Source organism: Moellerella wisconsensis, assembly GCF_022592395.1.
GTDB classification, from domain to species: Bacteria; Pseudomonadota; Gammaproteobacteria; order Enterobacterales; family Enterobacteriaceae; genus Moellerella; species Moellerella wisconsensis.
In genome coordinates, this window is record NZ_CP093242.1 from 2,595,213 (window position 1) to 2,652,883 (window position 57,671).

Genomic DNA, 57,671 nt, shown 5'->3' on the forward strand with positions numbered 1-57,671 from the left:
CAACGCTATCGGGATTTTTTTATTTCATAATAGGCTATTTAGTATTAATCCCTAGATTCTAAGCTCATCAATATTAATATTTATTATCTTATTAAGAATGAAAAAAGTTCTATTTCTTTTTTAGGGTAACCCTAATTATTTAACCTTAATCATCACTACGCTGCTTTATAAAATATTTGTGATAAAATGATTGCGGTTAAATAGACCCTTTTTTATATCAAGGAGCAAACTCCTTGGTATAGTTGATGCTATATACTGATTGATTAGGTCGTTCAAGAGAGTCATAACAATATGGCAGATAATATGGCAGACAAAATGGCAGATACAATGACAGACAAAAACTCAGTTAGTGCCACCGAAATAAAATACCGATTTGGGGTACTAAAACGATTAAAAGAAAAAGATAAAACACCACTAGTTATCTTATTACTGTCAGCGATTATTGGCTCGCTCGCGGGATTAGTCGGAGTATTATTTGAAATCAGTACTACATGGATTTCAAACCAACGAACCGACACCGTAAGTGCTTATTTCAGTGATAAATGGCTGATGATCCCTGCAATGTTTGTTATTTCAGCCATACTGGCGATGATTGGCTATTATCTCGTTAATCGCTTCGCTCCCGAGGCGGGAGGCTCTGGTATTCCTGAAATCGAAGGCGCATTACAAGATTTGCGCCCGGTGCGCTGGTGGCGAGTGTTGCCCGTCAAATTTTTGGGCGGCCTAGGAACATTAGGCTCTGGCATGGTACTAGGCCGTGAAGGGCCAACCGTACAGTTAGGCGCAAATATCAGCCAGATGATCAATGATATCTTCCGTATAAAAGATAAAGAATCGCGCCATACTTTATTAGCCGCCGGGGCAGCCGCTGGGTTATCTGCTGCATTTAATGCGCCATTAGCCGGTATTTTATTTATTATTGAAGAGATGCGCCCACAATTTAAATATAGCCTAATTTCGATTAAAGCAGTATTTATCGGTGCAATTACGGCTACCATCGTATTTAGAATGATTAGCGGTCAAGACGCAATACTTAATATTGGGCAGTTCTCATCAGCGCCCTTAAATACATTATGGCTATACCTCATTCTTGGCATGATATTTGGTGTATTAGGTATCGCCTTTAATAATTTATTACTTTATCTACAAGATAAATTTCTGCAATTTTATCAAGGTAAAATGTCACGCTTTGTATTAATGGGCGGATTAATTGGCGGCAGTTGTGGCGCAATTGGTATTTTAATGCCCGAAATTGTTGGTGGTGGTTTCGGTGTTATCCACCAATTAACTGCGGGTACTTTTAGTCTCGCCATGATTTTAGTGTTTTTTGCGTTACGCTTTTTAACCTCAACACTCAGCTTTAGCTCTGGCGCTGCTGGTGGTGTTTTTTCTCCATTATTAGCCTTAGGTACTTTATTTGGCACCGCCTTTGGCTACGTCGCATTAAATTTATTCCCTGAATATACGATAGAAATAGGCACTTTTGCCATTGCGGGTATGGGGGCTTTATTTGCATCTACCGTCAGAGCACCGCTGACAGGTATTATTTTAGTATTAGAAATGACCGATAATTACCAGCTGATTTTACCCATGATTATTACCTGTCTTGGGGCAACCATGCTCGCACAGGCATTAGGCGGAAGACCGCTGTATAGCGTACTATTAGAGCGTAAACTCCAACAAAATGCGCAGCAAAATAAAGCGACGGAGAATAAAATGCCGGTGGTAGAAAAGCCAGCGGAATAGACGAAGAATAGCAAAGTGAGAATTAACAGACAACGGACTATTTATTACTTATCCGTTGTCTGTTTAACTGGATTTAAACTGCCTTTTTCTTGGCGATTAGAGTCGCAAAATTTAATTTAATTGGATTACCGTGTTGATCTTTTTTATGCAGATGCCCAGCATTTTCATTGTATTTAATGACTTCCCAATCGTGATAATATTGTTCTAATTCACCGGGTTGTAAAAAACACTTAAACGGAACTTCATCATAGGGAACATCATCAGTTTCTACTGGGCAAACAATTAAATTTACCCCATTCGCTCGCGTCTGTTGCTGCATATTTTTAATAATATCAGCAATATTTTCGCGTTTTAAAAACATTAAAACTACTGTTGAAATAATCAAATCATATTCTTCTTTGATTTGATGGCTATTAATATCATAAATGGCAGTTTTTATATTATCTAAATTGGCATCTTTTTTAACCAACTCAATGGCCTGTATATGCTGAGGATTGATATCCACCGCAGTCACATCATACCCCTGCTGGGCTAAAAAGAAGCTATTTCTGCCTCTTCCCGAGCCTAAATCTAATACCGTACACGGTTTAATAATCTGCTGTTCAGCCATAAATCGCACTTCAGAATGCGGTAATGACAGCCCATACTGTTTATAAAATTTAACTTCAGGATGACAAAAGAAAGAAAGTTGGCATTGCATATCATCACTAAAATCAGCGATACGATGCCATTTTTGTGGTTCAATCATTGGTGGCTGATGCTGGGTATCAAAATGAAACAACTGTTCGCGACCATCGTCTTCAAAGATAACAAAATCTAAACTACCTTGCAGAATAACCAACTGAGCATAACTGCCTTCTTGGGTATTATGACGCTCTTGAAACATTAAAGGGAGCGTACTTTTATTCCAAGTAGGCATTGTTTTATAACATACTAAATCTGTCATATCATCACCGTAAGTTGTATTTTAAATACATCTTATAGCTAATTAAGTTACTCTGCAAAGAGTAATCTACTCAAATTAATTGGGCTTGATAAATATCAATCTCCCGTCCTAGGTATTCAGCACTATTTCACTATTCTGAACTATTCTGAACTATTCTGAACTATTCTGAACTATTCTGAACTATTCTGAACTATTCTGAACTATGGTCGTACTAACAGCCGTGCTATGCCGGGAGATTGATTAAACTCACTCGGGAATTACACCCTCTAAATTTAAGCTAAATAAAAACTTAATACCCTAGCTCTTTTTCTGTCAGCCCTTGAAATATAAAAGGTTTACTTTCTTTATAGAGTGCAGTCGCATCCCCAGAAAAAATATTGCTTTGCTCTACACCGAGATCTAACTTTTGCACCTTGCCAGTTTCAGCAGAAAAATCAATTTTCTTCAAATCGGTCCAAAAGATATTAGGCGTCAATGCGGATTCAAAGAAATAGAGCTGACGCTTATGGTCAACTAAGGTACGCCAGCGAGTTGATGATATCTCCGGTGCATCCGTAGTATTTAAACCATAAGGTACGGAAACATTACGGATCACACTGAAAACACTAGCAACGGCTTTATTAGCTGTCGTGTTTTGTGGAATAGCATTGATATAAAAACTGGCGCGAGCAAATCTATCTGCAGAACGATTTGTGCCGGGCAACATGACGGTTCCACCAATCCCTTGCCAGTATTCTTCCATAGCTAACTGTTTTTCAAATGTTGGCGAATTAGTCATCACTTGATATTGCTTACCATGATGAATAACCTGCTTACCATCGATATATTCAATAATAGCACTGTCACCACTAGCATCAGATAAAGCCAAATGCAGTGTCGCTAATCGAGCTTGGCCAGGAACATTATCTGTGACAACCGATAAGGGTGATTTTTCTAAACTAGCCACAGCTTCAGCCACCGTGGCGTAATTATCCAACATATACTGAGCCCAAACTGAAATAGATAATGCCGGATTTTTATCGCCTTCTTTAGGATATTCCGATTCTGCTAACCATAATAAATTGGTGACTAATCCTTTTTCATTCACTCCGTCAGTGGTAGAAATATCATAGCCTGAAGCAACGACACTGCCATATTTAGAATGCCACTTTAATGAGTTTTCCCCTGCGACGCCGTTACGTTCCATCCCCCGAGGAAATATCCATAAATTGGTACCAATATCGTATTTCCAGTCCATGGTTCTGGTGGTCATAATTTGTTGATTTTCACCAAGATAAACAATTCTAGTACATGCTTGGCTGACTACCGCAGTCATCGATGTTGCTGCTAATGTTAGCCCTGCCACTATGCATTTTTTTAATATGCATTTTTTTAATATTGACATCAAACCTCCCGGTTTGGTTAAAATTATCGTTCGGTTATTTATCGATTCTATTTAGCCAGTATCTCGATAATCTAGTTAATTGCACTCAACTATTTATATAAACTGCGTTATATAAACTGCGGTTCCAGCATACAGAAAATAATACTTTTATAGTAAGAATAAGTGTAAGTGAGTTTATACAAAGATCAATTCTTCCAATCATCAAAACACTAAATATAAAATAAGAATGATAATAACTTCCGATACTTAATTGAAGTAACATTATGTTATTTATGGTATATCGCTATTTATCTATTAATTTGTGATTTTATACTATTCAAGTGACATATAAACAATAAAAAACCCGCTTAATCTTATTGTGATTAAGCGGGTCTCGAAATAAGAATATAACTCTAAAAATTTATTTCTGCTGTACACCTTCAACAGAAATCATTAACTCAACTTCTTGTGATTTAGGGCCTAAATCAGATTTGATGTTAAAGTCTTTCAGCTTAATATTACCATAAGCTTCAAATCCTGCTCGGTAACCGCCCCAAGGATCTTTACCTTCACCCAGAATTTTAGCATTTAATGTCAGTGGTTTAGTTACACCGTTTAGGGTGAAATCACCACTAACGAGGTATTTGTCACCCTCTTTTTTTACGTCGGTTGAAACGAATTTTGCTTCTGGGAATTTTGCTGCATTTAAGAAATCAGCACTGCGTAAATGTTTATCTCGCTCAGCATGGTTAGTATCAATACTGTTAGTTTTAATCAGCACATCAACACGGTCCTTTGCCGGATCTTTTTCATCATAAGTAAAACTACCATCAAAATCTTTAAAGCTTCCGTAAACCCAACTATAACCTAAATGCTGAATACGAAATTCAATAAACGCATGTTGCCCTGGCTTATCAAATTTATAGGTTGCTGCCAGCGCAGAACCAGCGGTTAATAATAGTGCACCTGTTGCAAGGCTCAGAACCGTTTTCTTCAACATATTTATCTCCACGTTTTATTTATTAGGATTAAATCCTAATATTCTTTTTAAGGTAAAATCAGCATCAAAAAAATGATGTTTAAAAGCAGCCAGTGCATGTAATACAGAAAGTAAAACCACAGACCAAGCTAAATAAAGATGTATTTCTCCAGCGGTATCTGCCTGAGCGGCTTGCCCGGTAAAAATAGCCGGAACATTAAACCAATCAAACACATTGATCGCTTGACCATCAGCCGTTGAAATTAAATAACCACTAATTAAAATACTAAATAACAATATATAAATAAGTATTTGAACTATAGCTGCACTAATTTTAGTTACTCGACTGTAGCTCGGGAGTGGCTTCGGTGGCGGAGAAATAAAACGCCAAATCACTCTAAATAACATCACGATAAATAAGATGATACCAATACTTTTATGTATCTCCGGAGCTTGGTGATACCAGCTATCGTAATAGCCTAGCGATACCATCCATAGGCCTAAAGCAAACATACCGTATACCGTTATTGCCACCAGCCAATGAATTAAAAGTGACACATGTCCATAGCGAGTGGAAGTGTTCTTCCATTGCATATCATAACCTTTTTATATTAGTCATCGAGTAAATATTTAACTTAGGTTAATCATAATCTATTTTTCATTTTTATATATCGTTATCTTCAACAAATATTTTGTTGAAGATATTCAAATTCCATCAACCCAGTTAGATTTAATTAGTCTTCAGGAAAGTCAATAAGACAAAGGATAAATAATCCAACTTATCGGCTTAGTTTTAAATTAATTTATCTTATTAAAGTTATAAATTAATTATCTTTAGCTATAAGAAATAATTAAATATTATAATAAGAACCGTTATTACGATGGTATTAGTGGATTTCTGAGAGACTTACTTTTAGCGAATATAAAATTATTCAATATAAATTAGTATTCAAAAGAATCTTCACTAGGTAACCTCCGTTAAAAAAACTATATTTATTAGCACGACAACATGTTGTAGGAAAAAAAATGTACTCCCTGTGGATAGCCAATAAAAATTACTCCTCCTGGTCTCTACGCCCTTGGATTTTGCTCAAAGTTTTAAATATTCCGTTTAAAGAACATCAAGCTTTGTTTAATTCAGGCGGCAGTAGCTATGAAAAATTCACCGTATTTTCACCCACGGGTCAAGTTCCCTGTCTAATTGATGATCAACAGATTATTTGGGATTCGCTCGCTATATGTGAATATATCGCCGAAGATCATCCCCATGCATGGCCACAAGATAGACAGGCAAGAGCATGGGCCAGAAGCGCAGCCGCAGAAATGCACTCAGGCTTTCTAGCGCTACGCCAAAATTGTCCGATGGAATGTACGACTCGCCTCGCTATGCTCGAGATATCTAACGAACTTAAACAAAATATCATGCGCCTAGAGACACTATGGCAAGAAGGATTAGATAAATTTGGCGGTCCTTGGTTAGCAGGTGAGCAATTTACCGCTGTTGATGCTTTTTTCGCACCTATTGCTTTTAGAATTCAAAGTTATCAACTCCCCGTCAATGACGTGGTCCAACAATGGGTTGAACAAACATTAACGTTAAGCGCGATGCAAGAATGGTATCAGGCAGCCAGCAACGAAGAACTGATCGATCATTAACCAATAAGCATTATCTGCCGCGCCTAACCTTTATTTAAGCGCGGTATTAATTGATTAATATGACTAAAATTAAATCATCTACTCGAACATCAAAATTATTATAGAACTAATTTTTGTTTAGTTATAATAAACTCACTTACTTAGTTAAATATTCTCACCCCAAGGAAAAGCAGTTAAAACCGTCCCTGTTGCTGTCTTTAAGCTAACCTGATCATTTTTAAACCATTCAGATAATGAAAACTCACCTTTTGGTGTTTCTACATAAATATCAATGCGACACAATGGCGTATTGGCTTTGATAGCAAATTGGGCAAAATCTTCTTTCTGCTGCAAAGTAGGACAGCGGATCAGCACATCGAGATCACTATCTGAATACATAGACTGAATATCAGTAACCAATGTATAAGCACAGCTACCGATTACTCCCCACTTCCATGGCCATTGATGCTGAGAAATCAACAGTAATACCTGAACCTGAGGTAAAGCAATAAACATTGAGCGCTGTAACTCGATAGGATTAGAAACTAACGATTCAATATTCATAATATGAGTAATTGATGATTTATCAATAAGCACATCGAACCTTTCACTGCGCTTTATTCCCCGCAATCCTACAACGATTTTGCCATCATATTGCTGTTTTCTAAGCACAATCAACGGCAATGATGAGTTCCACTGCATACTTACCCATTCAGGTAATGGCTGCTCTGAAATAATTTCACTGGCATCATTAATCCAAACAAAATCATGGGGGTTAAGCTGCATATTGCGGTATTCCTTATGGTGAACAATCGTATAATTTACATAGCTAGTATATACAAAAAAAATGACTTAAATCGCGGGTTCCATGTTATCACAAGCCATAGATAGCTGTTCTTCATATTACAAAAATCATTAATAAAAATAAAACACAGGTTAAATTGAAACGATAAAAATTACTATAAAATTGCCATTAAAAAACACAGTTAATAGATAAAAATATAGACAACTATACAATTAAAATAATTTCTAACTAGCAACAGAGATAATTTTTAATTCCACACAGACAGGCTAGATGATAATATAAAAATCAATAAGTTATTATCTGTACAATATAATATTAATATTTTATTTCGAGCGTCTTATTATGAGAAGAATTCCAGCAATAGATGACGGGCTTATTTTCAGTGGCTGCATGCTCACTGGAGCTATTATTTCATTGATTTTTTCCGGCGTACAAACAGCAATGTGGAGTACATTCTCAACCTTGTATGCCTTTCTATTATTCAATGCTGCAAAGGATTACAAAAATCATTTCTACACTGCATTCTGGTTGTTAGTTATTGTTTTTTCTATTTATTTAGGGAATGCATTACGTTTAGGTGATCCATTTTATCTATTCTTAATTATTTTTTCTTTTATTTATTATCAAATATATGGCTCAGATCCTGTTATTGACTTATCCATGAAGTTTATCATTATAATGTCAACAATTGGTACTGCTATTCCTAATATCTCTATAGACTTACCAATAGGATTTTTTATTGGCAGCAGTATTACTATTTTTGTCTGTAATTATCTCAGCAATAAAGCACATAAAAAAATTAACTTTGGTAATAGCCAAGTAGAAAAGAACTTATTCACATTAAGAAAAAATATCCTTCCCCGATCGCTAATTTATGTTTCTGGTTTATTATTAACGCTCTATATTCCTAGATTATTAGACTTTGGGCATTTTTATTGGACACTTTTGACCTTTGTTTTTGTTCTTCATCCTAAATCAAATAGTATTATTTTACTTACCAGCCAGCGAGTTTTAGGCAGTATATTAGCGGTATTGTGTTTATATCTATTATTTAATACACCTTTGATGCCATATATTGGCGTGATTTCAATTTTAGTTTTCGCATTTTTGTATCCTATGAGCGGGCATAAAAATTATACCTTCATGACATTTATCACTACCTGCTTAATATTATCTATAATTGAGCAAGTTGAGTATTGGCGCCATCCCGCTTATATCCTATTTTTCGATCGGGTATTAGAAACTTGCCTTGGTGGAACCATTGCAATAGTAACCAGTATATGTTTAAAACACTATAGAACAGAATAATCATACAATAAAATGATACCCTACAAACGATACCTTACCCTTACCAGCAGAAATAAAAATCTATATATTATTTTTTAATGATGAATAAATACATTCTACATTAACTTATGATAACCAAGGTTACTTTCACTATAATTTATTATTTATTCAAAAACTGAAAGATGTGGTAGTTAAATTTACTTACCACATTTTTCTAATTAATAAAATAAATCATATCAATAACAACATAGCTCAATAAATAGCGTAATATAGATGAACAACATCTTCAGCAATGAAAATTCATTACCAAAAAAATACATTGTTAATTAAAAAATTAAAAATAGATTAAATAGTGTTTATTTATTTAATGAACCGTATTCCCAGCCCCAATGTTAACGTTAACTATTCCATGCATAAAAGATATAGGATCTAGATTAAATAAACGGGCAAATACAAACAGTGAATCAACATCAATACATGTATTACCACACTCAAATTGATATAACTCTTCTTCGGTTACTCCAATTAAAGCGGCAATTTGACGTAGACTCATTTTATGATTTTCACGCTCCTCACGGATTTTCACCCCAATTAACTTCGAAATTTGAATACTTTTCATCACTATATCTCCATATTAATATAAAAACCAATTAAACTGCGAGTGTAAAATATCACTTTAAAATCTAGGGATCATTGATATATATTAAAAAAACAAAAAACAGAACTAATAATCAAATAAAGAATAACTATAAATAATTATTCTAATTTGATAGAAAAACCTACTACACTATAAAAGACCACCAAAAATATCCTGCTAATCAGTTTCCCGTACTAATAAATAGAGAACCTATACCATACTGACTATTTTTGATTAATCTACCTTAAACTAACTTTAATTAATAACATAATACATTATGATACAAAGTCATTATGAATGAAATATTTTTAAGCTAAAAAGGCTAAAACATAAAAAAACAAACCAAATAAAAAACAACAAATAGTTTCAACTGCTAAAATAAAATAAAATATTAGGAATACATATCAAGAACCAATAAAATATACACATCGTAATAAGATAATAATTAGAATATAATATTTTATTTCAGTAAAATCAGAGTAAAGTAAAAATCACGAAGCAAACAGAACCAATTAGATTATTTTTACACCATAAAAACAAGGGCATAGTAATTACCCTTAATAGCGCCCCCCCTAATCACTTATTGAAAAGTAATAACTAGATTTATTAATAATAATAATTATTAAATACAACAATCAATCTTATTCATAACATAGAGAGAATGGCTAACTTAAGTATCCTTTAACTCATCTGATGTCCGATGAGTTGGAGAACACTAAAAATCTTTACGTATATAAACATATCTTGACTGTAAATAAATGATAATTCTTATCGTAGAATATTTGGCTCTACCCCTCTAATTCAGTATACTATTGAAACAATTCCCTAGTATTTTCTCGCTTCTCCAATTTAATATGAATAAATCAGGAGCGTGGGAATTTAGTGATTAAAAGGATATTTATGCTTCAGGAAAGTGTTATAAGAGAAATAATTCTCTGGATTGAACAAAATCTTGAATCTCGTCTCTCTCTAGATATTGTTGCGGAGAAAGCAGGCTACACCAAATGGCATTTTCAACGTATTTTTAAATCTAAAACCGGACTCGCGCTAGGAACCTATATCCGCGCCAGAAGGTTATCATGTGCAGCCGTCGCTTTAAGACTAACTAATGATAGTGTCATGGATATCTCATTAAGATATCGTTTTGACTCACAACAAACCTTTTGCCGCGCCTTTAAAAAGCAATTTAAAACCACACCATCTGAATACCGTAGACAACTCGGTTGGAATGTACAGGGTTTTTGTTTACCCATCAGAATAGGCTCAGATTTGCAGGTTGAGGTTCGTTTAACTAAATTACCAGCCAAACAATTAATCGGTATGAAACATTGTTATTCCCGTGATATTCCAGATAGAAACATAAATACTCTGGAGATAAGAAGAGAATACTGGCGCCGTTATTTAGAAAAAACCAAAAAAATATCAGATAATCTTTATGCTATTCATGGGTTAGATAAACGTCATGAGAAAAAAGAACAAGATTTAACTTTTTATTATACAACTGGCTTGGAAAAACAAAATTTTGAGGTTATTCCGCCAGATCTTGAAACCGTTGAATTACCCGCGGGTGATTATCTCGAATTGAAATTTAGCGGTAGTCTGGCAGGAATAGAGTATGATGATATCATTTATACCGCCTACGGAAAGGTATTACCTAATTTAGATATTATGCGTAAGGAAAGCTGTGATGTGGAAAACTATGTATTAAAAGAGGGCGTAACTTATGATGAGTTTATGGCTACGCCTCATAACTTTATTCAAGAACTTAATTATTATATTCCCGTCATTGTCTAGGATTAACTCTACGCTTAGACATCTACTCGTGTAGACAAAATAGCCCAAAAAAATAGCTTTATTTCCTTGGGCTATTTTGCTTTTTTAATCTTATTGAGTACTCTTCCCTATCATTAATTGATAATTAACCCAAGTTTTATGTACAGTTATACTCTCTGACTGATCTTTATTAATCTGTCGATATAATAAATCCGATGCAATAATTCCCGCTTGTTTATAATCATAAATCAACGTCGTTAATTGAGGATGATAAAACTGCGCTAAGGTCCCGCCACCGACACCACAAACACTAATATCTCGTGGAACCTGTAACCCCATTGAAAATAAATAATTCATCGCACCAATTGCCATTTTGTCATTGGCCGCAAAAATGGCATCAGGTTTAAGTGTACTATTCTCAAAAATAGCACGGCATGCGGTAAAACCACTTTGGTGGGTAAAATCACCTTGAGCCAATAAATGCTCATCCATGGGAATATGTTGCTCGCGCAAAGCATCTAAATATCCTTGGCGACGATGCACTCCTACAGAAATATCACTTTCATCCACACCAATAAACGCGATCCTCTGTTTGCCCGTGGTTAATAAATACTGAGTCATCTCTTTAGCTGCGTGATATTCATCAAATAATACACATGGAATATTATTGGGTGATTCTTGCCCAACAATCACCGTTGGTATCGCCAATTTTTGTAATTTTTTATGGTGCTCTGGGGTTAAAACTGTAGCAATAAAAATAACACCATCAACCTGTTTTTCTTTAAAAATATCTAAAAATTCCAACTCTTTATTCAGTTGATGATGAGTATTTCCCAGCAAGATGCTGTAGCCTTTGGTACTAAAAAAATTATCAATACCAGCAACACATTCGCCGGATGATGTGGCATTTATCTTAGGTAAAATAACCCCAATAGTATGACTCTTTTTAGAATGAAGCGCTTTAGCAAAAGCATTCGGCCGATAGCCCGTTTCTTCTAATACTTTATTTATTCGCTGCCTGACTTCTTCTTTTACATAGCCGGATGAATTTATCACCCGCGATACGCTAGAAGCTGACGTCTTAGCTAACTTTGCAATTTCTTTAATATTCACTTAACGCTTCTTATTTAAGATTTCTTATTTAATACTTCTTATCTAATTATGCCATCAGTTTTTAATTCAAAATAATCAACTGTGTTTATATGGCATGGCGTGGCACTTTCAAAACAAATTGCAGTTGATGTCATCTCTGGGAAAATACGCGTGCTAAAGACCGCTTCTCCCTGATTAATAAAGATCTCTAGCGATGAATTATCGGCAAAAATAACCAACTCCAATGAGTTAGACGGGGCTAATTTGCATTGCCGTGTTCCACCTAAGCCCGCTCCCGCATGATCTCTATCTAGGGTTACCACCAGATTTTCAGGATCAAAATGCAATAATGTATATTGATCTGCGCCATTACTACGTAATTTTAATGATAGTGGCGATGTTAAATCGCCAAATTCTGCCCGTAACTCATAACAGCGCCCCTTTACCCCCTCAAGCATCAATCCGCCGGAAAAATCCACTGACTGATAATGAATATGTGATTGACGTAAAGCGACTAATTCAGCTACAGGCGTTTGATATAACTTTCCATCACGGATACTTAGCTCACGGGGCAAAGTCATTTGATGTAGCCAGCCGTATTCCACCGTAGGCTGAACGTTTTCCTCCGGTAATCCCATCCACGCCAACATAATCCGCCGGCCTTGATTGTCGAGGAAAGTTTGCGGTGCATAAAACTCAAAACCGCGGTCTAATTCTTCAAAATGTTGGGTATCAAACTGGGCGGGCTCTAAACTAAGTTGACCTAATAAATAGCCAGATTGATAAATATTATGGTATTTCATACCTTGCGGTTCAATACCTTGGGGAGATGCTAGCATTACCCATTGTTCGCCTAAGCGGAATAAATCGGGGCATTCCCACATATAACCAAAATCATTAAAAGGATAAATACCACTGCCTGTTATCGGCCCTAAACAGTGCCATTCAGTAAGATTTTCAGAGCGATAAAGCAGCACTTGCCCGTGTAATTTTTCCGTCTGAGCACCAATCACCGCTAACCATTGATCGCCCTCTCGCCAAATTTTAGGATCCCGAAAATGTGCGGTATATCCTTCGGGTTCGCCATCAATAACAATGCCTATTTTTTCGAAATCAATGCCGTTTTTACTTTTGGCTAAACATTGGCGACTGGCTCTTTGTTGCTGATCTACGCCATATTTTAGATTGCCGGTATAAAATAAATATAACTCGTCATGATGAACAAATGCGCTCCCAGAATAACATCCATTGGCATCATAACTGGCATCTGGCGTAATTGCCGGAGCGACTTCGCACCAATGGACTAAATCATCACTTATATAGTGCCCCCAGCATTTCTGGCTATGATCGCAAGCAAAAGGATTCCATTGATAAAACACATGATATTGGCCGTTAAATTGAATTAACCCGTTAGGGTCATTCAATAGCCCTAATTTAGGGGCAATATGATAGCTTGGTCTAAACGGGTCGTTATTAATAACCTGTTGTTTTGCTAACACTAACTGGGTATTTGCTAACCATTTATTCACGATATTAATTACCTAATATTGATGACCAGCCATCGGCTGGAAACTAGCGCGATAAGGAAAAAGCGCCCCCAAAGGGGCACTGATAACGATTATTCTGCTGATGCTGGAGATTTAACTAATAATTTAGTGAAGATCATCCCAACAATCATGGCTATCGCGATCATCGCTAGATATAACCCCATTCCATGGCCTAAATAGCCCGGAATAGCAGGTAAGAAGGTAATTCCCATCATTGGCGGAGCTATATGCATTAACATGGCAAATACCCCGGCAACCGCGCCACCAATCATGCCAGATAAAAATACTTTAGAGTTAGTCAAGGTAACACCGAACAGTAATGGCTCAGTGATCCCAAAGAAACAAGGCACGATGGATGAAAATTTAAGGGCTTTCTCTTTTTTATCTTTTAACGATAACGTATAAGCAATCGCTGCGCCTGCTTGACCCGCCATCGATGCAGTAATCAAGGCATTCAGTGGGTTAGCCCCGCCATTAGCCAATAAATTTAATTCCACAACCATTAATGAATGATGCAAACCGGTTACGGTTAATGCTTGCTGCGCCGCGCCTAAGATACCTCCACCAATACCGTAAGGTAAATTAATAATCACATTAGCCGAGTTCATAATGCCGTGCTCGACTAGGGTAAAAATCGGACCAATGATAAATAATGCGGTCATCGAACCAATTAAAATGGTTAAAAATGGGGTAAACACTAAATCAACCACCGCCGGTATCCAACGGCGGATCCAGCGTTCAACATTGGCGCCAAAAATCCCCACAATCAGCGCAGGAATAATTGTTCCTTGATAGCCTTGGATATTAAAAAAGCCAATTTTTAGCATTTCAGTTCCGCCGCTGGCAACATCCCATGCATTCGGCAGCATTGGAGCAACTAACATCAAACCTAACACCATCCCCACTACCGGCGTACCACCAAAACGATTAAATGCCGACCAAACTACCAGTGCCGGTAAGAAAATAAACACCGTATCAGTAACTACTTGAGTTAATACCAGCACATCTGGCGAAAATTCGAAACCCAATTGCTCAGCAAATCCACGTATCCCCATAAACAAACCAGTCGCGACTAATACCGGAATTAAAGGAATAAAAACATCCGCTAAAGCGCGGATACTTTTTTGAAACCAATTCATGTTCTCATAGGCAGATTGCTTAACCGAAGCGCTAGATACCGGAGCATCGGCAGTCATCAAGGCATAAATTTTATCGACTAATCCGGTACCAAGAATAATTTGGTGTTGCCCTGATTGATAAAAATAACCACGCACTTTATCAATATTTTTAATCACATCGGCCGCAACTAAGTCATTATCTTTGACCACGATGCGTAACCTTGTCGCACAATGTTCCAGTGCGACAATATTGTCTTTGCCACCCATAGCCGCAAGGATCTGTTTACTGATTTTTTCATTCATTTTGACGCACTCTCTGATTTATGAAAAGCTTTTCACATTACGATATATGAAAAGCTTTTCATAAAATAGATAAACATGATGAAAACATGAGCAAGCTCGCATTTTAGACGATACGACTCTAGCCCCGCCAGATATTTCAAGCGATCAATCATTAAGAAATAAAAGTGAGATAATACTAAGCCAAGTATATTATTGGCTTAGCTTAAAATGAATTAGCTGATTTAAAAATCAGCTAGATACTGATGGATTGTCTGTGAATCAAAAGTACGTTTAAAAAATAAAGAACGAAATTTTTTGTTATATTTTTTTAGCGATAAAATGCGCCAAACTTGATTTTTGGAATGTTTAAGATAAATACGCGTCACTTTATTCCAATCAACATCATTACGGATTAATAATAGATTAGCCATTTGAACGCCTAAAAATCCTTGGCGTAATTCAATTCTTAACTCACGTTGATGGTCTAAAAATAGGGTGATTTCTAAATTTTTACCTGATTTTTCAATATAATGATTTTCATAATGTGGATTATTTTTTATTCCACTACAAATGCAGTCACATAATAGATCGAATTCAGTGGTATTTTTCATCTTGGGTTTAACCCATCTAAACAATATTAATAAAACCTCTAATTTATTGAATTTCAAATCAGAGGTTTAGTTAAATAAAGAAACTGTCATCATCAAAATTAAATACGTTTTATTTTAATTTGATGATTTCACTGCCGGCTAATAAATAAGCACCCGCACCATAATCCATATTATGTTCAAACTTAACATCGCGTGGATTAAATGCCGGTAATTGTACCCAACCTAACATTCCATTCGGATGAATACAGCCATCTAGCGCCTTCCATGCCCGTTCGACTACCGCAAGATAATCCGCTTTCGCTAATATACCTTGGTTGATCCCCCAAGCTAATCCATAGCAAAATAATGCGGTTGCGCTACTTTCTGGAGACGGAAAATTATCAGGATCAAGCATGCTGGTACGCCAGAATCCATCTGCTTGTTGATATTTAATCACTTCAGCCGCTAACTCAGTAAATAAATCAACATACTGTTGGCGATGCGGATAATCATCTGGCATCGATGTTAAAATTCTCGGTACCGACGCCAGAACCCAGCCCACTCCGCGACTCCAGAACACTTTATGACCGTTAGCTTCGCGCAATTCACCGCCTTTACCGTCGGGAATATAACGATAATCACGATAAAATAGCCCGGTTTCCTGATCTTTTAGATTCTCGACCGAATCCCAATAAGCGCTGTGCATATAATCTAAATAACGCGGATCATTCAATTGAGCAGATAATGCGGCAAAAGCCGGCGGCGCCATAAATAAAGAATCGCACCACCACCAGTCTTTACGCCCCGGTAACGGTTGTTCCAGCATTAAATCAAACGCTTTAATTGTCGATTCCAAAGCTTCAGGTTGATTAATCAGCGGGTAAACATCTAAATATGCCTGACAGCACACATGGTCATCCGCAAAACGCGGATTAGGTCCCGTACGGAATCCGGTATGCAGCGTATAATCCAACGCCCCATCACGGTATTCATTATCTTGGGTAGCCCGCCATGCCGCTGCCACACACGACCAAAAAACACCTCGTTCCCAATCGGTATCTTTAATAAAACGCGTTTTACCGGTACGGCGGATCACACTGCGAACTAAATGCGTTGACTGATAGCGATAGACGCTTTTCATGCTATCTAATACTTTTTGAGGCTGCAACGCCTCAGGCAAATGTTGCTGAGTCATAAATAACTCCCTTTCATTTAACGTGCTAACCAGCCACCATCAACGGCTAACGTATATCCACTCACATAATCACTGGCCGCAGAGGCTAAGAAAATAGCTGGGCCGGCCAAATCTTCTGGTGCCCCCCAACGCCCCGCAGGAATACGTTCAAGAATAGCGGCATTACGCGCTTCATCGGCACGTAATGCAGCAGTGTTATCGGTCGCCATATACCCCGGCGCAATCGCATTGACATTAATATTGTACGGTGCTAACTCAGTGGCCATGGCTCGGGTTAATCCCATAACTGCGGATTTACTGGCAGTATAAGAAGGCACGCGCACGCCACCTTGGAATGAAAGCATCGAGGCGATATTAATGATCTTGCCGCCATGCCCTTGTTTAACAAACTGGCGAGCCACCAATTGAGACAAAAAGAACACGGTTTTTTGGTTGATATTAATCACGTCGTCCCAATAGTTTTCGCCAAATTCCAGTAAATCCTGACGACGAATAATTCCGGCGTTATTGACTAAAATATCAATTTTGCCCATAACCTCGACCGACTCATCGATGATACTTTGCAGCCTATCTTGTTTAATTAAATCTGCGGTAATGTGATGAAATTTACGCCCTAATGCAGTGATTTTATTACGAGTTTCAACGGGCTCTTCAATACCGATACCCACGATATCAGCACCCGCTTGTGCCAATCCGATTGCCATGCCTTGGCCTAAACCGGTATTACATCCGGTAACGATGGCAACTTTGCCAGTTAAATCAAATAAGTTCATAATATTTACCTTAGCTCTGGTCTTTTTATTGATTCATTATGCGACCCCATATCAGCAACGGGGGTTATTTCAAATCTTTCATCGCGACGTGATCCATATCGTGGAAAGTCTGATTTTCGCCGACCATCCCCCAAATAAAGGTATAGGCTGCTGTACCTACGCCGGAGTGAATTGACCAACTTGGGCTAATAACGGCCTGTTGGTTGCGTACCACGATATGACGAGTTTCCGTCGGCTCGCCCATATAATGGAACACCACATTGTCATCCTTCATATTGAAATATAAGTAAACTTCCATACGACGCTCATGGGTATGGCACGGCATGGTATTCCATAAACTGCCCGGCGCCAGTTCAGTCATGCCCATCACTAATTGGCAAGTTGGCAAAACCGAAGGATGGAAGTATTTATAAATCGTACGTACGTTGCAGTTTTCTTGATTACCCAGCGTTTCTGGTGAGGCATCGGCACGGGTAATTTTTCGGGTTGGATAATGATGATGTGCAGGCGCGCTATTAAGATAAAAATGCGCTGGTTCAGTGGCTGAAACACTGGCTAAAGTGACTGATTTCGCCCCCATGCCGACATAAATCGCTTCATAAGCGCCAATCGGGTAGGCTTCGCCATCAACAGTAACTATTCCCGCTTGACCAATATTAATAATGCCGAGTTCGCGGCGCTGTAAGAAAAATTCAACGCCAATTTCTTTTCCGCCTTCCAGCGCTAAAGCATGATCCGTTGGCACAGCACCACCGACAATAATGCGATCGATGTGGCTATAAATTAGATTAATGCGACCCGCAATAAACAAATTCTCAATTAAAAATTGCTCCCGCAATTCCGCGGTATCTAAGCGCTTAGCATGTTCGCTATGAATCGGTTGACGAATTTCCATGACAGATTTCCTTATAAATATTTATTTCGCAAAATAGCACTCGCAGCGCAACTTAATCGCAAGTGTATGCTGTTTTCCCACCAATAATGGTTTGAGTCAGATTGAACAGAGGATCAACCACCGCAAAGCTGGCATCCGCGCCTGGGCTGATATGCCCGAGTCGTTGCTCTAATCCCAAATATTTGGCAGGGACATAAGTGGCCATTTGCACCGCTTCCCACTCTGGGACGTGCACTTGATAGATCATGTTTTTCAGCGCTTGATTTAAGCTACACGTACTGCCCGCTAATGAACCATCGGCTGTTTTTGCTTGCCCATCACACACTTGTACCGGCAAAGTACCCAGCATATATTCGCCATCGGGTAATCCTCCCGCACGCATACAATCAGTAATTAGCGCGATACCTCGATAACCTTTGATTCGATAAGCCAACTGCATCATCACAGGGTGAACATGTACACCATCGGCAATAAGTTCTGCTAAAACATCGTGATACAATATAGCTCCGCTGCATCCCGGCTCACGGTGATGCAAACCAGACATGCCGTTATACAGATGAACCCCGCAGTCTGCGCCCACGGCAAAAGCGTCAGTCACTTGTTGGAAATTAGCCGCCGTATGGGCGACAGCGGTTTTAATGCCATGCGCCACCAGCCATTCAATCGCCTCGGTCGCTCCAGCTGATTCGGGGGCAATCGCGACACGTAATAATGACTGTTTGGCAAAACTGTACAGTTTTTCGAGTTCAACCCTCGTCGGGGCTTTTAAATACTTGATCGGATGAGCACCACGATGCGCCGCGGTAAAATAAGGCCCTTCTAAAAAGCTCCCTAACAGTTCAGCCCCTTGCGTTTGTCCGTGCTGAATAAATGTCTGCATGCGCTCAAGAGAAAGACAAATATCGTCTATTGGTGCCGTCACGGTGGTTCCGACCCAAGCAACAACTCCGGTGCTTGGTAGCGCATCAGCAATGGTCTGCAAGGTGTCTGGCGTGTTATCCATGACATCAGCACCGCCGCGGCCATGAATATGAATATCAATGAATCCCGGCAGCAAGGATTGCCCCGGCAATTCAATAATCGGGCAATCTGTCGGCGCTTTGGTGCTCACCGCAGAGATAACCCCCTCTTTAACCACAACATATTGTTTATAACGGATACCCTCAGGCGTGAAGGTCCGGTCAGCTAATAATGCGTAATAGTCACTCATAAGCCATCATCTTCTGATAAATCATCACTGTCTGTATCTGCGGCTTGTAATTGATGACGAATATTTTGGATACTCTGGGCGCCAATCTCTTCCAATATCGCCACTAGCTCACCTAATTCACAGCCTTCACGCTCAAACACCGCGTTGACAATCATCGGCAAGTTAACCCCGGCTAAAACTTCAACATTGGAGGTATTCATCATGATAGCCATCGCGCGATTACAGGGGGTTCCACCGGGCAAATCCGTCAGAAAAAGGTAACCTTCAGAGCAATCCATCGCCGCCATTTCACTGAACATTTTGGCTTGTAGCTCATCAGGGGAAAGGGTTTCGACAAAATCAATAAAAGCGATATGTTGTTGAGCTCCAGCGATAGCTGTTACCGCTGAAGCCATTCCTGAGGCAAAATTAATGTGCCCCGAAACAATCAGACCAATCATGAGAAACTCCTAAAGCAGATAAGGTTGCCCTTATCTGCTAACTTTAGATTTAATTAAATAATGCCGAGAATATGACCAATAACCCCGAAAGCGAGGGTTGAGAAAATAAGTACCGGTGGCTTACCCCAGAATCCAGTGCTTTTTACCATCTTGAACATGAAGAACACTAAACACAGCGGCAGTAAGTTAGGCATAATTTTATCGAACAAGGCGGTTTGTAAATCGACCACCTTGCCCCCCAGCTCTACCGAGAGCGTCGTCTGGAACTTAATAAAGGTGGCCGAGAGCGCCCCGATAACAAAAATACCCATGATATTAGCGGCTTTTGCCAGTTTCTCGGTGGCATCGCCCATGTTCACCGCTGCCGCAGTACCGGCACGGTATCCCATGAACATCAATCCAAAATAAACAAAGAAGTGGACGATTTGGTACAGGAAGAAGAACACAAATGGTCCGGCAATCGAGCCGTCCATCGCGATCGACGCCCCGAGTGCTAAGGTCAATGGCATCAAGGTCATGTGGTCAATGGCATCACCAATCCCACCAGTCGGTCCCATCCCTGCCACTTTCATTACGTTAACTGTTGAAGGCTTCTCTTTGTTTTCTTCCATTGCCACGGCGGTTCCGAGCAAGAAAGTAAACAGTTTTGGACTGGCATTGAAAAATTGCAGATGGTTCTTCAATGAAACCGCATAGTCACGTTTATTATTACCGTGGATTTTACGTAACGCAGGAATAATAGAGAACGCGAATCCGCCGCCCTGCATACGTTCAAAATTAAAGTTACCTTCCATGAACAAACCACGGAATGCACATTTCCACAGATCTTTTTTGGTGATTACTTGTCTAACCGTCTGATCTTGATACTCATCCACATTATCGAGCAACGATTCTGCCGGTAAACTTTGTTTGTTTTCAGTTGTCATTTCAGATGCCATCTTCGAAATCCTCTGCTTCCTGAGAGCCATTTTTATTGTTGCCGTTACCACTAAAGAAGAAGTACAGCGCAGCAGCAGATGCACCCAGTACTGCAATTGCCATAATTGGTAACTTGAGATACGTTGTCATCACAAAGCCAATAAAGAACACGCCAGCCACTTCTTTCGACCACATAATTTTCAGTAACATAGCGAAACCAATAGCAGGAACCATCTTCGCCCCGATCCCTAAACCTTCCAGCAGAACTTTTGGCGTATTCTCATCAATCCATGAGGCAGCATGTTCACCGAAGTACACCGTGACAAAGGCCACCACCGCATAGAGCAATGAGCGAACCATCAAGGTGATAACCAGTAGCTGAGAAATCCCTTTACCATTGGCCGCCGCCGCATGACGATCAGCTATTCCCATCGTGAATGCAGTCATTGCAAAGAAGCCAATCACTATCATCTGCATCAGAACCGCAATGGGCATCCCAATACCCATAGCAACTTCAGGCGATTGACCGGTCATGACCGCAAAAGCTACTGCGGCAATGGTTCCCAAAGTCACATCAGGTGGCTGAGCACCCGCGTTAGGCACCAGACCTAACCATGCCAGTTCTAAGGTCGCCCCAGCGATCAACCCAATCTGCATATCCCCCATGATCAAGCCCACAACAGGACCGGTGATCAATGGACGGTGAATATTTAACGCAACATCATATTTATCGATACCACATAGGAACGCCCATATAGCAACGAGAGAAGCTTCAAAAATCATGATATTTACCTTATCTTCAAGATATTGCTATCAAGCCTTGGCAAGAGTTAGCACATCAACCGGTACCTGATCTGGCGTATTTTGTATCGTGCAGGTCACGCCATGGGCAACCAACGATTCAAACGCAGCGAGATCTTTCTCATCGACAGACACCGTTTTACAAATTTGACGTTTACCATCGTGGTAATGCATGTTGCCGACATTACAATGAGTAATAGGCACCCCGCCTTCGACCAGACGCGCAACATCGGTCGGGTTATTACATAAAATAAATATTTTTTGTCTTGGCGAGGCTTTGCTAATCACATCAATGGTTTTTTGAATAGAGAAAAAGCGCACTGCATATTCTCCACCCGCAGACGCTTTCATGCCGGCTTGCATAAAAGCCGCATTTGGGCCATCAGCAGCATCGTCATTAGCGACTAAAATTAAATTAGCTTCGGTATGTTTTCCCCAAGTAATCCGAATTTGTCCGTGCAGCAACCGCTCATCAATACGAGTCCAAACAATATTAGGTGTATTCATAATGCTTACTCACTTATTATATTTTTATTAAATTAAATAATTGCTGGGTTAGTCTTTTTTAAAGGGATAGATAGTAACGCCTTTAACGACTCGATTTATTTCACCACTAGGTGATGGATTATCTGGCGCATGGCCTAACATAATTGAGCTATGAAATGCATAAGATTGAGCTATCATTAAATATGGGAATAATAATGAGATATCCGGGCTATTTTCCATATTAGGAAGATAAACAACATTATTAGATAATTCAGAATCTGATTCTTTAGCTGTAATAGTAATAACTAAACCAGCCGCATCATCATTTAATAATTCTTTTAATAAATCCAAATCATATTGACGGGTATAAGGGTCGTTAGAAATAAATAATACGATTAAGGTTTGTTTATTAACGATAGCTTTTGGTCCATGGCGGAAGCCTAATGGTGAATCAAATGCCGCAATGACTTTACCTGCCGTCATTTCTAACATTTTTAATGACGCTTCTTGCGCTAATCCTTGAAATCCACCACTGCCTAAATAAATAACCCGATTAAATTTCCCCGCATATTGCTGACGGATAATTTCATTTATTTTGGGATAAAGATTGCCATGTTCACGGTAGAACGGCTCAATATATTTAGGGAAAATATCCAGCCCACCGAAAATAGATACTGCCGCCATTAACATCGAAGAAAAGCTGGAGGTCATCGCTAACGATTGGTCATTTGACTCTTCAGGCATTAATATCGCTAACGCTTTATCATTATTTTGGCAATAACGGTAAAGTTGGCCTTGTGGATTACAGGTTAAAACCAAATGGAAACAATGACTCAAACTGGTTTCAGCAATATCTAATGCCGCGACGCTTTCCGGACTATTACCTGAGCGAGCAAAAGAAACTAATAATACTGGCACATCTTCCGCTAAATACTGCTGCGGATTTGATACTAAATCAGTGGTCGCCACAGCATCGATACGTTTTTTCAGCAATTTGCTCAACATCGGCGCTAATGCGCGCCCTGCAAATGCCGACGTCCCTGCGCCGGTCATAATAATTCTGACATTATCTGCGGCTAATGCGATGTCCAGAAAAGCGCGAATTTCAGGCTGCAACGTCTCAATATTTTGATGAACTTTTTTCCAGCACTCCGGTTGTTGGCTAATTTCTTTGGCCGTCCACCAAGCATTTTTCTGTTTTAGTTCCGGTTCGCTATAATCTAAATATTCCATGATAACCTCAAAAATTTACTGAAAACGACATGCAGCTGCATAGGTCGATAGCACTTCTCTGATTTTTGCAATCACCAACATTTCTGGCGTGGCGGCAACTTGCCCTTCTCTCACCTGATGGAACTGATGCGGTAAAAATTGGCTTAACAGTGGCAGAGGGATAGTTTTTTGGCTTAGATTGCTAAATAAGGTATTAATTGCCGCAACAATCGTTGGTTCAGGCCAGTAATAGCGAATGCGATCACTGAAGCTATACACACGCGCAAAACGTTGTTGAGCAGCATCACCGTGATAATATTTTTGCCAGAAATTTGGCGAGTCACACATTAGCTGTTCCATTTTTTCACGCAGGCATGAACGCTGTTCGGCGGGATACATGGCGTTTTCTATGTCACATAAGCTGTATAAGCCTTCGCGCATAGCAAAGGTCAGTGCCGGGCCAACTTTCAGGATAGCGAAATGGTCATTAACTAATTGTTTATAGGCATTATCGGTTTGGTAATCGGTCGAATGCGCTTCAAATACTAAATGCGGATAATCGTTAACCACTTGGCTTAATGCTTGGGCTTTTTCTGATTGATAATCAATGATACCCGTGTGGTCAAATTCCACGCCGGGCTGCACAACTAAACCAATAACACGTTGGAAGCTGCTACCCACACCGGCTTTTTCAAAGGCCGCACGATGGCATTCTAAAGTTTTGCGGGCGGCTTCTGGGTGTGTTACTTCAACGGTGCTCAGTTCTTCAGCGGCGCCGCCAGGAACCGGAACTTCGGTACCGACAACATAAACAATGTCACTGGAACCAAAACATTTAATCGCAGTATTTTCAGCGATAACCGCTAATCTTGCCGCTCTTTCTGCCACAATTTCATCGGTTAATGGGATAGGATCATCAGCACAAGACATGCTGCAATCTAAGTGAATTTTTTTGAATCCAGCGGCGACATAATGTTCGATCAGTACATCCGCGTTGGCCATCGCCACATCCGCGTTCTGATCCTGCCAACGATTTGGCCCTAAATGGTCACCGCCGAGAATTAATTTTTCGATAGGAAATTCAAGTTTATTGGCGAGTGCAATAACATATTGATAAAAGTCGGCCGGGGTCATCCCGGTGTAGCCGCCAAACTGATCAACTTGATTGGAAGTGGCTTCAATTAAGATAAGGGAATTATTATCCAACGCCTGCCGTAAAGCAGCTTCTATCACTAAAGGATGTGCAGAACAAACAGAATAAATACCTGTTTGTTGACCCGATTTATGCTGTTGAACAATTATTTCTAAAGGATGCATTAACGCTAACTCCACAATCAGTATTGGGCGTGCTGCCTATGGAGTTAGCCAGTAAATGATTATTCTTTTTCTGCGATAATGACTCGGACTTTTTTGTCTTTTAATTCCTGAATATACTCATCAGGGATCCCCGAATCAGTGACCAAGATATCAATGTCACCAAACTCTCTGATCATATGGCAGCTGCGTTTACCAAATTTGGTAGAATCGGCAACAGCAACGACCAGTTCAGACATTTCGCACATAATTCGGTTAAGGCTAGCCTCTTGCTCATTATGTGTGGTGATACCTACGCGCAAATCGAAACCGTCAACCCCAAGAAAAACCATATCAAAGCGATAATTTTTCAAGCTGTGTTCGGCTTGCGATCCTGAAAAAGAAAGTGCATTCTTGCGTAACGCGCCTCCGGTCATTAGGACATCGACTCCTGATGCGGAAGCTAACTCCATAGCAACATCTAACCCATTAGTCATGACGACTACGTTTTCACGCGACTTAAGATTCGCCGCAATTTCTCGCGTAGTTGTCCCCGAGTCTAAGATGACGCTATTACCATCCTTAATCAGGCTTGCAGCGGCTTTACCAATAAGATGCTTTACATTTGCATTCTGATTGCGCTTCTCATGCACAGTCAGTTCTGCAATAAAACCCGTATTCGGAATCGCTGCGCCATGAGATCTCACGACATAACCATTTTTTTCCAAAAATGTCAGATCGCTACGGATGGTGACACTTGAGACATTAAATTTTTCAGCTAAATTCTCGACTCTGGCTTTACCTTCCGTATTTATCAGGTCGAGGATTTCCATTCGCCTCTCAACTGCCGTTTTCACTTTCGTCTCCTTACGAAACCCATCAAATTTGTTTTTGATTGATTTCGAATACAGTTTACTACGTTAGATTGGATCGACAATACGAAATAACAAAAGATTTGATCTCTTTCACAAAGTTTCGATTTTTCGTCTAGTTTTTACGTTAGCTTACGCTATGACATTATCATAAGCTGTATGATGATAATTCTCTAATAAATAATAAGAAAAATATCTCCATATGATGCTATCTATTATAGGATAAATTGTTATTTTTTGCTTAAAAGCTTTATATCTTCATTACTTAAAGCATAAACCCCAAATAAAATCATTTAATGAATAACTAAATTTGCCAGATAAATCAGCTTTCATAACGTTATTTATTGCTTACATTTAATTGATTAGTGAATTATAGGGTGAAGATTTAATTTTAGGGGATAAAATGATGCCTCACGATTAATCTGCTTCTTTTCGAATTAATCGGAAACAACATTACTCTAAGGATACCGTTAAGCCCGCTTTATTGTGATCTATATTTGAGTCAGGAAACCTGAATATAGTAAATTGAAGTGATTATCAATCAAGATACAGCTTATCGAACTGATAATTAAAATCAAACAACCTATTGTTTTATAACATAAATAGTTAATAAAATAGCCATTTATCTAAAAAATGATGATTAGACGGCATCATTAACTAGCAAGGTATCATTTTCCCAAACATATAAAATAAACTGCAACTATTTATCCCCATTAACTTTCGTTTAACTTCGATTTTTGCATTATTGTGATTTCAATCTCTTTTGTATTGTAGGTATTTTTCGTAAGATAGCCCATCAAATCATAACAAATATAGGATATGACGATGGCGCAATCACAACCTTTGTTCTTTCATGTCATGGCAAAACCCACCAGCTATCGTTGCAATATTAAGTGTGAGTACTGTTTTTATTTAGAAAAAGAAAGCTTATTTGGTCAACAGAAAGAAAACGTAAACGTAAGCAACGACCAAATGCAAGAAAACACCTTAAAACGCTATATTCGCGATTATATTGAAAGCCACAGCGGCAACCAGATTGATTTTGCTTGGCAAGGTGGAGAACCTACCTTAGCGGGGCTAGACTTTTTCCGCCAAGCGGTGAAATATCAAAAACAATATGCAAAGGGCAAAACAATTACCAATAGCTTGCAAACCAACGCAATTGCTATCAATCGCCAATGGGCCCAGTTTTTAGCCGAAAATAAGTTCTTAGTCGGTGTCTCTATTGATGGTTTAGAAGCGGTTCACGATAAATACCGGATTACGGTTAATGGCCGGCCTACTTTTGAGCGCGTCAAAAATGCTATCGCCTTGCTTATTGAATATGGCGTTGAATTTAATACCTTAACGGTCATTAACGACCAAAATTGGAATAAAGGCAAAGAAACCTATCACGCACTCAAACGCTTAGGTTCTCGTTTCTTTCAATTTATTCCCATTGTTGAAGTTGACCAACGCTTTAACTCACAAAGTTACTCGTATGCTCCCGCCCCGGATGCGCCAATGGCGCCTTTCTCCGTGCCAAGCCATGGTTATGGCCAATTTATGACGGATATTTTTAATGAATGGATTAAAGAAGGCGATGTCGGGCAAATATTTATTCGTTTATTCGATAGCCTGCTAGGAACTTGGATGGGGTATCCAGCATCGAGTTGTATTCAATCCAAAACCTGCGGACAAGCGGTGATCATTGAATCCAATGGCGATATTTATTCCTGCGATCATTTTGTCTATCCCGCGAACCTTATAGGCAACGTCAAACAGCATTCACTGGCTAAAATGATGAGCTCGAAACAACAACAACGATTTGGTCAAAATAAATACGACAAGCTCACGGAGATGTGCCGTAAATGTGAAGTACAAGCCCTATGTTACGGCGGCTGCCCTAAACATCGAATAGTCGCGATTAACGGTGAAAAATATCGCCATAACTATTTATGCAGCTCCTACAAACAAATATTCCACCACACTGCCGCGGGTATGCAAGCGATGCGAAAAATAATTACTGACGGTGGATTAGCCGCGGATGCTTTACCGGTTTTAAGGCAACTATACCGACAATAAATATCGGCAATAAATACCGGCAAAGATAAATATTAACAACAAATATCAACAAAGATCAATGAGTTAATTCGCTCTAAAGGAGTTTTGAATGGGATCCGTATTAAAGAAAAGCCTGCTGGCAGGCTTAATAGCGACCTCCAGTCTGGTCGCAGCTCCCGCGGTATTCGCCGGAGGAACGCCAGAGAAACCCAATGTGTTATTAATTATTATGGATGACCTCGGCACTGGGCAGTTAGATTTTGCTATCGATTCACTGGATAAAGATGCCTTAAATAAACGTCCTGTTCCCGTTCGTTATCAAGGCGATATTAATAAAATGGTTGATGCTGCCCAGCGTTCAATGCCTAACGTCGCTAAAATGGCCGCCGATGGCGTAAAAATGACTAACGCATTTGTTGCTCATCCTGTGTGTGGTCCGTCGCGCGCAGGGATCTTTACGGGACGCTACCCTGCCAGTTTCGGGACCTACAGTAACGACGATGCCATGATGGGCGTCCCCTTAGAGATTAAATTACTGCCAGAGCTGTTCCAAGAGAACGGCTATGCCACAGCCAGTATTGGCAAATGGCATAATGCTAAAGTCATCAAAAAACCGAAAATTGACGAAGATAAACAGACCCGTGACTATCACGACAACATGCTATCCACCCCAGAACCAGGATATGCGCCAAATGAACGCGGTTTTGATTACGGCTACAGCTATTATGCTTCGGGGGCAGCGTTATGGAACTCTCCGGCTATTTGGCGCAATAATGAAATCGTCCCGGCGCCGGGTTATCTTACCCATCATCTGACCGATGAAACGATCAATTTTATTGATAGCCATAAAGACAAACCTTTCTTTATTAACCTGTCTTATAGCGTGCCACATATTCCTCTCGAGCAAGCCTCGCCGAAAAAATATATGGAAAAATTTGATACCGGCAACACTGAGGCCAACAAATATTTTGCCGCCATCAATGCCGCCGATGAAGGCATTGGCAAAATCATCGATAAGCTCAAAGAAAATGGCGAACTCGAAAATACCCTGATTTTCTTTATTTCTGATAATGGCGCGGTTCATGAATCACCAATGCCAATGAACGGTATGGATAAAGGCTTCAAAGGACAAATGTACAATGGCGGCGTCCATGTTCCATTTATCGCTTACTGGCCAGGTCATATTCCGGGCGGACAAAAAAGTGATGCGCTAGTTTCTGCGTTAGATATTCTGCCAACGGCCTTAGAAAGCGCAGGTATATCAATTCCTGAAAATATGAAGGTCGATGGCAAAAATATCATGCCGCTGTTAAGCGGTAAAGTCACAACATCTCCGCATAACTATCTGTTCTGGACCGGTCCTGGGACTAAACACTATAGCGAAGATAATCAGGATTTCTGGCACGGCTATTGGGATTGGATCACCTATAACCGCGAAACGCCGCCAACTAACCCGAATTTAGAAAAACTGTCTAAAGGCTCATGGGCTGTCAGAGATGGAGAATGGGCGCTGTATTTTTATGATGATGGCAGTGACAGCGTGCAATTATTCAACGACAAACTTGACCCTGCGGAATCAAAAAATCTGGCTGCCAAGCACCCTGAAAAAGTCAAAGCGATGAAAGCTGCTTATTATGATTGGATTAAAAACAAGCCAAAACCTGTCGTTTGGGGCAAAGACCATTATCAAGTCTTAGTTAGCTCAGCCAAAGATTAATATTTTGTATTTATCTAATGTGAAAGGACTCACATTTTAATGAGACACCGTTATGCGTATTAAAATTTCTTCTCAACCCCGTCCATTTTTGCCGTATGAACACCCTAATCTCAGCATTTATGAGCGGTTAATTAAACAAAATATCATCCGCCACATTAAGCGACATCGTGCCTATCCCCACCATGATGAGCAACTGCAACACTATTTTCAAAACACCCAACACAGCTTACTCGATCAATGCGAAATGCTAGTACGCTACGTTGCAGAAGCCTTTGATCATTATGCGGTGTGGGATTATAGCCATGCTTATTATCCTGGGCGGCCGGGTCAACAAACCGTAAAAATTGATGCGCTCGAAGGTGTCAGCCGAGTGCTGCCCACCTTAGCCACATGGCTGCACCACAGCCGAGAGAGAGGCGGCGATACGCATCTGAAAACTTTAAATAATGCCTCGATTGATGTCCCAGCACTTATCCGTTCGGCATTTTTGGCTGGCACCTCCCCGCAACATGCCGGATATTGGGGGGATATTGAAGATTACGATCAGCGCATTTGCGAATCCGCCGATTTAGCGTTAGCACTATGGCTTAGCAAACAATGGGTCTGGGACGCATTATCAGCGCCAGAACAACGGCAAATCATCGACTGGTTTAAACAGGTGAATAGCCATAAAACCGTCGATAATAATTGGCACTTATTTCCATTAACCGTGCAATTTGTGATTAAAGCGCTCACTGGCGAAGACACGATTGACCATAATAAATACTTAAGAACCAAAGAATTTTATGTCGGTGATGGTTGGTTCCGTGATGGTGCAAACGGCAATTATGATTATTATAATGCGTGGGGATTCTATTACTCCTTATATTGGCTAGTGCAAATCGATCCTGATTATGACCGCGATTTTATTGTCCAAGCGCTGGATCTGTTTAATCAAAAATACCGCTATTTTTTCACCCCTAAAGGCTTACCGTTCTTTGGCCGTAGCGCATGCTATCGCCTCGCGGCTTCTGCGCCCTTAATTGCCGGCGTCGATCTTAACGGTCGCTCGGTCACCTGCGGTGAAGCCAAACGCGCCTTAGAAACCAACTTACAGTATTTCATTAGCCAAGGCGCAATGCGCAATGGCGCCCCCACCCAAGGTTTATTCGGCGACGATACCCGCTTAGTCGATAACTACAGTGGCCCAGCCAGCAGTTTCTGGTCATTACGCGCACTCAATATTGCGCTGTATTGCGGCCAACGGATTAATTTCTGGCAAACCCCATCCGCCCCACTGCCGATAGAACAGCAAGATTATCAAATTTCTCTGCCAAGCATTAATGCACTGGTGATCGGCACTTTCGAAACGAAAGAGATCGTGGTTATTTTCAAACAAGAATATACCTTAGAACAAACACCAATGACCCGAAGACTGCTCAAACAACGTCCATTAGATAAGTTGATTGAGCTGGCCATTGGACAATCCCGACGACCTAAAAATAACTTACTGCGCAAGGGGATCACTTGCTATAGCTCGAAAATGTCACATTTTTTCTAAAGGTTTTATTTGTGTAATAACCCAGCAGACGCTTTGATCTTTCTTTTATCTTCGGTTATTATTATTCACAAATAAATGAAAGTATAATAGTTGAGGTTAACATGTATTTGGTCTCCACTCTCGAAATGCTAAAACGCGCCCAACAAGGCGGTTATGCTGTTCCTGCTTTTAATGTTCACAATCTCGAAACTATTCAAGTCATCATGGAAACCGCTGCAGAAATGAGCAGCCCGGTCATTCTTGCGGGAACGCCCGGAACCTTTGGTTACGCGGGTACCGAATATTTAGTGGCTATCTGCGAACAAGCCTCGAATCAATACAAAATGCCTGTCGCGCTGCACCTTGATCATCATGAAGATTATGCTGATATCTGCCATAAAGTTACCGCCGGCGTTCGCTCTGCGATGATTGACGGCTCTCACTTTAACTTTCAAGAAAATATTCAATTAGTCAAAAAAGTGGTCGATTTTTGCCACCATTGGGATTGCTCCGTTGAAGCCGAGCTCGGCCGACTCGGTGGGCAAGAGGATGACCTGATTGTCGACGACAAAGATGCGCTCTATACCGACCCGGATGCTGCGGTTGAATTTATCCAAAAAACAGGGATTGATTCTTTAGCTATTGCGATAGGTACGGCGCACGGTATGTATAAAAGTGAACCGCATTTAGATTTTGATCGCCTAGCGATTATTCGCCAAAAAACCGACACCCCTTTAGTGTTACACGGAGCATCCGGTATTCCTGATGCTGATGTAAGACGTTGTATCGATTTAGGTATCTGTAAAGTTAACGTGGCGACCGAACTGAAAATAGCCTTCTCCGACGCCATTAAAGACTACTTTACTCACCACCCAGATGCCAACGATCCGCGCCATTACATTGTTCCTGGTAAAGCAGCTATGAAGAAAATTGTGGCGGATAAAATTCGTGTGTGTGGCAGTGCAGGCAAACTGTAAGCCATAAACCCAGCAGAATAACCCAGAGAAAAATCAATGACCACTAAAAAAGTAGCAGTCCTATTGGCCGATGGCTTCGAAGAAGCTGAAGCGGTTATTTTCATCGACATCATGCGCCGTTTAGATATCGAAGTAGACGTATTATCCTGTATGGATACTCCGGTGATGAATACCTATTTTGGCACAAAAATAACGGCTGATTTTCTATTAAGCGAAAAGATAGACGACAGCTACGATGCCATAATGACGCCTGGCGGCCCGAAAGGCACCGACAGTTTATCGGCTAATCCACATGTTATGGCATTTATTAAACGCCATATTGCCGCAGGCAAATATATCTGTGCGCTCTGCTCCTCTGGAGCCAAAGTATTAGCGGCACATCATTTATTACAGCAGCACCGTTACAGTACCGGCGATAAATTAGCGGATAAATTTGATGATGGCATTTATGTGGATCAAGACATCGAAGTAGATGGTCAATTTATTACCGGTAAAGGCTTAGGCGTAAGTTTCGAATTTTCGTTTACTGTCGCTCGCCATTTATTAACTGAAAATACCCAAAAAGTTGATTGGCAGGCTAATCATATTTATTTTAAACACTGGCCGTTAGATTATTTAAAATAAGGTTTATGGCTAATATTGATTAGCCAACATTCATTACTTAATATTAATTACTCAATAAAATTAGCGAGTTATTAATATATATTAAAAAATATATTATCGTCTGTTTTCATTTATCGAACACTTCGGTCAAACAACATTCCTCCTTGGCTGAAGTGTTTTGATAAATACCGACGTTAGCCCCCCCATGCCCAAAATAACCTCCCATCATTAATACGGATTATAAACATCAGCCATTAGCCTAAAGAATTAACATAAGTGATTAATTTTATAACTTAAATTAGGGAAAACTATAGCGTTGTATTTACATTATCTCGATAAACATCCTTCTTTCAGTGTTTATGGTTATCAATTATCGTTTTCACTTCTTAGTTGATTAACAATAGCGGTTTTTAGCGCTAAACAGACTAAAGTTAATTAAGGTTATTATATTATTAACTTAATGATAAATAACATATATCAATTTAATAATACCCGGTATTTAGCACTAATTAACCCGAATGTTTGCTACAAGTTATATTCAACTTTTGTGACCGCGCTACCAAGTTTGATCTTTCGTGTGCTTTCCATTTGATAAAATAACAAAGAATAAATAATATGTAATAACATAATTTGAAACACAACGAAGATTAAGGAACGCAAATATGTCGGTATCTCGTAGAACCTTTATTAAAGGGCTGGCAACCAGCGGTGCGGCTATTACAGTAACAAGCCCTATATTTGCCAATACACTCACAGCTGATGATAAATTAAAACCAAGCGTCCCCCAAAAGAAACCCAACTTACTGATAGTCTTTCCCGACGAAATGCGAGCTCAGGCGTTGGAGTTCATGAAACAAGATCCGTCAATTACGCCTAATTTAAATAAGTTTGCGAAGCAATCAAAAGTTATGACCCAAATGGTGTCAAACTACCCACTGTGCTCTCCTTTCCGTGGCATGTTTATGACCGGTCAATATCCCACACGCAACGGCGTAACAGGCAACGCGCATGATTACGGCGGCAACGTAGGTATTGAGCTTTCACGCTATGCCAAATGCTGGTCAGATATTTTAAAAGCCCAAGACTACAGCACCGGATACATCGGGAAATGGCACTTAGATGCGCCCCATAAACCCTATATAACCAGTTACAATAACCCAATGGAAGGCCGTTACTGGAACGAATGGACCTCGCCAGAACAACGCCATGGTTTTGATTTTTGGTACTCTTACGGTACCTATGACCTGCATATGAAACCGATGTACTGGGCAAATAACACCCCAAGAGAAGAACCTTTCTATGTTGATCAATGGGGCCCAGAGCATGAAGCGGATACTGCAATTAGCTTCTTACGCAACGAAAATGGCAAATACCGCGACAACACCAAACCTTTCGCGTTGGTCGTTTCGATGAACCCACCGCATTCACCTTATGACCAAGTTCCACAAAAATACTTGGATCGTTACGCCGGTAAAACCTCGAAAGAGCTAAATACCCGACCAAACGTCAAGTGGGATGTCGAATATCAAGAAGGCTACGGCCCGCAGTATTTCAAACAATACTTAGCGATGGTCAATGGGGTTGATGAACAATTTGGGCGTATTCTGGATGAATTAGACCAACAAAACCTCGCCGAAGATACGCTGGTAGTATTCTTCTCTGACCACGGTAGTTGCCTTGGTGCCAATGGACAGCCCACCAAAAATAACCCTTATGAAGAATCTATGCGAGTTCCAATGATGTTCCGTCTACCGGGCAAAATTGCCCCCGGCACTGACGATGCATTAATGTCGGCACCAGATATTTATCCGACCATGCTGGGCTTACTCGGATTAGAACAATGGATCCCAGACACCGTTGAAGGCACCAACTTGGCGGAGCGAGTCATCACCGGTAAAGGGGATACCGCGAATTCACAACTGTATTTATTTATCCCTTATGGCGAACCTTCATTTGGTAAACGCGGTGTAAGAACCCAACAATATACTATGGTCATTGATCGCCAAGATGGGCAACCACTTAAATATACGCTGTATGACAATATTAAAGATCCGTATCAGATGACGAATATTGCAGACAACAATCAACCGTTAATTGATAAATTAACTAAAGAAGAATTAATTCCATGGCTAGAAAAAACGGGAGATTCATGGCGGCCAACTGAATTTATAACCGCAACCAAAAATAAAGCCAATAAAGCCTTATCCGAATGTGAGTCAATATAATTAAAAATGATATTTTAGTGAAAAATAATATATTTAAAATATAAACCTTATCGCTGATTAATTAAGTTTACTCTTCTTTATTATTTAAGAAGAGTAACTTTTTACACCCTAAAGACTATTACACAGCGAAATATAGACTTGGATATAAATCATGAAAAAACTTGGTGTTGCTGTTCTATTACCTTTATTCAGCCTTGGATTATCTTCATTTAACGCTAATGCTGCTAACGTTAATGCAATGTTATCATGGGAATCAGCAGATTACGAAACCTCAAATAACTATTCGGGGTACCGTGTTGACGTCAATATTAACCCAGATAAATCTAACTGGTATTTTGATGCGGGTTTCCGTCAACGCAAACATGATAATGACAACCGATTCCAACGTTACGATTTACAAGGCAGTTATCGATTCAAATTAAATAACGGCTGGATCCAACCAGGGTTAAAAGTCCGTCAAGATTTAACTAATTTTCAAAATGGAAACCGCACAACGGTTGATTTCTATGAATCCAAAACCAATTATCAATTCCCAATTAATGAAAAATGGGTGCTGTCTGGTAGCGTATTATTTGGATTACAAAAGAAAGAAGATAAACGTGGAACCAATATTAATAATACCGATTATCTTAGCTGGGAAATTGAACCCGGACTGCGTTATTTCATTACCCCTAATATAAATACCACGGTAGCTTATTTTGATGGCGGTAAACAAGCGACTCGCCATGATGAATACGACACCAAAGAAACTAACCATAACCAACAAATTCGTATTTATGCTAACTGGAATACCCCGATTGGATTAGTTATTTCTCCGTCCATGCGTCGTTCTATTTTAGGAAAAATTGATGATAGAACCAATAAAGGCGAACGCATTGAAAAAGATATGACACGTTATACCTTACAACTGGGTTATCAAATTAATAATCAATGGCGTGTAATGACCGAATATTATAACGAGAAAGTTGATAATAAAAATAATGGCACATCTTCTACCCAAGATTATTTTAAAGTCGCTATAAGAACGACTTTTTAATTAATACCCTATTCGTGGAGTTATATTATGAAAAATAAAAAACTATTATTACTGAACATTGCTATTTTATCGGCGCTATATAATTCAGCGTGGGCCGCACAATGCGATCCAGAAAACCAGATTTGTGAAACCATCAATGTTGAAGAAGGTAAAAATGCCCAAATAAATAAAGATGTCATGGTGTCTAAAGGCAATGCGGTTCAATTTAATCCATCCAATACTTCATACAAAGCCCAAGCGATTACTAATAATATTACCGCGACAGAACAAGGTGCTAATGCCATTTATATTGCTAAAGGAGCGTCATTTGGTAGCAACATCAATTTAAATGGAGCGCAGGTAACCAGTGAAAATGGCACCGCGATTACTATTGATGGCGATTTTGAAAAAAAAGGCACCGGTGTTTACATCCGTGACGGCGCCGTAGTACGCGGCAACACTGCCGCAATTGATTTCAGAAATAGTGCATCGGCATTTCGTAGCGATGTCAACGGCGAAATCCATGGCGATATTCTAGGCAACGGGCACGCAGATAATAAAATTAACTTTGCATATCAAGGCGGCACGGCTAACGCTTTATTTGATGGCTATCAAATCACTGGCATTAAAACCATCGAGAACCACGGAGTATTAACCGTACAAGGGAAAGACCGAACCGTTAACTGGGACAGCAATTACTTAAACAAAGACAATACCACCTTAATTTTTCGCCTCGATGATGACACCAATACTGATGAGACTATTTTACATATCAGCGGTGATGTTACCTTTAAAAAAGGCAGCCAAACTAAACTCGATTTTAAAGGCAATGATATCGAAAATATCATCAATAAAGATATTGTCTTACTCGAGTCAGATTCTAAAATCACCGATGAAGGTGGTGTTACCGTAACCGACGCAAATGCAATTAGCCCTGACGCCTCCCCTCTACTAGAAAAAACCGATTCTTGGTTAGAAACCACCCCGCCAGTGATTAGTGGTGGCGTGACTGGCAATAAACTGGTCGCTCGTTATGGCGTAAATTATCAAGGTGGCGATAAATTCATCGCATCTGCGGCTGAAGGGGGCGCAAGTCAAAATGCGCTGGCAACCGCTAACTTCGTGGTGCCGACCGTATTAAATGAATTTAATAACACCCGCAGCCAAGCGTCCAATCAAGCCTTGAGCCTGTTAGTTGCAGCGGGTAGCGAGGCCAACAGCATTGCCGCACTGAGCAACGATATGACACCGACCGCCGATGGCAGTGAGATCCAAGCGGGGCTAATGATGGTGCAAGAGATGCGCGGCAATGTAAATCAGCGTTTCTTACGCTATGACAATCAGTTGCCGATTGAAGAACGTGATGCCGGCTGGAATAGCTGGGTAAATACCCTGTATGGCTACGGCTCTCAAAGTCAGCAAGGCCAAGTCAACGGCTACAATATCAACCGTTTTGGTATCCAACTGGGGGCGGATCAAGAAATTAATAATGATGCGCTGATTGGTTTTTCGCTGGCCTACAGTTATGCCCAAGCCGATGCTGATAAACGCAGCCATACCAAGGATATCAGCCATGTTGAATTTATGCCTTATGCCGGTTGGTACAGTGACGGATTATTCATTAACGGCAATGCCAACATCGGCTATTTTAAAGTCGACAGTGAACGCAAAATTGGCGCGGATACAGGCTGGAGCGGCAATACCAAAGCCAAAGGCGATTATTCTGGCGTACAAACTGGCTACCAACTGAATGCCGGAATGAATTTCGACCTCGATATCGTGCACATTAAACCGATGCTGAGCTACCAATATCAATGGATAAATATTGATTCATGGGAAGAAACCGGCTCGGCGTTATCAATGAAAACCTACAGCCAACGTTATGCGGTTAATCAACTCGGGGGCTCGGTGTCTTTATGGAACAGCTATCAACTCGACTACGGAAAACTGACCCCAACAGTTAACCTTGGATATTACAAAGCGCTAGGCAATGAAAACAAAATCAACCAGCGCCACAGCCTGACCTACTTTAATACCGGTAAAGAGACATTTGATATCGTGGGTAATACCGTCGGTGGCGATGTCTTTAATAGCGAAGTTGGGGCTAATTTGGATATGAATTCCCGGTTAAATGTCGGGGCGAAACTCGGATATCACCGTTATGACCAATTCAATGAAGCGGTGGTGGGTGTTACTTTAAGTCAACGGTTCTAAGGGGACAGCATGAAACCTGCATATCGTCTTAGCGCAGTTGCCGTCTGTGTCGGGCTGCTAAGTGCTCCTTACTCGGTACTCGCGGCAACCGATCAACCGGCCTATTCTGCCGACAATATCTTACGTTCAGAAATTTACCATTTTGAACAAGCTAACCCTCTCGCGGATTTTTCGGCCAGTCAAGGCTCAAGCCTCGAATTAACCGATAAACGCAGCATTATGGGGAACCACTCACTGCTGTGGAATTGGCAACGAGGCAGCAGCTTTACGCTCCATAAAAAAATCATCGTGCCAACGGATAAACAAGCGTCTAAAGCCTGGGGGCGTGCTTCTACACCCGTATTGTCTTTCTGGATTTATAACGAACATCCGATTAATGATTATCTCACCGTAGATTTAGGCGAGAAACTAAATAGCACCAACGAAGCGCAAGCCGGCTTTAAAGTAAAATTAAATTTCACCGGCTGGCGCGCTGTGGGGGTGTCACTCAACAATGACTTAGATAATCGTGAAATGACCTTAAATGCGGTTAATTTAAACTCTGATGATACGCCACGCTCGATTGGTCGCAAACTGGGCAAAGAAGTCGATAGTATCCGCTTTAAAGCCCCGTCGACAGTAAAACAAGGGCAATTTTATATCGACCGTATCATGTTGTCCGTCGATGATGCGCGTTATCAATGGTCTGATGATCAGGTTAAAACGCGCATTAGTGAGCCGGAAATTAACTTTCATACGGTCACTCCGCAGCTCGCCGTCACCCCGGAAAATCTAACCGCCGTCGAGACTATTCGCCAACGGCTGATTAATGAGTTTGTCAACGGGGAAACCGAAAGCAATTTAGCGGTTGAAATCAACGTTAATAAATTAATTCAGGCATTTGATGCGCTACATATTGAACGCAAGGCAGATGGCACACTGCGGGGACGCCATTTAATTACCGAAAAACAGGTGATTATCTACCAGCCGAACTCACTCAATCCACAGGATAAAGCCTTATTTGATCATTACGTTATTCTAGGCGATTACACCACCTTAATGTTTAACATCAGCCGAGCCTATGTATTGGAAAAATCGGCAGCGCAAAAAGAAAAATTAAAACAGATGTATCTGTTAATGACAGAGCATTTGTTAGATCAAGGATTTACCAAAGGCAGCAGTTTAGTCACCACTCACCACTGGGGATACAGTTCTCGCTGGTGGTATATTTCGACGCTGTTAATGTCTGATGCGCTAAAACAAGCCCACTTACAAACTCAAGTTTACGATTCATTGCTTTGGTATTCGCGTGAATTTAAACAGAGTTTCGATATGAAAGTCGGTCCCGGTAGCTCCGATCTGGATTATTTCAACACCTTATCACGCCAACATTTGGCCTTATTAATGTTGGAGCCGGACGATCAAAAACGCATTAACTTAATCAACACCTTTAGCCATTACATTACCGGCGCCTTAGCGCAAACCCCGCCGGGCAGTAAAGATGGATTACGCCCTGACGGTACTGCGTGGCGGCATGAAAGCAACTATCCGGGTTATTCCTTCCCGGCGTTCAAAAATGCCTCTCAGTTAGTCTATTTACTGCGTGATACCCCGTTTGCGGTAGGTAAAGCCGGGCAAGAAAACCTGAAAAAAGCCATGGTGGCGGCCTGGATTTACAGTAATCCACAAGTCGGGTTACCGCTCTCCGGTCGTCATCCCTTTAATCCGCCGTCACTGACCAGCATTGCCCAAGGATATTATTGGCTAGCGATGTCAGCCCAACCGGCGCCGGATAAAACGTTGGCGGCGATTTATCTGGCGATCAGCGGAAAATCGGCGCAACAAGCGCAACAGATTTTTGGTCAAACTATCGAACCCGAAAAACTGCCACAAGGCTATTATGCCTTTAACGGCGGTGCGTTTGGTATCTATCGCTGGCAGCAAAAAATGGTCACGATGAAAGCCTTTAACAGCAATGTTTGGTCAGCGGAGATCTACAATAAAGACAACCGCTATGGGCGTTATCAAAGTCACGGCGTGGTGCAGATTGTTAATCATGGCGACCAAGAAAAACAAGGTTATCAACAAGCCGGTTGGGATTGGAACCGCATGCCGGGGGCAACCACTATCCACTTACCTTTGACCGAACTTGATAGCCCGAAACCGCATACGCTAATGCTACGCGGCGAGCGCGGTTTTAATGGGGTGTCGGCCCTACAAAATCGCTATGGCGCGATGGCTTTTGATTTGCAATCACCTGCCGATCTCGAACGCTTTGATCCCAAATTTAGCGCCAAAAAAAGTGTCCTCGCCGCAGATAACCATCTGATTATGCTGGGCAGTGAGATACGCAGTAGCGACAAAAAAAATCCGGTAGAAACCACTTTATTCCAATTGGCGATTACCCCGCAACTGAATGCCGTGTGGATCAACGGACAAAAAGTTGAACAGTTCCCTTATCAAACCAGTTTAAAATCAGGCGATTGGTTGATTGATTCTGATGGCAATGGATATTTGATCACCGGGGCTGAAAAGGTTCAATTAAGCCGCCAACAACAGGTTTCGGCTGAAAACAAAAACCGTCAACCGACCCAAGGGAACTTTACCTCGGCTTGGATAAACCACGGCACGGCGCCGCAAGATGCCAGCTATGAATATATGATTTTCCTTGATGCAACGCCTGAAAATATGGCTCAACGTGCCAAACAATTTAACAGCGGCAAGCGCTTCTATCAGGTGCTGAGAAAAGATAAAAACGTACATATTATTCATGATAATCAAAGCCAAGTAACCGGTTATATGTTCTATCATGCCAGCGCCGTCGATGATAAATGGCTCAAAAAAGTCAACCAGCCATCCATCATTATGGCTCAGCCGCAAGGTGATAAGCTGGTCGTCAGTGCTGTCACGCCAGATTTGAACATGACTCGCCAAAAAGCCGCGACGCCTGTCGCTATTAACGTGGTGCTGAATGGAAAATGGCAGCCGGCAGATCAGTCCGCCATGATTGAAACTCGGATCAGTGGAGACACCACCGAGCTGTTATTCAGCAGTTACTTCGGTATTCCTCAGGAAATCAGCCTGAACCCGCAACCTTAATATCGCCATACAGGAACGGTAGCCCTACCGTTCCTGTATTTATTTAGGATAATTATCATGAAAAAGACAGCACTATTCAGTGCGTTATCGCTCATTTTTCTCGCTCCTGCTTATGCCTCGTCACTGCCTTCGGTCGCCCATGAAACATTTGGCGATGTCTATCTGTTTGAGCAACAACTGCCAAACACCTTATCGACCCCCCAAGGATCATCACTTTCTCTCGACCGCCAACAGAGTAAAGATGGCGAACAATCATTAAAATGGCGCTATCAACCCGGGGCGACACTCAGCATCAACAGTCCGGTGACGTATCAAGACCGTGCCGACACATCGACGCCATTAACTTTTATGTTATGGATTTATAATCCGCAGGCTATCGATACCCCGTTAACCTTCCGTTTTATGCAAAATAAACAACCAGCTAAAACCTTTAAGGTCGGGATGAACTTTAGCGGCTGGCACGGCATTGCGGTGCCGTTTCGCGATATGATCGGCGAAGCGCGTGGAAAATTTGATGCCTTACAGATTATCGCCCCCGATCACGCCGGAACGGTTTTTTTTGACCAGTTGATCATGAGCGTGCCCGTTGATCAGCGCTGGCCGATCCCCGATGATTCCATCCCGTTCGTCAATAACGCAGTCAACACCATGGTGAGCAAAAACTGGAGTGCGTTGCGAATGTACGATCAAATGTTCCAGCAGCATTATCCCCAACTCAATTTCAAGGTTGCATTTCGCGATGACCAACCTGAAACCGCCGAGATTTATCGGCGCTTTGATGCTTACCAAGGCGCAAGTGAAGATAAAAAAGTCAGCCATGAAATGGTAGAAAAGAATTTAGCCCAATGGCAAACCTTTAATATTCAGCAACAAGCCGATGGCACCATTAGCGCCAAACCGCTCGACCATCCAAACCGCCAGCATTTTATGAAAGTGGACGGAGTATTTAGCCCTGACACTTTAAAGGCCCTTACCGATGCCAATATGCTGCGCGATATCGGTAAAACCCTGCTACAAACCGCCCTTTATTTACGCAGTAATCAACTGTCAGCGTCCGACCGTGCGCAATTAGAAGCCGCCTACCTGCTGGGTACCCGCTATGTACTAGAACAAGGATTTACCCGCGGTAGCGGTTATCAAATTATTACCCATGTTGGCTATCAAACCCGAGAGCTATTCAATGCGTGGTTTATTGGTCGCCATGTGCTGGCACAACATGGGTTATTAGCGCCGACCCAGCAAGCTATGATGTGGTATAACGCGACCGGGCGTATTTTTGAGCCCGACGACAACATCGTCGATGCAAACGTTGATATCCTCAATACTCAATTACAATGGATGGTGAAAAGCCTATTGATGCTGCCAGACGTCGCCCAGCGCCAAGCGGCACTAGCGCAATTGAATACCTGGTTAAATAAAACTATTTTACGCTCTAAAGGCGTCGCTGGTGGGTTTAAATCTGACGGCTCTATCTTCCATCACTCCCAACATTATCCGGCCTATGCTAAAGACGCATTTGATGGATTAGCCCCTACCGTCTACGCCCTCAGTCAATCCCCGTATCGATTGTCTGAGCCTGCGCATACGCGTTTAAAAGAGGTGCTACTCAACATGCGAGTGTACACCAAAGAGAGCCAAATACCGATTGTACTCAGTGGCCGTCACCCAACGGGGCTGCATAAAATCAGTGTGGCACCGTACCAATGGATGGCCTTAGCCGGAACGCCAGATGGGAAAAAGTCGGTGGATCCTGATTTAGCGGCAGCTTATGCTCGCTTGCAGAATTTGCCTCAATTTGAAGGGATCAGCGCTGAAAATGAACCCTCAGGGGCGTGGGCGATGAACTACGCTTCAATGGCGATTCAACGCCGCGCCTCCTCGCAAGATCAACAAAAATCTTGGTTAGCTATCGCTCGGGGTTTTAGTCGTTATTTAGTCGGTAACGAAAGCTACGAGAAAAACAACCGCTATGGTCGTTATTTGCAATACGGACAACTTGAAATTATCCCTGCTGATTTAACCCAACGAGGCTTTAGCCATGCGGGATGGGATTGGAACCGCTACCCGGGAACCACCACCATCCATCTGCCTTATCCTGAGCTAAAAGCCAAATTAAACCAGCTACCGGCGGCGGGTATTGAAGAAATGCTGCTTTCAACCGAAAGTTATTCTGGTGCCAATACCCTCGGCAATAACAGCATGTTCGCCATGAAACTGCATGGGCACAGTAAATACCAACAGCAGAGCTTACGCGCTAATAAATCTTATTTTATGTTTGATAATCGGATCATTGCCTTAGGCTCAGGCATCGAAAATGACGATAGCGCTCATGCCACAGAAACCACCCTGTTTCAATTTGCCGTTCCGCAGCAACAGGCTATCTCCGTGAATGGTCAACAGATTACCGCACTGGATCATCCGCTCCATTTAAATCAACCGAGTTTATTAATCGATCCTGCGGGTAATCTGTATTCTGTTCCGCATCAGCAACGGTTAACCGTGACCTATGGTCAACAGCAATCCGTTGATGATCGCAACGATAAACCCACCGAAAATAGAATCGCCACCGCCATTATTGAACATGGAAAAGCGCCTAAAAATCAGAGCTATGAATACGCGGTTGTGATTGAAGCAGACCAGCCACAAGCACCTGAGTATCAAGTTATTCAACAGGATAACCGCGTGCATGCGGTTAAAGATGGGCTAAGCCAACAACAAGGATACGCCTTCTTTGAAGCCGCTAACGTGGCTTCACCAGAGGCGACGGTGATCGCCAGCGACGCACCGGTCATGGTGATGGTGAACCCGCAAGATAATCGCCTCAGCCTCAGCGTGGTTAATCCTGATTTGAATTTTTATCAAGGGGTCGAGCCCGATCAGGTCGATGCTCAAGGGCAACAAGTCGAAGTCAGTATTTATTCGCGCCCCTGGTTGACGGCCAATTCTCAGCCGCAAACCAGTACGCTGGTGATCAATGGCAAATGGCAACTAGCCAAACCGCAACCCGGGGTGAAAGTCACGCAGCATAATGACACCACCCAAATTACCACCACCACGACCGAAGCCAAGCCTTGTGTGATTGAACTGATTAAATAATCGCTGGAGCATCGACGCATAATGCCATTCAATCGATGTTAGACGCTAGAAAACCTCGCGCTGAAACAACATGATACAGCGCGAGGTTTTTAGTTTTCAGCCGCTAAGCGCCACGCAGTTATTGCCACTATTTAAAAACCCAGCCTTAAAAACACAGCCTTAGAAATACGGCTTTAGAAACACAGCGTTAGAAACACAGCCTTAGAAATACAGCGTTAGAAATATAGCCTTAGAAATACAGCGTTAGAAATATAGCCCCATTGATCATCCCCCCGCAATAAAACCAATAAAGCCCGAACACGTCGGGCTTTATTGGGCGCTATATATACCGCCGGTTTAATAAAAGGTATTTCGCCAGCAGATTATACCGCGGCAGCGGCTTCAGTGACTAATTTAGCCAATGCGTCCCATTGCTGCGCTTCAATCAATGCCGTCGGCACCATCCACGAACCGCCACAAGCAATCACCGATTTCAACGCAAAATAAGCTTTAACATTCTGTAAATCAATGCCGCCAGTTGGCATAAATTCGACCGGATACACCGCGCTTAATGCTTTGAGCATCGGTAACCCGCCTGAAGCTTCCGCCGGGAAGAATTTAAACACTTTTAAATCAAATTCCATCGCCTGTTCGACCAAACTCGGGCTATTAATACCAGGAATAATTAATATATTTTTTTGCTGACAATACGCCACAACGTTAGGATTAAACCCTGGGCTGACCACAAAATCCGCCCCTGCTGCCATCGCTTGATCAACCTGCGCGGGGGTTAATACCGTGCCCGCACAAATCAGTAAATCCGGGTATGCCGCACGCATATTTTTAATCGCTTGCGCGGCAGCAGGTGTCCGGAAAGTCACTTCGGCGCACGGTAAACCATTTTCAATCAGCACTTGAGCTAAAGCAACAGCATGCTCAGCATGGTTAATCGTAATAACTGGGATCACTTTAATTTGTTTTAATTTTTCATATAACGCGGTATGCATTTTCGATTCCTTAATGAGGGGTTATCTCAGGCATGGCAGCGGTTGGAATAATGGCTCCCTGGTGTTGGATAACCACTGAGGCTAAATCATGCCCGGCTTTTGCCGCTTGTTCTGGGGTTCCGCCCGTGACCCGCTTGGCTAAATAGCCTGCGCTAAAAGAATCACCGGCCGCCGTGGTATCAACCACTTTGTCCACTTTATTGGCCGCAACGACCCATTTGTTATTATTAATAATTACATAGCAGGGTTCAGAGCCCCGCTTAATCACAATTTCTTCAACGCCGAGCGCGCGTGCGCGTTCTATCGATTGTTGTTCTTGTTGATCGCCGTACAACAATTTTTCATCATCAAAAGTTAAAAAAGCCATATCTGTCAGTGCCAAAATACGGGCATAAGCCTGCTGAGCTTCAGCGATCGATGACCATAATTTAGGCCGATAATTGTTATCAAACGCAATTTTTGCACCGGACAATTTTGCCTGCGCAAGCAAGCTAAACAACAGGTCTCGTTGGGCTGGCGGTAAAATCGCCAAGCTGATCCCACTGAGATAAATCATATGCTGCTGGCTTAAAAGCTCGCCCGTCTGCGCGGCTGTCTCTGCGGTTAACCAATATTTGGCCGACGAATTATCCCGCCAATAAAAGAAACGGCGCTCACCGTCTTGTGCGGTTTCAATCAGGTAAATCCCCGGCAGTTTATCCTGTAAAATAAACACATTATCGGTATTAATATTTTCTTGCTGCCAGCTTTCGAGCATTTTGCGACTGAAAGGATCTTCGCCCAACCCCGTGATATATCGGGTGGTTACCCCGTGAGCCGAGGTCAAACGAGAAAGATATAACGCGGTATTTAGCGTATCACCGCCAAACCCTTGCCTATATCCCCCCTCGCCTTGCTGTAGCTCAACCATACATTCACCAATCACAGCAATATGATTTATATTCATTTAAATCACCTATTTTGGCTTTTATTCAACCTAGTTAGATAAACGTTATCTATTCCATAAAGTCGGTTTTCAAATCAGTTTATCTGTGTTTCTAAGCGGCCAGTCCGGCAACCTAGAAACAACAAATCATCGATGATTAGGCGATTATGCTAATAAAGAACGCACATAGTCGGCAATTTCTGGTTTCTGGCAATGGGCAAAGAAACATTCTTGGAAACGCTCGCCAGACACCGCTGTTTTAACCAGTGACTGATCAATAGCACGCAGACTGTCCAGATAATCATCTTTGACTATCGCGGCTTTAACTTGATTCAAAATAGCCGCATTGCATTGTTGCGGCTCAGCACGCTCAATCGGATACCCTTGACCGCGCTCACCGGTGAAGGCTTTTTCAAAGATATACTGCACATTCAATTCCGCGCCCCAACCAAAACCTTTCGCGAAAGCCAGAGAAATAGCATTACCGTTATTGATTTGATTAAACAGGAAAGCATCGGAAGGCTCTAAACAGTAACCACAGACCACTCCCGGATGAATGTTCAATGACATCAATGCGCCTTGCCCGGTACCACACCCCGCCACCACAAAATCAACCGCCTTAGAATTCAATAACAGGCTCGCCATAATTCCTAAATGAATGTAGGTCAGATGATGATCTTGCTCATCGCTCATCCCTACGTTAAATACTTGGTGGCCTAATGGGGTCGCAACTTGTTTTAATTGGTTGATGATGATTGGGTTTTTCGCGGCTTGGCTATTTTCCATCATTAATGCAATTTTCATTCTTTACTCCAAATCAGTTAATTAAAATAATCGGCTATCTTAATACGATAAAAAGTTTTGCTGACTGAGACGATTTCTAAGATGTTGTAATTTTAATAGATTAACCTTCCCCCTATTATTTAGGATTAGGTTAATTTACTCGTTATAAATCAAATATTTGCCAGCCAAAATAGCTAAAACATAGCTAAAATATAACTAAAAAACAGCGAGTTAGTGCTGTTAAATTAGCGACCATGAGTCATAAAATTGCTACATTCTGCTATCATCACGTAAATTAATAGCTAGGGTGGCCAAAAAAACACTCTATTTGCCTTTATCGGGTGATAACCACTGACACCTATAAAATTGAAACCACGTTTCACTTTGCTCATTAGATACTATTTCAAACATGAGATCAAACATAATTGAAACAGCAGTTCATTTTTATTATTAATTGCAAATTTATTAATAAAACAACGGCAACTATTTGCTAATATAGGGTAAATAGTGAGAGAAAAAATCTGCTCATGGCAATCGCCCCCCCACATCTGGCACTACGGAGGTTTTATGGATAAATCAACACAGCCTGAATCAGTATCTTCAGTATTAAAAGTTTTCAGCATACTAAGTGCACTCAGCGAGCAAAAGGAAATTGGCGTTTCAGAGCTGTCGCAACGCCTTATGATGTCAAAAGCCACCACCTTTCGTTTTTTACAAACCATGAAATCTTTAGGCTACGTGGTACAAGAAGGTGAAGCCGACAAATACTCATTAACCATGAAATTATTCGAGTTAGGTTCTAAATCTCTGGAATATGTTGATTTAATTGAATTAGCTGACAAAGAGATGCGTTATATCTCAGAACAAACCAATGAAGCCCTGCATTTAGGCTCATTAGATGAAAACTCGATTATTTACATTCATAAAATTGATTCTGGCTATAACCTGCGTATGCAATCGCGTATTGGTCGCCGTAACCCGCTTTACAGCACCGCGATTGGTAAAGTGTTATTGGCCGAAAGAAGTGAAGAATTCATTCGTAACACATTAAAAGATGTCACCTTTATTAAAAATACTGCAAATACCTTAGAAAATGTTGATCAATTGCTCGCTCAATTAGCGCAAGTCCGTGAACAACATTTTGCTGAAGATATTGAAGAACAAGAACTGGGATTAAGATGTATTGCTGCGCCCGTTTACGATAGGTTTGGTCGTGCGATTGCCGGGTTATCGATTTCTCTGCCCACCATTCGCTATGATCAACAACACCAAGATTACTATGTCGATATGCTAAAAAATGCGTGTCGTAATATTTCTGAAAAACTCGGATTCCATAATTATCCCGAGTAAATATTATTCTTTCTATAACGCATAGTTTTTTATCGTCTCGCGGTGCTTCGCTTATCGGCCACCCGCGCTATTGAACCCGGCGGATCCCCTGAGCTTATAGCCTATTATCACTAATAACCCGATGATAATAGCTGGCTCAGGCACTTTGCCGGGGTTCGAACCGATAAGGGAAAATAATCTCTTCTCGCAAAGTCGGACCCTCTTCATTTACCGGCTGACTTAACCATTTGGTCAATTTTTTACCGGCTTCCCGCCCTATTTTACGATAATCAATACGGATCGAGGTTAATGTCGGCTGAATGTGATCACAATTCTCGGTCCCCTCAAGACAAGCCACCGCTAAACTGGCCGGAATTTTTAATAATCGCCGTTGGCATTCAAACATAATCCCCAACGCAATCACTTCATGGCTACAAATTACGCCATCTAATTCAGGCTGACGGGTTAACATTTCAGTAATCGCTTGCCGACCAAATTGCATACTGGCCGCATACGGCGTAGTAATGCTCTGCTCGGCGCTATGATAATGATGCAGCATGGCTTTCGCCCAGCCACTTAATTGCTGATTTTGCAATTTATTATCCATTTGCGCGCCAATATAACCAATATTTTTATAGCCTTTATCCAGCATATATTTCGCTAAAAAATAAGCGCCATCTTCGATATTGCTATCGATATTTAGCGATGGCTGATGGTAATAACCGGCAATACTAATAATCGGAATATGGGTATTTAATAGTTCCGCCGTTGATTTTTCTGACACCAAATTACCAAAGATCACTAACGCCGCCGGATTGGCGTGTAATAACGTATTTAAGACTTCCAATTCTTTGTGTTGATTATATTCATGGCAGCCAATTAATACCTGATAATTATTTTGGTTAAGGATTTCCTGCAACGCTTGTAAAAAGGTGGCGCTCGAATGATCGGTTAACGAAGGCACCAGCACCGCCACATTGCGACTGACCCCTGACGCCAACATTCCCGCAGCCAAATTAGGTACATAGCCTAATTCTTCCACCGCTTGTTCTATCTTTTGCCTTAATTTATCTGAGACTAACTCCGGGGTACGCAACGCCCGCGAGACGGTCATGGAGCCTACTCCCGCATGTTTAGCCACGTCTTGTAACGTTACCCTGCCTGTATTGCGCCGTTTTCTTACTTTTTCCATAAAATAATCATTTCATCGTATCGTGAGCCATTAAGCGGATTATAGCGTATTTACCCTTGCAGAGAGAGCTGACACTGTGTCGGGTTTATCGATAACCAGCAAATAAATTAGCGCAGAATGATAGCGCTATCACAATTTCAATAAATCACTCTAGATAGCGCTACCATTCCTGATTACTATCATGGGAAATCATCATTTAACCTAATCACCGAATCACTGCGGGAAAAGAAGATGCTAAAGACACTCCTAACAGCCGACGTCATCCAAGTTCTACCCAGCGCGACAAACTGGCGAGATGCGGTGACTCAATCCTGCCAGCCATTAATTAATAATGGCTCAGTTCAGCCACAATATGTAGAGGCGATTATTCAGTCCCATGAAGCGATTGGTCCTTATTATGTGTTAGGTCCCGGTATCGCGATGCCGCATGCACGCCCTGAAAATGGGGTTAACAAGCTGTCACTCGGCCTGACAGTGATCCAACACGGGGTTAATTTTGATGCCGATGAGAACGACCCCATCAAACTGTTATTTGTGCTGGCCGCTACCGATAGCGATAGCCATGTGGGAGCTATCTCTCAGTTAGCGGAATTATTTGATAACCAAGAAGATATCGACCAATTAATCAATGCCGCGACTGTCGATGATGTTTTAGCGGTGATCAGTAAATACTAACGGCGGCGACTCTAGTTGCACCGTATTAATCAATATTGACACTGAATATTGACACTGAATATTGACACTGAATATTGACTCTAAATATTGACACTAAAGATTAACACTGTCTTGGCGCGCGGTAAGCGACGCAACGACAAAGTACAACCACCAGCGATTATTTAGCCGCTAGATCTAGCCGCTATTTTTAACCTAATAAATGAAAGACAAGGATAATATTATGAAAATCACCGTCGTATGTGGAAATGGTTTAGGAACAAGTTTAATGATGGAAATGAGCATCAAAACCATTCTAAAAGATCTGGGCGTCACTGCCGAGGTTGATCATGTGGATTTAGGCTCAGCAAAAGGGACGCAGAGCGATATCTTTGTCGGCACTAACGATATTGCAGAGCAATTAGTGGCGCAAGCGGTCGGCGGTAAAATTGTAGCGCTTAACAATATGATTGATAAAGCTGCGATGAAAGAACGCCTTTCCGTCGCCTTAGTTGAGCTTGGCGCACTGTAGGAGGCAATATGGAATTCTTTCGTTTCCTGATGCAAGATGTGTTATCCGAACCGGCTATTTTAGTCGGTTTCATTGCCCTTATCGGCTTAATTGCCCAGAAAAAGCCGGTTACCGAGTGCATTAAAGGTACGGTCAAAACCATCATGGGTTTTGTGATTTTAGGCGCCGGCGCCGGGCTGGTAGTCAGTTCGCTGGGGGATTTCTCGGCTATCTTCCAGCATGCTTTTGGCATCCACGGTGTAGTCCCCAATAACGAAGCGATTGTTTCTATTGCTCAAAAAAGCTTCGGTAAAGAAATGGCGATGATCATGTTCTTTGCCATGGTGATCAATATTCTGATTGCCCGCTTGACGCCATGGAAATTCATTTTCTTAACCGGTCATCATACATTATTCATGTCAATGATGGTGGCGGTGATCTTAGCGACAGCCGGCGTTGAAGGCACTATGTTAGTGGTGATTGGCTCATTAGTTGTCGGCTTCTGCATGGTCTTCTTCCCAGCGATTGCCCACCCTTATATGAAAAAAGTCACCGGTTCAGACGATGTGGCTATCGGTCACTTCTCGACAATTTCTTACGTTTTAGCCGGCTTTATCGGAAGCAAATTTGGTAATAAAGCCCATTCAACCGAAGAAATGAATGTGCCTAAAAGCCTATTATTCCTACGTGATACCCCTGTGGCTATCTCGTTCACCATGGCGATTATCTTTGTGATCACCTGCCTATTCGCTGGCGGCGATTATGTGCGTGAAGTCAGCGGCGGAAAAAGCTGGTTCATGTTCTCTCTAATGCAATCCATCACCTTCGCGGCTGGGGTCTATATCATCCTGCAAGGTGTGCGCATGGTGATTGCTGAAATCGTTCCCGCATTTAAAGGTATCTCCGATAAACTGGTGCCGAACGCCAAACCGGCACTGGACTGCCCAGTGGTCTTCCCTTACGCCCCGAATGCAGTACTGGTTGGCTTCCTCAGCAGCTTTGCGGCAGGGGTTATCGGCATGTTCATTTTATATGCCTTAAACATGACTATTATCATTCCGGGCGTAGTTCCACACTTCTTTGTGGGTGCAGCGGCTGGGGTATTTGGTAATGCCACCGGTGGACGTCGCGGGGCGATTTTAGGCGCATTTGCTCAAGGCCTATTAATCACCTTCTTACCCGTGTTCTTATTACCGGTACTGGGTAACATCGGCATTGCCAATACCACATTTAGTGATGCGGACTTTGGTGCCATCGGGATTTTATTAGGAATTATTGTAAGATAACTAACTGAAAGCTGATTAGTGATAACTCATTAGCTGTTATGAATAATCAGGGGCACATAATGTGCCCCTGATTTATTTGATAGCGATTATCCGGCTATCATATAACGATTAAATCACTATTATGCGATTAATTGCATAGTTTTTACTTCAAGCTGCGCTTTACCGGCCAATACCCGGCCTAAATTCTGTAGCGCGGCCGCTTGACTATGCTGCTCCAGCATTTGCGGCGAACTCCACTTTTCAATCATGATAAATTGCAGTGGATGATCATTATTTCTATGCAGCGCATACATTTCGCAACCCGGCTCTTGCTTCACCGCTTGCACCGTAGTTTTTAACGTAGACTCAATCATTTCAAGGTCACTTTTATCATTGACCGTAATATAAGCCACTACGGTAACCGCATTGTGTGAACTCATTATGCTTTCCTTATGGTTAATATCGCTTGGTTAATATCGCTTAGTTAATATCGCTTGGTTAATATCGCTTGGTTAATATCGCTTGGTTAATATCGCTTAGTGAATACAACTTAATTAATAGCGCTGGCTGTTAATACACACTCATTAATACACACGGATAAATCTACCAATGACTACCGAATTAATCGATTAATCTGCACGGATAAAATCATCATCGTCTAAAATTCGTAATGGCTCAATATCGCTTTCTTTTTTGATCACTAACGACGGATCAGAGCGTAAACAGACGCCACCATAATGCCCACCGACGGTAAAAGTACAGACTTGCAGATAACGCTCCGCCACCTGCGGCAAACACCACAATTGCTGATAAATATTTTCTTGCTGGGCAAATTTACCATGGGTTTCATCCAGCATCTGCTCATCATGGTTAACCAAACCAATATTATTACCACAACGCCCGGCGATCGGTTTAATTGCATAGCCGGTTTGAGCTAATTCAGCATTGATTTCAAAATCGGTATCCAACAAATAACGATGGTGTGGGAACAGAGACCACAGTATCGGTAAAATGGCTTTATTGCTGGGGATCAAGGTCCATAGCGGTTCAAACACCGTGACTTCGGGACGCAGCAGCACATCAATTAAACGCACTTGATTCGCTTCATGCCCAGTACGGATAGGCGGCGCCGCATAATCAGCTTCGCTCTCTGCCCGCAGTTGATCTAACGCGGTTTCCCATGCCCAGGTTTTCCACACACAATTAACGACCCGGTTATCACCATCGACCAATTGACCCAAGGTGTTCCAATGCAACTCGTCTAATCCATGCAGAATTTTACTGTCGATCCCGGCACGAGTTAAGGTACGTTGCATAAACAATGCGTGATAATCCTCTTCACTATCAACATCCTGCATTAAATGCACAAAAGGTTTGGCATCGCTGTGTTTCCAGCTATCCGACAGCGCTGCTAATAAATGCTGGCCCGGATCTTCCCCATGTTTCACCCCGGCTTGTTTGGCCCATTTCGCCAAAATTACCGCCGTTTCAGTATGGCAAGATGCGGAATCTGCATTATATTCATACACTTTGAGCCCGCGCTCATCCATACAGAAATCCAGCCGTCCGGTGATCATTTGGTGACGTCGATTTTGCCAAGATAAACGTAAACGTGGCCATAAAATTTCTGGAATATTAAACAGTTTTAATAATTCATCATCTTTCAGCACTTTATCGGTAGCATGCAGATACATTAAATGCAGCTCATTGGTTGCTCTGATTAATTCCTGCTCTGCACTGTGAGAAAGACTAAAATACTGATAAGGGTCGGCGGTAATGATATGCCCATGATTCGCTTCAATATAGGCATGTTCGAGGGGATCTTGCGGATCTAACCAATCACGATCAAATTGCTCGTGCATAGCGACGCGCTCCGCATGAATGGCGAGAAGATCAGCCGAAATAATCGGTTGTGGCAAACTATAAGGGTTATTTTCCCCTGAGATCATCCAGCCTAAAATTTCAGTATCATCAAACGTATCGTGCAAATAATAATCGCCGTCTTCACTGCGAGACAGTGCCAGTTCTCGCGTCCATTGCTGCCCGACGGGTAAACGATGATGGATCACGTTTTGTTCGACTATCCGTACTTTATGCTCAAAGACCTCGGTAATAACCGCCACATGACCGGTGTGTTTAAATTCACCGCCTTGTTGCCAAATCAGCAAGGCCCCCGCAACCGGCGGCTGTTTACTGCCGTTAGCAAACGCCTGTAATGGCAAAATAGCGTCATTAATAACTTGGCGAAGAAAGCGTAACGAAAAAATTTCATACGCCATCCCCACATCGGTAAATACCACGCCATAATTGAGATATAAAAAACGACGAGCAAATTCAACGCACTGCCACTTATACCCCATGTATTCATTGCCTAGATAGCTACGAAATGAGGCATCATCCGGATACTGCTGCGGATCTACGGTGTCATAATCAGACGAATAGATGGCGACCCCTCCCGGGGCATACCCCAACAACGCACCAAAAGGTTGATGGGAATTTGTGTCTTGTGTACTCATAGTTTTAAAAAACCTCAATAGCGTTAAACCTTCATCGCGCCCAGCGTCAACCCGCCAGCAACCCCATATTATCCACCCACCTACGGTGGTATTTAGCCACTTTTAGTCATGTACAATCATCAGTCTACGCCCTTATGAAAGGAAAATTAATCGCCAACAACAATTTATTATTGCCATTAAGCGCTGGTCATTCGGCGGTTATCATCAAACTGTTGTCATCAAACTATTATCATCAAACTGTTGCCATCAAACTGTTGTCATCAAACTATTATTAGCCGCGAGACCCAGCTAGGCGGCTATTCTTTCTCTGCCACGCTTAATGCCATATTCCCCGCCGAACCCGATGCCAACTATCCTACTTCTGGATAAAAACCGAACAAAAAGAATCACATCCACCGCCACAGAATATCCGCGGATCACAAATTACCACTTTGTAGGTAATTGATAGCTAAAGAATAATCATTAAGTACTAATAGCTGAATTGATTAAGCTGCATTTGATATACATCAAAGAGAAAATATCCCAGCGCCGTATTTTTAACGTAAGAATGAATTAACGCTGAGGCATATGATGAGCAAAATAAAGCTAGCAATCATAGGTAATGGGATGGTTGGGCATCGCTTTATCGAAGATCTGATCGACAAAACACCAGACCAACCTTTTGATATTACTGTATTTTGTGAAGAGCCACGAGTCGCCTACGACCGTGTGCATCTTTCCTCTTATTTTTCTCATCATACCGCCGAAGAACTCTCGCTAGTGAAACCCGGCCTGTATGAAAAGCACGCTATCAATGTCTTGGTCGGCGAACGTGTGATCACCATCAATCGCCAAGAAAAAGTGCTACACACCAATACCGGCCGCACAGTGCATTACGATAAATTAATCATAGCGACCGGCTCTTATCCATGGGTTCCGCCGATCCAAGGCAACGATGGCCCAGATTGTTTTGTTTACCGCACTATCGAAGATTTAAATGCGATTGAAGCCTGTGCGCGGCGCAGTACCAAAGGCGCGGTGATCGGCGGAGGCTTGCTCGGCTTAGAGGCCGCTGGCGCATTAAAAAACTTGGGAATAGAAACCCATGTAATTGAATTCGCGCCCGTATTAATGGCGGAACAATTAGACCCACAAGGCGGCGAACAACTGCGACAAAAAATTGAACGCATGGGGGTTCGAGTACATACCGCTAAAAACACCTTAGAAATCAGCCAAACCGGGACTGCCGCCCGCAAAACACTATTTTTTGCCGATGGCTGCTCTTTAGAAGTTGATTTTGTTGTTTTTTCTACCGGTATCCGTCCAAACGATAAACTCGCGCGCCAATGCTCGCTGGCCGTGGCTGAACGCGGGGGGATCGTCATCAATGACCAGTGTCAAACCTCCGATCCCGATATTTATGCGATTGGTGAATGCGCCTCATGGCGCGGAAAAACTTACGGCTTAGTGGCGCCCGGCTATAAAATGGCCCAAGTCGCGGTTGACCACCTGCTCGAGCACCAAAATCAATTTTCAGGCGCCGATATGAGCGCTAAATTAAAATTACTCGGGGTAGATGTCGGCGGAATAGGCGATGCTCAAGGTCGCCAGCCTGGCAGCCGGAGCTATATTTATCTTGATGAAAATAAAGAAATTTATAAACGCCTGATCGTCAGTGAAGACAATAAATATTTGCTCGGTGCGGTATTAGTCGGCGATACCGAAGACTACGGCAATTTATTACAAATCGCCCTTAATCGCATTGAACTGCCTGAACATCCTGATTCGCTGATTTTACCCTCGCACGCGGGCAGTAAGCCAGCGATTGGCGTAGGCGCATTACCCGATAGCGCTCAAATTTGCTCCTGTTTTGATGTTACCAAAGGCGACATCATTCAAGCGGTACAAAATGGCTGCCATACTGTCGGGGCGATCAAAGCAGCGACCAAAGCCGGTACCGGTTGTGGCGGCTGTATCCCATTGATCACTCAAGTACTGAATGCCGAACTTGCCAGCCAAGGCATCGAAGTCAATCATCATTTATGCGAGCATTTTGCCTATTCTCGCCAAGAACTGTATCACCTGATCCGTGTAGAACACATCACTACCTTTGAGCAACTGTTAGAAAAATACGGACAAGGCTACGGCTGTGAAGTCTGCAAACCGACAATTGGCTCATTATTAGCTTCTTGCTGGAACGATTTTATTCTGCGCGACGAACTGGTTAGCTTGCAAGATACCAACGATAACTTCTTGGCTAATATGCAAAAAGACGGCACATATTCAATTATTCCGCGCTCTGCCGGCGGGGAAATCACGCCACAAGAATTAATCACTATCGGAGCTATCGCTGAAAAGTACCAGTTATATACCAAAATCACGGGTTCCCAGCGTATCGCCATGTTTGGGGCGCAAAAACAAGATTTACCGGCGATATGGCAACAATTAATCGATGCGGGTTTCGAAACCGGTCACGCTTATGCCAAAGCACTGCGCATGGCAAAAACCTGTGTTGGCAGCACATGGTGTCGTTTCGGCGTGGGCGACAGCACCGCGCTGGGCGTAGAGTTAGAACACCGTTACAAAGGGATCCGTACCCCGCATAAAATGAAGTTTGGGGTTTCCGGCTGTACCCGCGAATGTGCTGAGGCACAAGGGAAAGATGTCGGGATTATCGCCACCGATATGGGCTGGAACCTGTATGTTTGCGGTAACGGAGGCATGAAGCCCCGCCATGCCGATTTACTGGCGGCCTCACTGGATAAAGTCACACTTATCCAATATATCGACCGTTTCATGATGTTTTATCTGCGTACCGCCGATAAATTACAACGCACTTCGGTTTGGTTAGAGAGCTTAGAGGGCGGTATCGATTATCTCAAACAAGTGATCATCGACGACAAATTAGGATTAAATCAGCAACTTGAAAGCGAATTATCCCGCCTACGCGAGAAATTTGCCTGCGAATGGCAATTAGCGGTTAATGACACCGCCGGTCGCCCACGTTTTCAACATTTTATCAATAGCCCACTGCCGGATGCCAATGTGCAAAGGGTGCCAGAACGCACGCAATTTCGTCCTGCCCGCCCAGAAGAGCGGATCGCGGTTCAGTCAATTACGGAGAAAAACGCATGAGCTCATGGTTAGCGGTT

The 57,671-nt window shown here is 41.8% G+C and carries 47 protein-coding genes (1 of these 47 only partly in view); 20 read left to right on the forward strand and 27 right to left on the reverse strand.

The window, feature by feature from the left end:
- The first annotated feature begins 327 nt into the window (after positions 1-327).
- Positions 328-1,746 carry a H(+)/Cl(-) exchange transporter ClcA gene (clcA, locus tag MNY66_RS11410; protein WP_047256366.1) on the forward strand — a complete coding sequence of 473 codons (1,419 nt, stop codon included), beginning with the start codon at positions 328-330 and terminating at the stop codon, positions 1,744-1,746.
- A 73-nt stretch (positions 1,747-1,819) separates the two neighbouring features.
- Here the strand turns inward: clcA and tehB are convergent, their stop codons facing one another.
- From tehB to MNY66_RS11430, 4 genes are all read right to left on the reverse strand, one after another.
- The gene (gene tehB, locus MNY66_RS11415) at positions 1,820-2,692 is read right to left on the reverse strand and encodes an SAM-dependent methyltransferase TehB (RefSeq protein WP_241500887.1); all 873 of its coding nucleotides are present in this window, start codon (positions 2,690-2,692) and stop codon (positions 1,820-1,822) included.
- A 289-nt stretch (positions 2,693-2,981) separates the two neighbouring features.
- The gene (locus MNY66_RS11420; protein ID WP_241500888.1) at positions 2,982-4,076 is read right to left on the reverse strand and encodes a linear amide C-N hydrolase; all 1,095 of its coding nucleotides are present in this window, start codon (positions 4,074-4,076) and stop codon (positions 2,982-2,984) included.
- A 400-nt stretch (positions 4,077-4,476) separates the two neighbouring features.
- The gene (locus tag MNY66_RS11425; RefSeq protein WP_047256342.1) at positions 4,477-5,055 is read right to left on the reverse strand and encodes a YceI family protein; all 579 of its coding nucleotides are present in this window, start codon (positions 5,053-5,055) and stop codon (positions 4,477-4,479) included.
- 15 nt (positions 5,056-5,070) lie between these two features.
- Positions 5,071-5,628, reverse strand: coding sequence for a cytochrome b (locus tag MNY66_RS11430; RefSeq protein ID WP_047256343.1), 558 nt, complete (start codon positions 5,626-5,628; stop codon positions 5,071-5,073).
- Between the two features lie 432 nt (positions 5,629-6,060).
- Between MNY66_RS11430 and MNY66_RS11435 the strand changes: the two genes are divergently transcribed.
- On the forward strand, positions 6,061-6,690 hold the full coding sequence (locus tag MNY66_RS11435; RefSeq protein WP_047256344.1) for a glutathione S-transferase family protein: 630 nt from the start codon (positions 6,061-6,063) through the stop codon (positions 6,688-6,690).
- A gap of 144 nt (positions 6,691-6,834) precedes the next feature.
- On the opposite strand, the gene MNY66_RS11440 is transcribed toward MNY66_RS11435, so the two are convergent.
- On the reverse strand, positions 6,835-7,455 hold the full coding sequence (locus MNY66_RS11440) for a malonate decarboxylase holo-ACP synthase (protein WP_047256345.1): 621 nt from the start codon (positions 7,453-7,455) through the stop codon (positions 6,835-6,837).
- A gap of 361 nt (positions 7,456-7,816) precedes the next feature.
- Here MNY66_RS11440 and MNY66_RS11445 point away from each other — a divergent pair, with 361 nt between their 5' ends.
- Positions 7,817-8,782: an FUSC family protein gene (locus tag MNY66_RS11445; protein ID WP_047256346.1), complete on the forward strand. Its 966-nt coding sequence runs from the start codon at positions 7,817-7,819 to the stop codon at positions 8,780-8,782.
- A gap of 343 nt (positions 8,783-9,125) precedes the next feature.
- On the opposite strand, the gene MNY66_RS11450 is transcribed toward MNY66_RS11445, so the two are convergent.
- Positions 9,126-9,380, reverse strand: a complete 255-nt coding sequence (locus MNY66_RS11450; RefSeq protein ID WP_047256347.1) for a helix-turn-helix domain-containing protein — start codon at positions 9,378-9,380, stop codon at positions 9,126-9,128.
- Positions 9,381-10,280: 900 nt separating this feature from the next.
- Here MNY66_RS11450 and MNY66_RS11455 point away from each other — a divergent pair.
- Entirely contained in the window at positions 10,281-11,192 is a 912-nt protein-coding gene (locus tag MNY66_RS11455; protein ID WP_241500889.1) for a helix-turn-helix domain-containing protein, read from the forward strand.
- Between the two features lie 90 nt (positions 11,193-11,282).
- On the opposite strand, the gene MNY66_RS11460 is transcribed toward MNY66_RS11455, so the two are convergent.
- The 15 genes from MNY66_RS11460 to agaR form a co-directional block, all read right to left on the reverse strand.
- Positions 11,283-12,284: a LacI family DNA-binding transcriptional regulator gene (locus tag MNY66_RS11460; protein WP_047256349.1), complete on the reverse strand. Its 1,002-nt coding sequence runs from the start codon at positions 12,282-12,284 to the stop codon at positions 11,283-11,285.
- A gap of 38 nt (positions 12,285-12,322) precedes the next feature.
- Positions 12,323-13,792 carry a glycoside hydrolase family 32 protein gene (locus MNY66_RS11465; RefSeq protein ID WP_241500890.1) on the reverse strand — a complete coding sequence of 490 codons (1,470 nt, stop codon included), beginning with the start codon at positions 13,790-13,792 and terminating at the stop codon, positions 12,323-12,325.
- Between the two features lie 89 nt (positions 13,793-13,881).
- The gene (locus MNY66_RS11470) at positions 13,882-15,231 is read right to left on the reverse strand and encodes a PTS transporter subunit EIIC (RefSeq protein ID WP_241500891.1); all 1,350 of its coding nucleotides are present in this window, start codon (positions 15,229-15,231) and stop codon (positions 13,882-13,884) included.
- Between the two features lie 221 nt (positions 15,232-15,452).
- A complete protein-coding gene (locus tag MNY66_RS11475; protein ID WP_047256352.1) occupies positions 15,453-15,821 on the reverse strand; it encodes a hypothetical protein in 369 nt (122 codons plus the stop codon).
- A 109-nt stretch (positions 15,822-15,930) separates the two neighbouring features.
- A complete protein-coding gene (locus MNY66_RS11480; RefSeq protein ID WP_047256353.1) occupies positions 15,931-16,995 on the reverse strand; it encodes a glycoside hydrolase family 88/105 protein in 1,065 nt (354 codons plus the stop codon).
- A gap of 17 nt (positions 16,996-17,012) precedes the next feature.
- Positions 17,013-17,768 (reverse strand): 2-dehydro-3-deoxy-D-gluconate 5-dehydrogenase KduD, encoded by a 756-nt coding sequence (gene kduD, locus MNY66_RS11485; protein WP_241500892.1) that lies wholly within the window; start codon positions 17,766-17,768, stop codon positions 17,013-17,015.
- 64 nt (positions 17,769-17,832) lie between these two features.
- A complete protein-coding gene (gene kduI / locus MNY66_RS11490; RefSeq protein ID WP_047256355.1) occupies positions 17,833-18,663 on the reverse strand; it encodes a 5-dehydro-4-deoxy-D-glucuronate isomerase in 831 nt (276 codons plus the stop codon).
- Positions 18,664-18,715: 52 nt separating this feature from the next.
- Complete coding sequence (gene nagA / locus MNY66_RS11495; RefSeq protein WP_241500893.1) at positions 18,716-19,873, reverse strand: N-acetylglucosamine-6-phosphate deacetylase; 1,158 nt, start codon at positions 19,871-19,873, stop codon at positions 18,716-18,718.
- Complete coding sequence (agaF, locus tag MNY66_RS11500; protein ID WP_241500894.1) at positions 19,870-20,313, reverse strand: PTS galactosamine/N-acetylgalactosamine transporter subunit IIA; 444 nt, start codon at positions 20,311-20,313, stop codon at positions 19,870-19,872. Before agaF ends, nagA begins: the two co-directional genes overlap by 4 nt.
- Positions 20,314-20,366: 53 nt before the next feature.
- Positions 20,367-21,251, reverse strand: coding sequence for a PTS system mannose/fructose/sorbose family transporter subunit IID (locus MNY66_RS11505; protein ID WP_047256358.1), 885 nt, complete (start codon positions 21,249-21,251; stop codon positions 20,367-20,369).
- On the reverse strand, positions 21,241-22,014 hold the full coding sequence (gene agaW / locus MNY66_RS11510; protein WP_047256359.1) for a PTS N-acetylgalactosamine transporter subunit IIC: 774 nt from the start codon (positions 22,012-22,014) through the stop codon (positions 21,241-21,243). The genes MNY66_RS11505 and agaW overlap by 11 nt, the downstream gene beginning before the upstream one ends.
- A 30-nt stretch (positions 22,015-22,044) precedes the next feature.
- Complete coding sequence (agaV, locus tag MNY66_RS11515) at positions 22,045-22,539, reverse strand: PTS N-acetylgalactosamine transporter subunit IIB (RefSeq protein WP_047256360.1); 495 nt, start codon at positions 22,537-22,539, stop codon at positions 22,045-22,047.
- Positions 22,540-22,587: 48 nt separating this feature from the next.
- Positions 22,588-23,754 carry an SIS domain-containing protein gene (locus MNY66_RS11520; RefSeq protein WP_241501888.1) on the reverse strand — a complete coding sequence of 389 codons (1,167 nt, stop codon included), beginning with the start codon at positions 23,752-23,754 and terminating at the stop codon, positions 22,588-22,590.
- Positions 23,755-23,766: 12 nt separating this feature from the next.
- Positions 23,767-25,047 (reverse strand): tagatose-bisphosphate aldolase subunit KbaZ, encoded by a 1,281-nt coding sequence (gene kbaZ, locus MNY66_RS11525; protein ID WP_241500895.1) that lies wholly within the window; start codon positions 25,045-25,047, stop codon positions 23,767-23,769.
- Positions 25,048-25,106: 59 nt separating this feature from the next.
- A complete protein-coding gene (agaR, locus tag MNY66_RS11530) occupies positions 25,107-25,880 on the reverse strand; it encodes a transcriptional repressor AgaR (protein ID WP_241500896.1) in 774 nt (257 codons plus the stop codon).
- 834 nt (positions 25,881-26,714) lie between these two features.
- Here agaR and MNY66_RS11535 point away from each other — a divergent pair.
- From MNY66_RS11535 to MNY66_RS11580, 10 genes are all read left to right on the forward strand, one after another.
- A complete protein-coding gene (locus tag MNY66_RS11535) occupies positions 26,715-27,959 on the forward strand; it encodes an anaerobic sulfatase maturase (RefSeq protein ID WP_414738781.1) in 1,245 nt (414 codons plus the stop codon).
- Between the two features lie 88 nt (positions 27,960-28,047).
- Positions 28,048-29,655: a sulfatase family protein gene (locus MNY66_RS11540; protein WP_047255931.1), complete on the forward strand. Its 1,608-nt coding sequence runs from the start codon at positions 28,048-28,050 to the stop codon at positions 29,653-29,655.
- 52 nt (positions 29,656-29,707) lie between these two features.
- Positions 29,708-31,195: a DUF2264 domain-containing protein gene (locus MNY66_RS11545; protein WP_241500897.1), complete on the forward strand. Its 1,488-nt coding sequence runs from the start codon at positions 29,708-29,710 to the stop codon at positions 31,193-31,195.
- A gap of 101 nt (positions 31,196-31,296) precedes the next feature.
- A complete protein-coding gene (locus MNY66_RS11550) occupies positions 31,297-32,151 on the forward strand; it encodes a tagatose bisphosphate family class II aldolase (protein WP_047255929.1) in 855 nt (284 codons plus the stop codon).
- Between the two features lie 36 nt (positions 32,152-32,187).
- Positions 32,188-32,775, forward strand: a complete 588-nt coding sequence (locus tag MNY66_RS11555; protein WP_047255928.1) for a DJ-1/PfpI family protein — start codon at positions 32,188-32,190, stop codon at positions 32,773-32,775.
- 641 nt (positions 32,776-33,416) lie between these two features.
- Positions 33,417-34,979 (forward strand): sulfatase family protein, encoded by a 1,563-nt coding sequence (locus MNY66_RS11560; RefSeq protein ID WP_047255926.1) that lies wholly within the window; start codon positions 33,417-33,419, stop codon positions 34,977-34,979.
- Between the two features lie 151 nt (positions 34,980-35,130).
- Entirely contained in the window at positions 35,131-36,015 is an 885-nt protein-coding gene (locus MNY66_RS11565; protein ID WP_047255925.1) for an OmpG porin family protein, read from the forward strand.
- A gap of 27 nt (positions 36,016-36,042) precedes the next feature.
- Positions 36,043-38,208 carry an autotransporter family protein gene (locus MNY66_RS11570; RefSeq protein WP_241500898.1) on the forward strand — a complete coding sequence of 722 codons (2,166 nt, stop codon included), beginning with the start codon at positions 36,043-36,045 and terminating at the stop codon, positions 38,206-38,208.
- 9 nt (positions 38,209-38,217) lie between these two features.
- Positions 38,218-41,286: a chondroitinase family polysaccharide lyase gene (locus MNY66_RS11575; RefSeq protein WP_047255923.1), complete on the forward strand. Its 3,069-nt coding sequence runs from the start codon at positions 38,218-38,220 to the stop codon at positions 41,284-41,286.
- A 54-nt stretch (positions 41,287-41,340) separates the two neighbouring features.
- Positions 41,341-44,382: a chondroitinase family polysaccharide lyase gene (locus tag MNY66_RS11580; RefSeq protein ID WP_420915524.1), complete on the forward strand. Its 3,042-nt coding sequence runs from the start codon at positions 41,341-41,343 to the stop codon at positions 44,380-44,382.
- Positions 44,383-44,744: 362 nt separating this feature from the next.
- Here the strand turns inward: MNY66_RS11580 and MNY66_RS11585 are convergent, their stop codons facing one another.
- From MNY66_RS11585 to MNY66_RS11595, 3 genes are all read right to left on the reverse strand, one after another.
- Positions 44,745-45,368, reverse strand: coding sequence for a bifunctional 4-hydroxy-2-oxoglutarate aldolase/2-dehydro-3-deoxy-phosphogluconate aldolase (locus tag MNY66_RS11585; protein WP_047255921.1), 624 nt, complete (start codon positions 45,366-45,368; stop codon positions 44,745-44,747).
- Between the two features lie 10 nt (positions 45,369-45,378).
- Positions 45,379-46,314, reverse strand: a complete 936-nt coding sequence (gene kdgK / locus MNY66_RS11590; RefSeq protein WP_241500900.1) for a 2-dehydro-3-deoxygluconokinase — start codon at positions 46,312-46,314, stop codon at positions 45,379-45,381.
- Positions 46,315-46,458: 144 nt separating this feature from the next.
- Positions 46,459-47,097 carry an RpiB/LacA/LacB family sugar-phosphate isomerase gene (locus MNY66_RS11595; RefSeq protein ID WP_047255919.1) on the reverse strand — a complete coding sequence of 213 codons (639 nt, stop codon included), beginning with the start codon at positions 47,095-47,097 and terminating at the stop codon, positions 46,459-46,461.
- 546 nt (positions 47,098-47,643) lie between these two features.
- Here MNY66_RS11595 and kdgR point away from each other — a divergent pair.
- Positions 47,644-48,426: a DNA-binding transcriptional regulator KdgR gene (kdgR, locus tag MNY66_RS11600; protein ID WP_241500901.1), complete on the forward strand. Its 783-nt coding sequence runs from the start codon at positions 47,644-47,646 to the stop codon at positions 48,424-48,426.
- Between the two features lie 136 nt (positions 48,427-48,562).
- Here kdgR and MNY66_RS11605 read toward each other — a convergent pair whose 3' ends face one another.
- Positions 48,563-49,597, reverse strand: coding sequence for a LacI family DNA-binding transcriptional regulator (locus MNY66_RS11605; RefSeq protein ID WP_241500902.1), 1,035 nt, complete (start codon positions 49,595-49,597; stop codon positions 48,563-48,565).
- Positions 49,598-49,828: 231 nt separating this feature from the next.
- Between MNY66_RS11605 and MNY66_RS11610 the strand changes: the two genes are divergently transcribed.
- The 3 genes from MNY66_RS11610 to MNY66_RS11620 all read left to right on the forward strand — a co-directional run bounded on the left by MNY66_RS11610 (position 49,829) and on the right by MNY66_RS11620 (position 52,045).
- Positions 49,829-50,272: a PTS sugar transporter subunit IIA gene (locus MNY66_RS11610; RefSeq protein WP_047255916.1), complete on the forward strand. Its 444-nt coding sequence runs from the start codon at positions 49,829-49,831 to the stop codon at positions 50,270-50,272.
- Between the two features lie 220 nt (positions 50,273-50,492).
- Positions 50,493-50,780, forward strand: coding sequence for a PTS sugar transporter subunit IIB (locus MNY66_RS11615; RefSeq protein WP_047255915.1), 288 nt, complete (start codon positions 50,493-50,495; stop codon positions 50,778-50,780).
- 8 nt (positions 50,781-50,788) lie between these two features.
- Positions 50,789-52,045 carry a PTS ascorbate transporter subunit IIC gene (locus MNY66_RS11620; protein ID WP_047255914.1) on the forward strand — a complete coding sequence of 419 codons (1,257 nt, stop codon included), beginning with the start codon at positions 50,789-50,791 and terminating at the stop codon, positions 52,043-52,045.
- Positions 52,046-52,164: 119 nt separating this feature from the next.
- On the opposite strand, the gene MNY66_RS11625 is transcribed toward MNY66_RS11620, so the two are convergent.
- Together MNY66_RS11625 and gss are read right to left on the reverse strand one after the other, a co-directional pair.
- Positions 52,165-52,464 (reverse strand): putative quinol monooxygenase, encoded by a 300-nt coding sequence (locus MNY66_RS11625; protein WP_047255913.1) that lies wholly within the window; start codon positions 52,462-52,464, stop codon positions 52,165-52,167.
- A gap of 189 nt (positions 52,465-52,653) precedes the next feature.
- Entirely contained in the window at positions 52,654-54,540 is a 1,887-nt protein-coding gene (gene gss, locus MNY66_RS11630) for a bifunctional glutathionylspermidine amidase/synthase (protein WP_241500903.1), read from the reverse strand.
- Positions 54,541-55,110: 570 nt separating this feature from the next.
- Between gss and nirB the strand changes: the two genes are divergently transcribed.
- Entirely contained in the window at positions 55,111-57,654 is a 2,544-nt protein-coding gene (gene nirB, locus MNY66_RS11635) for a nitrite reductase large subunit NirB (RefSeq protein ID WP_241500904.1), read from the forward strand.
- Positions 57,651-57,671, forward strand: the beginning of a protein-coding gene (nirD, locus tag MNY66_RS11640) for a nitrite reductase small subunit NirD (protein ID WP_241500905.1). Its footprint extends 339 nt past the window's final position; 21 of the gene's 360 nt are visible here — the first part of the coding sequence; it begins with the start codon at positions 57,651-57,653; its stop codon lies beyond the right edge, outside the window. Before nirB ends, nirD begins: the two co-directional genes overlap by 4 nt.

What these genes read in the sequence shown, in the direction of transcription:
- MNY66_RS11565 (WP_047255925.1), top strand. Translation starts at nt 35,131, where the DNA reads ATGAAAAAACTTGGTGTTGCTGTTCTATTACCTTTATTCAGCCTTGGA.
- MNY66_RS11625 (WP_047255913.1), bottom strand. Translation starts at nt 52,464, where the DNA reads ATGAGTTCACACAATGCGGTTACCGTAGTGGCTTATATTACGGTCAAT.
- agaW (WP_047256359.1), bottom strand. Translation starts at nt 22,014, where the DNA reads ATGATTTTTGAAGCTTCTCTCGTTGCTATATGGGCGTTCCTATGTGGT.
- kdgR (WP_241500901.1), top strand. Translation starts at nt 47,644, where the DNA reads ATGGATAAATCAACACAGCCTGAATCAGTATCTTCAGTATTAAAAGTT.
- nagA (WP_241500893.1), bottom strand. Translation starts at nt 19,873, where the DNA reads ATGAGTGACTATTACGCATTATTAGCTGACCGGACCTTCACGCCTGAG.
- MNY66_RS11480 (WP_047256353.1), bottom strand. Translation starts at nt 16,995, where the DNA reads ATGACTCAGCAACATTTGCCTGAGGCGTTGCAGCCTCAAAAAGTATTA.
- MNY66_RS11585 (WP_047255921.1), bottom strand. Translation starts at nt 45,368, where the DNA reads ATGCATACCGCGTTATATGAAAAATTAAAACAAATTAAAGTGATCCCA.
- MNY66_RS11615 (WP_047255915.1), top strand. Translation starts at nt 50,493, where the DNA reads ATGAAAATCACCGTCGTATGTGGAAATGGTTTAGGAACAAGTTTAATG.
- MNY66_RS11610 (WP_047255916.1), top strand. Translation starts at nt 49,829, where the DNA reads ATGCTAAAGACACTCCTAACAGCCGACGTCATCCAAGTTCTACCCAGC.
- kduD (WP_241500892.1), bottom strand. Translation starts at nt 17,768, where the DNA reads ATGAACTTATTTGATTTAACTGGCAAAGTTGCCATCGTTACCGGATGT.
- MNY66_RS11555 (WP_047255928.1), top strand. Translation starts at nt 32,188, where the DNA reads ATGACCACTAAAAAAGTAGCAGTCCTATTGGCCGATGGCTTCGAAGAA.
- MNY66_RS11470 (WP_241500891.1), bottom strand. Translation starts at nt 15,231, where the DNA reads ATGAATGAAAAAATCAGTAAACAGATCCTTGCGGCTATGGGTGGCAAA.
- MNY66_RS11450 (WP_047256347.1), bottom strand. Translation starts at nt 9,380, where the DNA reads ATGAAAAGTATTCAAATTTCGAAGTTAATTGGGGTGAAAATCCGTGAG.
- MNY66_RS11620 (WP_047255914.1), top strand. Translation starts at nt 50,789, where the DNA reads ATGGAATTCTTTCGTTTCCTGATGCAAGATGTGTTATCCGAACCGGCT.
- MNY66_RS11575 (WP_047255923.1), top strand. Translation starts at nt 38,218, where the DNA reads ATGAAACCTGCATATCGTCTTAGCGCAGTTGCCGTCTGTGTCGGGCTG.
- kbaZ (WP_241500895.1), bottom strand. Translation starts at nt 25,047, where the DNA reads ATGCATCCTTTAGAAATAATTGTTCAACAGCATAAATCGGGTCAACAA.
- MNY66_RS11535 (WP_414738781.1), top strand. Translation starts at nt 26,715, where the DNA reads ATGACGATGGCGCAATCACAACCTTTGTTCTTTCATGTCATGGCAAAA.
- MNY66_RS11570 (WP_241500898.1), top strand. Translation starts at nt 36,043, where the DNA reads ATGAAAAATAAAAAACTATTATTACTGAACATTGCTATTTTATCGGCG.
- gss (WP_241500903.1), bottom strand. Translation starts at nt 54,540, where the DNA reads ATGAGTACACAAGACACAAATTCCCATCAACCTTTTGGTGCGTTGTTG.
- agaV (WP_047256360.1), bottom strand. Translation starts at nt 22,539, where the DNA reads ATGAATACACCTAATATTGTTTGGACTCGTATTGATGAGCGGTTGCTG.
- MNY66_RS11545 (WP_241500897.1), top strand. Translation starts at nt 29,708, where the DNA reads ATGCGTATTAAAATTTCTTCTCAACCCCGTCCATTTTTGCCGTATGAA.
- MNY66_RS11595 (WP_047255919.1), bottom strand. Translation starts at nt 47,097, where the DNA reads ATGAAAATTGCATTAATGATGGAAAATAGCCAAGCCGCGAAAAACCCA.
- kduI (WP_047256355.1), bottom strand. Translation starts at nt 18,663, where the DNA reads ATGGAAATTCGTCAACCGATTCATAGCGAACATGCTAAGCGCTTAGAT.
- MNY66_RS11425 (WP_047256342.1), bottom strand. Translation starts at nt 5,055, where the DNA reads ATGTTGAAGAAAACGGTTCTGAGCCTTGCAACAGGTGCACTATTATTA.
- agaF (WP_241500894.1), bottom strand. Translation starts at nt 20,313, where the DNA reads ATGATTGGTCTGATTGTTTCGGGGCACATTAATTTTGCCTCAGGAATG.
- MNY66_RS11435 (WP_047256344.1), top strand. Translation starts at nt 6,061, where the DNA reads ATGTACTCCCTGTGGATAGCCAATAAAAATTACTCCTCCTGGTCTCTA.
- tehB (WP_241500887.1), bottom strand. Translation starts at nt 2,692, where the DNA reads ATGACAGATTTAGTATGTTATAAAACAATGCCTACTTGGAATAAAAGT.
- kdgK (WP_241500900.1), bottom strand. Translation starts at nt 46,314, where the DNA reads ATGAATATAAATCATATTGCTGTGATTGGTGAATGTATGGTTGAGCTA.
- clcA (WP_047256366.1), top strand. Translation starts at nt 328, where the DNA reads ATGACAGACAAAAACTCAGTTAGTGCCACCGAAATAAAATACCGATTT.
- nirB (WP_241500904.1), top strand. Translation starts at nt 55,111, where the DNA reads ATGAGCAAAATAAAGCTAGCAATCATAGGTAATGGGATGGTTGGGCAT.
- MNY66_RS11420 (WP_241500888.1), bottom strand. Translation starts at nt 4,076, where the DNA reads ATGTCAATATTAAAAAAATGCATATTAAAAAAATGCATAGTGGCAGGG.
- MNY66_RS11605 (WP_241500902.1), bottom strand. Translation starts at nt 49,597, where the DNA reads ATGGAAAAAGTAAGAAAACGGCGCAATACAGGCAGGGTAACGTTACAA.
- MNY66_RS11550 (WP_047255929.1), top strand. Translation starts at nt 31,297, where the DNA reads ATGTATTTGGTCTCCACTCTCGAAATGCTAAAACGCGCCCAACAAGGC.
- MNY66_RS11540 (WP_047255931.1), top strand. Translation starts at nt 28,048, where the DNA reads ATGGGATCCGTATTAAAGAAAAGCCTGCTGGCAGGCTTAATAGCGACC.
- MNY66_RS11440 (WP_047256345.1), bottom strand. Translation starts at nt 7,455, where the DNA reads ATGCAGCTTAACCCCCATGATTTTGTTTGGATTAATGATGCCAGTGAA.
- MNY66_RS11505 (WP_047256358.1), bottom strand. Translation starts at nt 21,251, where the DNA reads ATGGCATCTGAAATGACAACTGAAAACAAACAAAGTTTACCGGCAGAA.
- MNY66_RS11560 (WP_047255926.1), top strand. Translation starts at nt 33,417, where the DNA reads ATGTCGGTATCTCGTAGAACCTTTATTAAAGGGCTGGCAACCAGCGGT.
- MNY66_RS11475 (WP_047256352.1), bottom strand. Translation starts at nt 15,821, where the DNA reads ATGAAAAATACCACTGAATTCGATCTATTATGTGACTGCATTTGTAGT.
- MNY66_RS11445 (WP_047256346.1), top strand. Translation starts at nt 7,817, where the DNA reads ATGAGAAGAATTCCAGCAATAGATGACGGGCTTATTTTCAGTGGCTGC.
- MNY66_RS11430 (WP_047256343.1), bottom strand. Translation starts at nt 5,628, where the DNA reads ATGCAATGGAAGAACACTTCCACTCGCTATGGACATGTGTCACTTTTA.